At 44.8% G+C, this 57671-nt stretch carries 48 protein-coding genes and 1 riboswitch (1 of these 49 running past the window's edge); of the genes, 40 read left to right on the top strand and 8 right to left on the bottom strand.

The window, feature by feature from the left end; genetic code table 11:
* Window positions 1–260: the 3' portion of a hypothetical protein gene (locus V1L65_RS04625; protein WP_331697910.1), read on the top strand. Its footprint begins 319 nt before the window's first position; the window shows 260 of its 579 coding nt (coding positions 320–579); its start codon lies beyond the left edge, outside the window; the stop codon is at window positions 258–260.
* A gap of 373 nt (window positions 261–633) precedes the next feature.
* Here the strand turns inward: V1L65_RS04625 and yjcZ are convergent, their stop codons facing one another.
* On the bottom strand, window positions 634–765 hold the full coding sequence (gene yjcZ / locus V1L65_RS04620; RefSeq protein ID WP_331697909.1) for a sporulation protein YjcZ: 132 nt from the start codon (window positions 763–765) through the stop codon (window positions 634–636).
* 307 nt (window positions 766–1072) lie between these two features.
* Between yjcZ and V1L65_RS04615 the strand changes: the two genes are divergently transcribed.
* The gene (locus V1L65_RS04615; RefSeq protein WP_331697908.1) at window positions 1073–1492 is read left to right on the top strand and encodes a hypothetical protein; all 420 of its coding nucleotides are present in this window, start codon (window positions 1073–1075) and stop codon (window positions 1490–1492) included.
* Between the two features lie 285 nt (window positions 1493–1777).
* Window positions 1778–2563, top strand: coding sequence for an aspartate dehydrogenase domain-containing protein (locus V1L65_RS04610; protein WP_331697907.1), 786 nt, complete (start codon window positions 1778–1780; stop codon window positions 2561–2563).
* A gap of 406 nt (window positions 2564–2969) precedes the next feature.
* Here the strand turns inward: V1L65_RS04610 and V1L65_RS04605 are convergent, their stop codons facing one another.
* The 4 genes from V1L65_RS04605 to V1L65_RS04590 form a co-directional block, all read right to left on the bottom strand.
* Window positions 2970–3167 carry a DUF6199 family natural product biosynthesis protein gene (locus V1L65_RS04605; protein WP_331697906.1) on the bottom strand — a complete coding sequence of 66 codons (198 nt, stop codon included), beginning with the start codon at window positions 3165–3167 and terminating at the stop codon, window positions 2970–2972.
* Window positions 3168–3316: 149 nt separating this feature from the next.
* A complete protein-coding gene (locus V1L65_RS04600) occupies window positions 3317–3856 on the bottom strand; it encodes a cupin domain-containing protein (protein ID WP_442955668.1) in 540 nt (179 codons plus the stop codon).
* Between the two features lie 120 nt (window positions 3857–3976).
* Complete coding sequence (locus V1L65_RS04595; RefSeq protein WP_331697904.1) at window positions 3977–4831, bottom strand: septum formation initiator family protein; 855 nt, start codon at window positions 4829–4831, stop codon at window positions 3977–3979.
* Window positions 4832–5190: 359 nt separating this feature from the next.
* Window positions 5191–5985, bottom strand: coding sequence for a helix-turn-helix domain-containing protein (locus V1L65_RS04590; RefSeq protein WP_331697903.1), 795 nt, complete (start codon window positions 5983–5985; stop codon window positions 5191–5193).
* A gap of 358 nt (window positions 5986–6343) precedes the next feature.
* Here V1L65_RS04590 and V1L65_RS04585 point away from each other — a divergent pair, with 358 nt between their 5' ends.
* The 16 genes from V1L65_RS04585 (at window position 6344) to dhaL (V1L65_RS04510) (ending at window position 30490) form a co-directional block, all read left to right on the top strand.
* The gene (locus V1L65_RS04585; protein ID WP_331697901.1) at window positions 6344–9376 is read left to right on the top strand and encodes a glycosyl hydrolase; all 3033 of its coding nucleotides are present in this window, start codon (window positions 6344–6346) and stop codon (window positions 9374–9376) included.
* A gap of 18 nt (window positions 9377–9394) precedes the next feature.
* Window positions 9395–10831, top strand: coding sequence for an L-fucose/L-arabinose isomerase family protein (locus V1L65_RS04580; protein ID WP_331697900.1), 1437 nt, complete (start codon window positions 9395–9397; stop codon window positions 10829–10831).
* A gap of 257 nt (window positions 10832–11088) precedes the next feature.
* Window positions 11089–12660: an extracellular solute-binding protein gene (locus V1L65_RS04575; RefSeq protein ID WP_331697899.1), complete on the top strand. Its 1572-nt coding sequence runs from the start codon at window positions 11089–11091 to the stop codon at window positions 12658–12660.
* Window positions 12661–12933: 273 nt separating this feature from the next.
* Entirely contained in the window at window positions 12934–13902 is a 969-nt protein-coding gene (locus tag V1L65_RS04570; protein ID WP_331697898.1) for an ABC transporter permease, read from the top strand.
* Between the two features lie 11 nt (window positions 13903–13913).
* Window positions 13914–14789 (top strand): carbohydrate ABC transporter permease, encoded by an 876-nt coding sequence (locus tag V1L65_RS04565; RefSeq protein ID WP_331697897.1) that lies wholly within the window; start codon window positions 13914–13916, stop codon window positions 14787–14789.
* Between the two features lie 63 nt (window positions 14790–14852).
* Window positions 14853–16667, top strand: a complete 1815-nt coding sequence (locus V1L65_RS04560; RefSeq protein WP_331697896.1) for a sensor histidine kinase — start codon at window positions 14853–14855, stop codon at window positions 16665–16667.
* Entirely contained in the window at window positions 16664–17752 is a 1089-nt protein-coding gene (locus V1L65_RS04555) for a response regulator transcription factor (RefSeq protein WP_331697895.1), read from the top strand. The genes V1L65_RS04560 and V1L65_RS04555 overlap by 4 nt, the downstream gene beginning before the upstream one ends.
* A 27-nt stretch (window positions 17753–17779) precedes the next feature.
* A complete protein-coding gene (locus V1L65_RS04550) occupies window positions 17780–22126 on the top strand; it encodes a glycosyl hydrolase (protein ID WP_331697894.1) in 4347 nt (1448 codons plus the stop codon).
* Between the two features lie 685 nt (window positions 22127–22811).
* Window positions 22812–23534 (top strand): TraR/DksA C4-type zinc finger protein, encoded by a 723-nt coding sequence (locus V1L65_RS04545; RefSeq protein WP_331697893.1) that lies wholly within the window; start codon window positions 22812–22814, stop codon window positions 23532–23534.
* Between the two features lie 577 nt (window positions 23535–24111).
* The gene (locus V1L65_RS04540; RefSeq protein WP_331697892.1) at window positions 24112–25098 is read left to right on the top strand and encodes a LacI family DNA-binding transcriptional regulator; all 987 of its coding nucleotides are present in this window, start codon (window positions 24112–24114) and stop codon (window positions 25096–25098) included.
* A gap of 210 nt (window positions 25099–25308) precedes the next feature.
* A complete protein-coding gene (locus V1L65_RS04535; RefSeq protein WP_331697891.1) occupies window positions 25309–26091 on the top strand; it encodes a creatininase family protein in 783 nt (260 codons plus the stop codon).
* A 2-nt stretch (window positions 26092–26093) separates the two neighbouring features.
* On the top strand, window positions 26094–27179 hold the full coding sequence (locus V1L65_RS04530) for a hypothetical protein (RefSeq protein WP_331697890.1): 1086 nt from the start codon (window positions 26094–26096) through the stop codon (window positions 27177–27179).
* Window positions 27180–27194: 15 nt separating this feature from the next.
* Window positions 27195–27551, top strand: coding sequence for a RidA family protein (locus V1L65_RS04525; protein ID WP_331697889.1), 357 nt, complete (start codon window positions 27195–27197; stop codon window positions 27549–27551).
* Window positions 27548–28396, top strand: a complete 849-nt coding sequence (locus V1L65_RS04520; RefSeq protein WP_331697888.1) for an SMP-30/gluconolactonase/LRE family protein — start codon at window positions 27548–27550, stop codon at window positions 28394–28396. The genes V1L65_RS04525 and V1L65_RS04520 overlap by 4 nt, the downstream gene beginning before the upstream one ends.
* Before the next feature lie 438 nt (window positions 28397–28834).
* Window positions 28835–29836, top strand: a complete 1002-nt coding sequence (locus tag V1L65_RS04515; RefSeq protein WP_331697887.1) for a dihydroxyacetone kinase subunit DhaK — start codon at window positions 28835–28837, stop codon at window positions 29834–29836.
* A gap of 18 nt (window positions 29837–29854) precedes the next feature.
* On the top strand, window positions 29855–30490 hold the full coding sequence (dhaL, locus tag V1L65_RS04510) for a dihydroxyacetone kinase subunit DhaL (RefSeq protein ID WP_331697886.1): 636 nt from the start codon (window positions 29855–29857) through the stop codon (window positions 30488–30490).
* A 948-nt stretch (window positions 30491–31438) separates the two neighbouring features.
* Here the strand turns inward: dhaL (V1L65_RS04510) and V1L65_RS04505 are convergent.
* Entirely contained in the window at window positions 31439–32203 is a 765-nt protein-coding gene (locus V1L65_RS04505) for a DeoR/GlpR family DNA-binding transcription regulator (RefSeq protein WP_331697885.1), read from the bottom strand.
* Between the two features lie 333 nt (window positions 32204–32536).
* Here V1L65_RS04505 and V1L65_RS04500 point away from each other — a divergent pair, with 333 nt between their 5' ends.
* Genes V1L65_RS04500 through V1L65_RS04475 form a run of 6 tightly spaced genes read left to right on the top strand, consistent with a single transcriptional unit; the run spans window position 32537 to window position 37254 of the window.
* Window positions 32537–33616 carry an MDR/zinc-dependent alcohol dehydrogenase-like family protein gene (locus V1L65_RS04500; protein ID WP_331697884.1) on the top strand — a complete coding sequence of 360 codons (1080 nt, stop codon included), beginning with the start codon at window positions 32537–32539 and terminating at the stop codon, window positions 33614–33616.
* Window positions 33617–33638: 22 nt separating this feature from the next.
* On the top strand, window positions 33639–34118 hold the full coding sequence (gene rpiB / locus V1L65_RS04495) for a ribose 5-phosphate isomerase B (protein WP_331697883.1): 480 nt from the start codon (window positions 33639–33641) through the stop codon (window positions 34116–34118).
* A gap of 23 nt (window positions 34119–34141) precedes the next feature.
* The gene (gene dhaL, locus V1L65_RS04490) at window positions 34142–34783 is read left to right on the top strand and encodes a dihydroxyacetone kinase subunit DhaL (protein ID WP_331697882.1); all 642 of its coding nucleotides are present in this window, start codon (window positions 34142–34144) and stop codon (window positions 34781–34783) included.
* Window positions 34780–35757, top strand: a complete 978-nt coding sequence (glpX, locus tag V1L65_RS04485; RefSeq protein WP_331697881.1) for a class II fructose-bisphosphatase — start codon at window positions 34780–34782, stop codon at window positions 35755–35757. Before dhaL (V1L65_RS04490) ends, glpX begins: the two co-directional genes overlap by 4 nt.
* The gene (locus tag V1L65_RS04480) at window positions 35729–36547 is read left to right on the top strand and encodes an HAD family hydrolase (RefSeq protein ID WP_331697880.1); all 819 of its coding nucleotides are present in this window, start codon (window positions 35729–35731) and stop codon (window positions 36545–36547) included. Before glpX ends, V1L65_RS04480 begins: the two co-directional genes overlap by 29 nt.
* A 2-nt stretch (window positions 36548–36549) precedes the next feature.
* Window positions 36550–37254, top strand: a complete 705-nt coding sequence (locus tag V1L65_RS04475) for a glycerophosphodiester phosphodiesterase (RefSeq protein WP_331697879.1) — start codon at window positions 36550–36552, stop codon at window positions 37252–37254.
* A gap of 114 nt (window positions 37255–37368) precedes the next feature.
* Here the strand turns inward: V1L65_RS04475 and V1L65_RS04470 are convergent, their stop codons facing one another.
* Complete coding sequence (locus V1L65_RS04470; RefSeq protein WP_331697878.1) at window positions 37369–38973, bottom strand: response regulator; 1605 nt, start codon at window positions 38971–38973, stop codon at window positions 37369–37371.
* Complete coding sequence (locus V1L65_RS04465; RefSeq protein WP_331697877.1) at window positions 38954–40588, bottom strand: sensor histidine kinase; 1635 nt, start codon at window positions 40586–40588, stop codon at window positions 38954–38956. Before V1L65_RS04465 ends, V1L65_RS04470 begins: the two co-directional genes overlap by 20 nt.
* Window positions 40589–40944: 356 nt before the next feature.
* Here V1L65_RS04465 and V1L65_RS04460 point away from each other — a divergent pair, with 356 nt between their 5' ends.
* From V1L65_RS04460 to V1L65_RS04390, 15 genes are all read left to right on the top strand, one after another.
* Window positions 40945–41835 carry a carbohydrate ABC transporter permease gene (locus tag V1L65_RS04460; RefSeq protein WP_331697876.1) on the top strand — a complete coding sequence of 297 codons (891 nt, stop codon included), beginning with the start codon at window positions 40945–40947 and terminating at the stop codon, window positions 41833–41835.
* Window positions 41835–42662, top strand: a complete 828-nt coding sequence (locus V1L65_RS04455) for a carbohydrate ABC transporter permease (RefSeq protein ID WP_331697875.1) — start codon at window positions 41835–41837, stop codon at window positions 42660–42662. The genes V1L65_RS04460 and V1L65_RS04455 overlap by 1 nt, the downstream gene beginning before the upstream one ends.
* A 27-nt stretch (window positions 42663–42689) precedes the next feature.
* Window positions 42690–43985: an ABC transporter substrate-binding protein gene (locus V1L65_RS04450; RefSeq protein WP_331697874.1), complete on the top strand. Its 1296-nt coding sequence runs from the start codon at window positions 42690–42692 to the stop codon at window positions 43983–43985.
* A 295-nt stretch (window positions 43986–44280) separates the two neighbouring features.
* Window positions 44281–45399: an amidohydrolase/deacetylase family metallohydrolase gene (locus V1L65_RS04445; RefSeq protein ID WP_331697873.1), complete on the top strand. Its 1119-nt coding sequence runs from the start codon at window positions 44281–44283 to the stop codon at window positions 45397–45399.
* Window positions 45377–46492, top strand: coding sequence for a DgaE family pyridoxal phosphate-dependent ammonia lyase (locus V1L65_RS04440; RefSeq protein ID WP_331697871.1), 1116 nt, complete (start codon window positions 45377–45379; stop codon window positions 46490–46492). The genes V1L65_RS04445 and V1L65_RS04440 overlap by 23 nt, the downstream gene beginning before the upstream one ends.
* The gene (gene dagF / locus V1L65_RS04435; RefSeq protein WP_331697870.1) at window positions 46480–47235 is read left to right on the top strand and encodes a 2-dehydro-3-deoxy-phosphogluconate aldolase; all 756 of its coding nucleotides are present in this window, start codon (window positions 46480–46482) and stop codon (window positions 47233–47235) included. Before V1L65_RS04440 ends, dagF begins: the two co-directional genes overlap by 13 nt.
* On the top strand, window positions 47228–48256 hold the full coding sequence (locus tag V1L65_RS04430) for a sugar kinase (protein WP_331697868.1): 1029 nt from the start codon (window positions 47228–47230) through the stop codon (window positions 48254–48256). The genes dagF and V1L65_RS04430 overlap by 8 nt, the downstream gene beginning before the upstream one ends.
* A gap of 6 nt (window positions 48257–48262) precedes the next feature.
* A complete protein-coding gene (locus V1L65_RS04425; RefSeq protein WP_331697867.1) occupies window positions 48263–48973 on the top strand; it encodes a GntR family transcriptional regulator in 711 nt (236 codons plus the stop codon).
* A gap of 57 nt (window positions 48974–49030) precedes the next feature.
* Window positions 49031–49116: riboswitch (cyclic di-GMP riboswitch) on the top strand.
* Between the two features lie 111 nt (window positions 49117–49227).
* Window positions 49228–50904 carry an S-layer homology domain-containing protein gene (locus V1L65_RS04420; protein ID WP_331697866.1) on the top strand — a complete coding sequence of 559 codons (1677 nt, stop codon included), beginning with the start codon at window positions 49228–49230 and terminating at the stop codon, window positions 50902–50904.
* Between the two features lie 325 nt (window positions 50905–51229).
* On the top strand, window positions 51230–51841 hold the full coding sequence (locus tag V1L65_RS04415) for an NEAT domain-containing protein (RefSeq protein ID WP_331697865.1): 612 nt from the start codon (window positions 51230–51232) through the stop codon (window positions 51839–51841).
* Between the two features lie 49 nt (window positions 51842–51890).
* A complete protein-coding gene (locus tag V1L65_RS04410) occupies window positions 51891–53372 on the top strand; it encodes an NEAT domain-containing protein (protein WP_331697864.1) in 1482 nt (493 codons plus the stop codon).
* A gap of 109 nt (window positions 53373–53481) precedes the next feature.
* Window positions 53482–54486, top strand: coding sequence for an NEAT domain-containing protein (locus V1L65_RS04405; RefSeq protein WP_331697863.1), 1005 nt, complete (start codon window positions 53482–53484; stop codon window positions 54484–54486).
* 46 nt (window positions 54487–54532) lie between these two features.
* Window positions 54533–55429 (top strand): heme ABC transporter substrate-binding protein IsdE, encoded by an 897-nt coding sequence (isdE, locus tag V1L65_RS04400; protein ID WP_331697862.1) that lies wholly within the window; start codon window positions 54533–54535, stop codon window positions 55427–55429.
* Between the two features lie 31 nt (window positions 55430–55460).
* On the top strand, window positions 55461–56441 hold the full coding sequence (locus tag V1L65_RS04395) for a FecCD family ABC transporter permease (protein WP_331698080.1): 981 nt from the start codon (window positions 55461–55463) through the stop codon (window positions 56439–56441).
* On the top strand, window positions 56431–57204 hold the full coding sequence (locus V1L65_RS04390) for an ABC transporter ATP-binding protein (protein WP_331697861.1): 774 nt from the start codon (window positions 56431–56433) through the stop codon (window positions 57202–57204). Before V1L65_RS04395 ends, V1L65_RS04390 begins: the two co-directional genes overlap by 11 nt.
* The last annotated feature ends 467 nt before the right edge of the window (window positions 57205–57671 follow it).

The following is a 57671-nucleotide window of genomic DNA, read 5'->3' as shown; positions in this document are numbered from 1 at the left end:
AACCAACATATACGGTTAGCAATGGCATTGCACCTGGAGTAACTAGATTCAATTACGAAGATTATATAAAAATGGAGCCTCAAAGAAAATATGTCCTGTTTTTAAAATGGGATGATAAAAGAAAAGCATATTGGGTAAACTCCCTGGAACAAGGCAAATTCAATGTCGATAATACTGACAAGAGGGAATTATTAATGTCGAGTGGTAACACGCAATACGAAAAATTAAAAAAGGACGTAATGGATCATTTGTATCCATAATGTTTTAGAGAAAGTAGCTGTCCAATAAGTTCCTACAGACGAGCTATAAGAGTCTGTCGATTAATTGTAGGCAACTAATGATAAGCAATGAGAAAGGGGAACGGAGAGCAAGAATGGGAATGGAGAAAGCGGCAGCGTCCGCCTTTGTAGGCCAATTTTATCCTTTAAAGGGGGTATTTCATCAAAAAAATTGGACTACAACAGCGGTCGGAATCCCAATCTTGATCGCAGTGGCACCCCTTTCTATTGCTTGGTGCCCTATCCACAATTAATCGACATCTCTCACGCCAAGGTACAGAGAAAAGGCCCAAAGAATGGGCCTGGGGGCGAAAAGTATAAGAAGGTAACTTACTTGTTGGGGGCATTCAGAAAATTAGAAGCCAAATCCACCGAATCCGCCGCCAAATAAACCACAAGTACAAGTAATGATAACTAAAAGAATGAAGAGTACAAGAATAAAGCCAAAGTTGTTATGACCAAAACCAACACCACCTACAGCACCCACTAAGCCCTCACCTCCTGTGTGTTAGTACACGATAATATATGCACTTTTATCACTATGTGACTGGGTGTTTGTAGTGGGTCATTTAAACCGTGATAGTAGTTTAGATGACATAACAAAAGCTTACAAAAAGATGTTGCAAAAATTGAACACCCATTCTGAAACAAATATGGTAAAATTATATTTCTTCAACAATGCCCCGCACGCCTTTTTCCCAAGCCCTTGAGCGGCAATATAATTAACTCAACGTGCAAAAATTATTACGTGGATTGTTGAAGTAAATTATCGAAACGGAATAGGAGACATTTCAATGTATTTTAAAAGATCACTCTTCTACATACTTACGTTGTTCCTTCCATTTTCGATCGCAGCATGTGATAAGCAGTCACCTACACAAATGAATGGACCTGAATTCAAATTACAAACTTCTAACATTGAGATTTCCGAAATCAAAATGAGATCAGTAAGTATGAATGAAGATGAAAGGGAATACTTGGGTGTGGAATATGGGATCGTAGTAATATTGAATAACATTCCATTAGAAAATGAAGATGAAATTGGATTTTGGCTGGTTTTTAAAGGAAAGACACAAGAAATTCATGGGCATAATGTAGGGGGATGGATAAAAGGCTTTTCAGTTTTGGAGGAAGAGTCTTCATCAAAAAAATATACATTCCGATGGCTTACTACTCCAATCATATGGAATTATCCGGCCAAGAATATCTTTTAAGTGAAGCTGCGAAAAAGGATCTGGAAATAGAAGTATTTTATAATGAAGAGTTTATGTTCTCTTTGGATGCTCCAAAATTTAGCTAGCTTCTTGATTATTACTATATAACTTGCTAGTATAGTAACTGCGGCTTGATGAACATGCAGCAGGAGTATTTCCTAGAAAGTAAAAGGGATTCTAATAGATTTTGAAAGTAACTTGAGCGAGTTACAAGCATCCTTGGTTATTCCAGGGTTGCTTTTTTGCTATGCATATAAAAAAGAAAAGACAGGAGTAGTAGAGACTATGAAAAAAATGAAGTTAGCATTTTTAGGCTGCGGATATTTAAATGAAATTGTTGCAGCTGCTTTACATAACGGTTATCTTCCAGAATATGAGCTTGTTGGGGCAATGGGGAGGAATCCGTTGCGGACAGAGGCTTTTGCCGATCGTCATAGCTGCAAGCCTTGCCATAGTATAGAGGAGCTTTTGGCACTAAAACCGGATATTATAGCAGAGGCTGCCTCTCCGCAAGCGGTGAGAGAGTACAGCGAAACCATTTTAAAAGGCGGATCCAACTTGGTAGTATTGTCTATCGGTGCTTTTGCGGACGCTGAGCTATATAACCGTGTAAAAGCAACCGCAGCCGAGCATAATACAAAGGTTTATATTGCTAGCGGTGCAGTTGGCGGCTTTGATGTTCTACGTACAGCAGCTTTAATGAGCCCGATCAAAGCAACCATGACATCTAAAAAATCATTACGTTCCTTGTATTACACTCCGCTTTTCAAAGAGGAGCTAATGAATATTACAGAGCCAGAGCAAGTCTTTAGCGGAAATACGAAAGAGGCTATTGAAATGTTACCGTTTCACTTTAATGTGGCGGTTGCTACAGCGCTTGCCAGTGCCGGCCCTGAACAGACAACTTTGAATATCGATGCAGTTCCCGGATTTAGAGGGGATGAATATAAGATCGAGATTGAAGGCGAAGAAGTAAAAACAGATCTTAATATTTATTCCAGAACATGTAACATTGCTGGCTGGAGTGTAGTCGCAGTGCTGCGAAACATCGTATCACCAATTGTATTTTAATAGCTCGGTGAGAAAGTCCTTTTCATTTTGATTCTAACGGTTGTACCAGTGGCTATTTGCATCAAAAAGAGGCGTTTGGAATTCTAACGGTTGCACCAGCAGCTAATTTAGCAAAAAACGCAAAAATTTATTGAAATACACAAAATAAGCGCTGGCACAACCGTTAAAAATCCAGAGTATGCAAAAACATCGAAATAAGCTCTATTACGACCGTTAGAGAATGAAAAACGGTGTTATCGTCTATAACGTAGGAGCGTGAATATGACCCTAATCCGATTAAAACAACCATCTGAAAAAGTTTATAATTAGACGTGGAAATAGCGTTACTACTTCTAGAAACAGATCAAGAACAAAAGATGAGCGTTCGGTGTGTTTCTTCATTTTACTCATATCATCATTCTCCTAATTAAAAAAGTAAGGGGACAAATACAAAGAGAAATACAATCAGGGCGATTATGCTGCTGATTCGGCTCATGAGCAAATAGGCATCACTCGGTTCTGAAGCGCCTTTGACCATCCAGCCATAGCGAAGGTACCAGCCGAAAGCTGGAAAAAGTATATTCAGAATTGCCAATATGACAAAAAGAATCGCAAAGATAATCATGAGCATCATCTCCTTTACGAATAATACGCAGCGGTTAATCGGAATGTTTCAAATATTCATTTTTGTTTATTTATGTATATTTCAAAGTGATGGATGGGATGAATAGGACAAAACGGGACCTTGTCGGGCCCCGTTTTTATGAAATCAATTTATTCAGCTGCCATTGCATCTGCTTTTGTATTGTGTACCGTACCGAATGGATGTTCAGGCGGTGCATATATGGTATATAGCTTCAGCGGTTTATTGCCTGTATTGGTTAAATTATGCCATGTTCCAGCTGGGACCATAATCGCATAATCCTCATAAACATTTGTTGAAAAGGTTAAATTGTCGCTCGTATTCCCCATCTGAACGATGCCTTCCCCCTCTTCAATACGCAAAAATTGATCGACATTCGGATGAACCTCCAGGCCGATGTCTTCTCCAACATTAATGCTCATTACAGTTACTTGCAAATGATCACCCGTCCATATAGCGGTCCGAAATGTATCATTTTGCTCTGCAGCTTCCTCAATATTTATAACAAAGGGATTTTTTCCATAGTCCTTTAATTCAATACGATTATCCCTGATTGCTAATTGACGATGAAACTGCCAGTATTCATAGTTTATTTGCTGAGGTGCCGCCCAAACGATAGGGGCTCTTCCACAGTTATAAATATGTGGACATGGATAAGCATATGGATACATGAATGGGGTGTGATACAACCTGCTCATTCCCTTCAAAGAGTAATACGATATCCTATGCCCAGGGAATGCACAATGTTAAAAAACAAGGGGAACTTTTAGGCTTCCGTGTTTTTATATTTATTAGCCGGTCGGTATTTCTCCACCGAGCGCTTCATAGGCATCCAGCGTGTTTTGCAAAGCTTTTTTCTCTTTATCGGTAACGACGTGATCATAATAGTATTGGCCTTGGTGCCTGACCGTCGTTTTTTTGGAGGATATAATCTTCTTTACCATTTCCCAATCCTTTGTCCCCATGTTTGTGTCGTAATACTCCCACACTTTAGTATCATTGTCTCTTTTAATATCGGACCCGGGATAGAGTTCAAATTTTTCGTCATCCACCTTAATAATGTATTTATCTACATAAACCCATTGGTCACCAAAATATTGGATTTTAAGACGAGGAGAAATGACGGTGTTATCATCATATTTACCAAAATAAATATGAAAGCTTTTTGCATTCACATATTGAGTCGTTGTTTTGTCCCGATACCAAGTAATCCCGTTTACTTCATCACGGTTACTGCGCATTTTTTGAGTTGCGGCGGCAATTCGCTTCTTTTTTTCAGCCGCTTCTTTTTCAACTTTCTTTTTTTGCTCAGCTTCAGCTTTTTCTTTTTCAGTCGTTAGCGTGTTGATCATCTCTTGCACAAGCTGTATTTCTTGAGCCTCAGGATGCTTATCCGCCAGTGTTTCCATTGTTGAGCTGATGCTTTCGAGGTCTTTATTTTCAAAATAATGTTTGGCTCGTGCCAAAAGCTTTTCAGGACCATTTTTTAGTTCTTCTATTTCCTTTTTCAGCTGTTCGTTTTCTTCTTGAAGTTTTACAATTTGCGCGTGTGAATCCTCCAAGGCTGCCGAAAGATTAGGACCTGTAGCACTACATCCAGTCAAAATAAGTATAAAAATAATAAAAAGAGAAATAAAACTTCTCACATACTCACCTTTTTAATTCCCCATCGGCTGAGGTACTTGTTGGGTAATGTTAGCAAGTTGATTATACTCCAGCGCTAAAAGTTTTACTATATGTGGTAGTTCATGCGGAAACAAAAATGGGACTCTAAGAGGTCCCGCGAGTTGCTATAAAGGAAGATTGGACAAATGCACGTGGGCAGGGTATCCACTGGAGGAGCGATAGCGTCCGCCTTTGTCTGCGCGAAATATCCGCTTATTCATTAACTTATAACAAAATTTCGTGAAGACAACAGCGGCCGTAAGGGATACCCTGCCAGCGAGAAATTAATTGTCCTCATTCATAGCTTTCTCAACGGGAACATCAAAAAGGTCCACGTTTTTCATCTTGACTGGAATGATGATTTTTGCTTATGCTCCTTCATAAAAGCAGACGGGGGTACGCCTATCGCTTTTTTAAACACTTTATTGAAATAGGATTGCTCGCAAAAGCCGAGATAATTGGATATTTCTCCGATGGTCATATGAGACTTTGTAAGCAAATCACGAGCGGCGGATAGACGGATTTGCTGTATGTATTCGGTAATGGTTTGTCCCGTTACGGTATGAAATACCGTACTAATATAGCTGGGCGTGCGATCGACAAGCTTGGCGAGCTTCTTCAGCTCGATTTTTTCACGGTAATGGTCTGCGATATATTCTTGAATTTGCATAACCAAATTGTTGGCAGCAGGGTTTTCCTGGTGGGTTAGCTCAATATTAAGCAGTGTAAGCAGCTCTAATAAATTATAGTGGCATGCGACCTGATAAAAGTTATGTTTGCGTAGCCATTGCTGGGTAAGCAGGGAAAAGCGCTGGCTATAATAGGCTTGATTAAATATTGCGGCTTGGCGGCCCAACGACTCTTCTAGTACCGGAAGAGTGTAAGATTCCTTCTCGTAATGGAAATGTGCGACATACATTTCGTGTTTCTGCTTAGCCATATGTCTGGCTGAACGGAGAGCTCCCATCGGAACGTACAAGGCATCCCCTTTGCATAATGTGAATTTTTCTCCGTTTACAAAATAGTCCATCATGCCATCTGTTATAAAAATAAGTAGATGATTTTCTATCGTTCTCTCGGTAACCTTCCAATCAAAATCACAATACTCATAGTATACAGCGATTGGCTCCAACACAGGCTTTCCCCCCTTATAACGACGTCTTTTTAGGCTAAGGTCGCTTAGCGTTTCTTCTATAATTCTAAGAATTTATAAGTTTTCACTATAAACTTGCTCTTAGAATTCTCGAAGAAACCGTACGTCCTCGATTAAGGACGACAGGGACGTTCTATCTTGATAATATAGCATATTCAAGCCAATAGAAACGCAGGGTTTCAAAAAATACGAAACACGCGATCGATCGCCATAAGGACGGCGACAGCCGTTTCACCTTGAATCGTAAAATTACTCAAAAAACAGAAACGTAGTTCATTGTTTTGAGGCAGCGCCATCCTCTATGATTAAGGCATTCTACTCGGATGAAGGAGGGGCAGCAGTGTCATTTACTCCCGTTAAGACACCAGAAAAGCAATACCGCGGTGTAAATCTATGGTTTTTAAATGACCGCTTAGAGGATGAAGAGCTGATTAGGCAGCTGGACAATATGGATAAGGCTGGATGCGGCTCGATTATCGCAAGAACCTTTGATGGCTTGAACACGGAATATTTGAGTGAGGAATTCCATGCCAGAATGCGTACCATTGTCGACCATGCCGGCAAGCTTGGAATGAAGGTTTATCTGCAGGCCGGCTATATGCCGGGCGGTATTCCGGAATTAAAGCCTGAGCATCGGGCTTGTGTAATAGCAGCCTTGCATGACAATGAGGAAATGGAGCCGGACGATCAAGTTCTGTATAAGGATAATCAGTTCAAATATGTCAGAAGATTCAGAAATAATTATATCAATTTACTGGATTATGAAGCAGTCAGCTCTTATTTGCAGCAAGCCTACGATGAGGCATGGCAGCAGCTGCATGAAGATTTCGGCAAAACTGTTTTTTCTGTGTGGGTAGATGAGCCCGAGTTTTCCCCGGATCAAATGCCTTGGTCGGAGCCATTGCTTATTCGATTTAAGGAAATGTGGGGGTATCGTTTGGAGGAACATATACCTGCATTGTTTCAACGTTCAGATACTTCGTATAAGGTGAGATATCATTACCGGCGAACGCTGCTGCAAATGTTTATAGAGGCTTATTTCGAGCAGGTTTCTCATTGGTGTGACGAAAGAGGGCTTCAATTCAGCGGCCATCTAATGGGAGAGGATAGGCTTGATTCGCAAATTGGTCTTACCGTGTCGGCTATGCCGCTGTACTCTTATATGCATCTGCCGGGCATTGATCATTTGACAGGCAATCTGAGATGGACAGCGCTGGATCGATCCGGCGAGATGAGCATTCCCTTTATTATGACACCGAAGCAATGCTCGAGCGTCGCTCATCAGGAAGGGAAGCAAACGGTTCTGTCAGAAATGTATGGAGTCAGCTCGCAAGGGCTTACGTTCCAGGATCAGAAGCGAATCGCTGAATACATGGCCGTTCTAGGCATTAATCATCGCTGCTTGCATGGCTCCTTCTACTCCATGCGCGGCAGACGCAAGCGCATCTATGTCCCGCATCTGTCAGAACAGCAGCCATGGTGGGGCGAATATGCTTATGCGGCCGATTATTTCGCCCGACTCAGCTATGCGCTGCATCAGGGACAATTCGCTGCTGATGTGCTCGTTCTGCATCCAATCGAATCTGCTTATGGCCTCTATGAGCCGCATGACTTCGGCGAGCGGAAAACAGAAGATGTGTTTGCTATGAATGCTCATTTGACGGAGCTAAGCGGCAATTTGCTTTCGGCTCAAATCGGCTACGACTATGGCGATGAGCATGTGATGGAGCAAAAAGCGTATGTCGATGCAGACGGTCAGCTTCACATTGGACAGATGTCGTATCGAATCATTATTTTGCCTATGCTTTTCACATTGCGCGAATCAACGCTCCGCTTGCTTGAGCAGTTTGTTGACGGGGGCGGGATATTGGCATCGACTTCATCGTTCCCTGAACTGGTAGATTGCGAGCCGTCAGAAGCGCTTCGCCGCTTGAAGGATAAAGCGATCTTGATAGATCACTCAATAGAAGCCTTAAAAGCAATGGCAGATAAATGGCTTGACCGCAAAATTCGGATTACTGCTGAACAAGGCTTGGAGTCCATATGGATACAGGAACGGAGTCTTGAAGATCAGCAGATGGTTTATATGATCAATACGAATGAGAAGTGTAAGGTTAACGTTGTTTTACATGCAAAAGAGTACCAGTCGGCCGAGCAATATCATCTGGATAATGGCGAGCTGAGCAGACTGCGGAATGAACAAATTGGCTGCGAAGGGGTGAAGGTAAGCTTCGCGCTGGAGCCTTGGGAATCGAGAGTGCTATTGTTTAACCCGGCATCCGAAGCGTTTGCGAGTCTAACAACTTCAACCGTAACTGAACAATTAATTACAGACACCATAGTTATTCCTGCTGGGCAGATGACGATGAAGCGGGTGAATCCGAACGCGCTGACATTAGATTTTTGCCGCTATAGAAAAGGCAGTCAGCTGTATTCCAGCGCTATTCCTGTTATTGCGGTTCAGGAGATTTTAACGGAGGAAGACTACGAGGGGCCAGTTTCTTTATGCTTTGAATTTCAAGCTGAGTCCATCCCTTCGTATATAGCAGCGGTTATTGAGCATGCGAAGGACTATACGATCAGGGTGAATGATAGAGATGTCTGCTATGAGGGGCTTCCTTATTACACAGACCCGTCTTTCCTTCCCGTTGATATTAGCTCTTATATTGTTCAAGGCAGCAACCAAATAGAAATTTCGCGGGAATTTAAGCCTTTGAAAAAAACGAATTTTTTTCACGCCAATCGCTTTCAAAACATTCCCGGTGTAGAGCTGGAGTCGATCTATCTAATCGGAGATTTTGCAGTTTACTGGGCTGTGTCAGACAAACCACAGCGTGATCGCTGTATTCGCTTGAAACCGGATATGTATATCGGAGAGGAAACTGTTAACGATGGCGCAAGCTGGCCCGAGGCAGGCTACCCTTTTTATTCAGGAGCTATGATGTACAGGACAAAAGTTTTATCAGATCGACTGGAGGCATCTGAGCGAATTGGGATTGCTCTATCTGGTCTGGAAGCTTGCATGGCGGTCATTCGAATCAATGGTCAGGAAGCCGCCAAGCTGGCGTGGAAACCGTTTAATGCAGATATTACAGCAATGGTAACTGCGGGAGAAAATGAAATCGAAATTATAGTCATCAATACGCTCAGAAATTTGCTGGGGCCGCATCATCATCCAAAGGGCGAGATGGATTACAGTTACGGCGAAGAATCGTTTTCCGGCCGCCGTTTGCCAGAGAAAGGAATGCTATACCCTGGCTGGTACAACAAGAGGACAGAGGATACTCTTGCTTGGACGGATGATTATTTCTTTATAGCTTATGGGTTAACTGGCATACAAATCATTCGATATTCCGCTGAACAGGCAAAATAAGAAAGGAGAGAATTTATTATGGGTATCATTCGTAAAAAAGCTAGAATCGGGATTGTTACGATTGGCCATAGGTTGTATTGGAGCCAATTTCCAGGGCTGGAGGAGGAATTGAAGGGGTATGGCAGACAGTTCGAGCAAATTATAGAAGGCTATGAGGTAGAGATAGTATCAGCAGGCTTCGTGGATGATATGGCCACCTCCTTTACAGCGGCAGAAAAGCTGAAAAACAGCGATCTCGATTTGCTCTTTTGCTACTTAAGCACGTATGTAACGTCAGCTGTCGCAACGGGTGTCATTACGAATGCAGAGGTTCCGACTGTGCTTGTTGCCTTGCAGCCGCGTCATGCACTCGACTATGCAAATACGACAACGTATATGCAGCTTGTGAATGATAATGTATGTGCGCTCCCGGAAGTAAGCGGAGTGCTGCTGAGAACAGGCAAGCCTGCCGCGGGCATGGTCGTGGGGACGTTGAACGAAGACCCTAGAGCGAGAAGGGAGCTTCAGGAGTGGTGCCGGGCAGCAAGTGTAAAGCGTGCGTTCAAGCGTTCTAAAATAGGATATTTAGGCCACACTTACGAAGGCATGTACGATATGCATTCTGATCCGACCGCTTTTACTGCCTCTTTCGGCTCTCATGTGCAAATGCTTGAAATGTGCGATCTGGCCAAAATGGTCCATAGTGCAACCAAACAGCAGATAAACGATAAGCTCGATGAAATTCATAGCGTATTTGAAATTGCCGAGCCTTATATTGATCCGATTACAAGATTAGTGAAGCCGGAGGATTTGGAGTGGGCGGCCAAGGTGGCGGTTGGCATGGACCGCTTGATTGTAGAGCAGAACCTTGTGGGGATGGCTTACTATTACCGCGGACTGGACGGCAATGAGTATGAAAGAATCGCTTCCAATATGACGCTCGGCAATTCACTGTTGACGGGCAAGGGAGTGCCGCTTGCCGGCGAGGCCGACTTGAAAACTTGTGCGGCGATGATGATCATGGATCGGCTTGGAGCAGGGGGCTCCTTCTCGGAGCTGCACCCTTGTGATTTTCATGACGATATTGTTTTGGTTGGCCATGATGGCCCGCATCATGTCAATATTAGCGATGGACGTCCTATTATTCGCGGCCTTGACCTCTTTCATGGCAAAAGCGGCTCCGGTATCGGCGTGGAATTCAGCATTAAGGCAGGACCTGTCACGCTGCTGTCCATTTCGCAAAATCAAGATGGAAGCTATCGTCTTATTGCTACTGAAGGGGAGTCGATCAAAGGAGCCATTCCGCGTACAGGAAATACAAATACGAGATGTAATTTTAACAGAGGCACGGCAGAATTTGTGGAGTCCTGGTGCATGGCAGGTCCGACACATCATTTCGCGCTGGGCGTTGGCCATGTGAACAGCCAACTGAAAAAGACAGCCAGCTTGATGAATCTGGAATTGTATATCGTTTAGCAGCCACATAGAGAGCTGTTCCGTAAGTAGGGGAAGGGTTATTCCCCGAACGGAGCAGCTTTTTTCTTTGCAGGGGAAAGTTTTTGCATGATATCTGCCGATTAAATATCTGTATAAAACCCTACTAGATCAGTATTTGACCAACTGTGAAATGAGCTGGACGTTATTTATGATTATAAATAGAAGGAGCAAAACGTTACCAATCGCTCCGAACATAACAAGCTAGCATTAAAAACCTATACTGGGAGGTCTTTTCTTTGAAGAAATTGGTTAAAGTACCACTACTGCTTTTGCTTTCGCTTATTTTTATCGTATCTGCTTGCGGGCAAGGAAGTAACAATAAAAACGGCAATCAGCCGTCAGCTGATTCGGGCTCCACACAGGCGCCTGCTTCTGATCAGCCGGCTGCCACCTCTAAGGAGCCGGCAAGCTTTACGATTTTTTTCTCTGACCATAACATTCCGATGCCTACTGGAAAATTAAAAGAGCTTGATGTAATCAAATATATGGCTGAAAAAACAAAAGTGGATGTTAATCCGGTAGCCATTACACATTCCGGGTACGCTGAGCAGCTGAAGCTGAAAATTGCAAGCGGGGACATTCCAGATGTGTTTCAAACATGGGGGATTGCAGGCGATGAGACAGTAGCCAGCGGCAAAGCGCTCGTACTGAATGATCTGCTGAAGGAATATGGCCCGAATTTATTAGAAAGAATACCGCAATCCAGCTGGGATGCGGTAACCGTCCAAGGAAAAATTATGGGCATACCGCAGCCGACTGCAGCTGCTGCCGCCAAAATGATTTTTGTTCGCAAGGACTGGATGGATGCTTTGAATTTAGACATTCCAAAAACATCAGATGAGTTCCTCGATATGCTGCGTGCATTCCGTGACAACGATCCTAACGGGAACAAGCAGAAGGATGAAATTCCGTTCTCGATGCGTGAAAATTTGAGCTGGGGCGATAACCTATTCGGCATGTTTGGTGTAAACCCTGATTCGACGATCATGTACGAGAATGAAATGATTCCTGGCATCATTCATCCAAATATGAAGCAGGCGTTGGCATTCTTTAAAAAAATGTATGAAGAAAAGCTGCTGGACATTGAGTTTTTAACAAATTCAAGCCAAATCTGGACACAGAAGATTAATTCCGATCTGGTTGGAGCATGGGTGCATAATTCGCAGAACGGCTATCATTGGAGAAATCAGCTGCTCGAGTTTTTGCCGGATAAAAAGACGGAAGTCATCGCGATTCCAACACCTCAAGGAGTAGGCTATGAAGGCCCGGTTGGCGTGAAGGAGACGGCTGTCAATAAAACATTTATTATTTTTGATACGGCGAAAAACCCGGAAGCGATCATCAGCATGTACGATTGGCTAATCTCTGACGAAGGGCAAATTTGGTCGGCGCTAGGCTTGGAGGGTCAAACCTATACGAAAAATGGCGAGATTTATACTTATGATATGGAAGCCGACAAGTCCAAAAATTGGGATTGGCGCGGAGCAGCATTTGGGATTCATGGCTTTAGCGAGAAGGTAGAGAAAGCAAGGCAAGGTGAGGAAGGCTTCCAAGCAATGAAGCAAGGAATCGACGTGGCCCTGAAGGAAGGACTGCCTAATCCTACCGCTGCAATGCCTGTTCCGAAAGCTTACAATGACAATCCGGAGCTTAAAAACACAGGCTCGCTATGGCTGGAGGCCGCAACACTAATTATTCTTGGCGATAAGCCGCTCGACTACTTTGACGAGTTCGTAGCACAGTGGCGCAGCCAGGGCGGCAATGACGCAATTAAGGAAATGACCGATTGGTACAATGAAAATAAATAATAGAACGGTTAGACAAGTGTGAAAAGTAAAGGGATCAGCACAGCTCCAGTGCTATCCCTGGACTTTATCACCTGATGAGAAATAGGAGAGTATCGATTAATTGTGGGCAACTATTGATAAGCAATAAGAAAGGAGAACGGAGAGCAAGATTGGGAATGGAGAAGCAACAGCGGTCGGAATCCCAAACTTGATCGCAGTAGCATCCCTTTCAATTGCTTGTTGCCCTATCTACAATTAATCGACAATCTCAATAGGGTGGAGAGGGGAGAGAGCATGGCTGAGCAGTACACTTTAGAACAGAATTCGCTGGCAGCTTCCAGTATGAACAAATCACGATTATCTTCATTTTTCAAATATGTGCTTCGTAACAAACCGCTTTATATGATGTTAATACCAAGCTTTATCTTCTTTGTTGTATTTCGATATGTCCCCATTTTTGGCAGCATCATCGCTTTTCAAGATTTTAATATATTCAAAGGAATATGGCAGAGCGATTGGGTTGGGCTTAAATGGTTTGATCAGCTGTTTTCCTATCCGCAGTTCAAAAGATTGCTGGTCAATACGTTGATTATTAGTTTTTACCAGCTGATTTTTTCCTTTCCGGCGCCGATTTTACTTGCATGCTTGCTGAATGAAGTGCGGTTATCTATATTCAAGCGCACTGTGCAGACAATTGTGTATTTGCCTCACTTTTTGTCCTGGACGATTGTATTCGGCTTTATCTACATGCTGTTATCGCCGCAGATGGGGATGGTTAATGGTGTTATTGCTGATTTGGGCGGCGAAAAAATTCATTTTCTGCAAAATAACAGCTACATTCGCTCCATTATCGTTGGTGCAGGCATGTGGAAGGAAATGGGCTGGAACTCCATTATTTTTCTGGCGGCTATCGCAGGTATTAGTCCTTCCTTATATGAAGCGGCGCGCATGGATGGAGCGAATCGCTGGAAGCAGTTCGTTCACGTCACGTTCCCGGGCATCCTTCCGGCGTTTGTCATTTTGCTTTTATTGAAGGTGGGACATGTGCTTGATTTAGGCTTTGAGCAAATATATATATTTTTGACCCCTGCCAATTATAGCGTAGCTGACGTATTAGACACGTATACGTACCGGGCAGGCATTATGAACGGCCAGTACAGTCTGACGACCGCGATCGGATTTTTCAAATCGATTGTCGGGTTTATATTGTTGATTGCAGCTAATCAGATCAGCAAATGGTTGACAGATGAAGGATTGTACTAGGAGGTAAGAGGATGAATAAATTAATTGGAGCGAAAGCTTTCGATATTGTGAATATTATCTTTCTGTGTTTGATCAGCGCAATTGTAGTTATTCCGCTGCTGCATGTTATTTCCGGTTCGCTTAGCTCGACTTATGCACTTACCCATAACATGGTAAGAATTTGGCCGGTTAATATGAATCTGGATAATTATGCGCTTGTCATACGCAATACGTTGTTTTGGAATGCGCTTAAAATAACGCTGATTGTAGTAGTAGCGGGCACCATTATTAATTTGGCGCTTACAACGCTTACTGCCTATCCGTTGTCCAAGACTGATCTTAAAGGCCGGAAACCCTACATGCTGTTTATTATTTTCACAATGATTTTTAATGCTCCTGTTATCCCGATGTATTTGGTTGTTAAATCGATGGGAATGATGAATTCCATTTGGTCATTAATTATACCAGCGGCGATATCGGCCTTTAACCTGATTTTGTGCATTACCTTTTTTCGCGGGCTGCCCGAGGAGCTGTTCGATTCAGCCAAGGTAGACGGACTATCAGAGTATGGCATCGTCTGGCGGATAGCCGTTCCATTGTCGGCACCGATTATGGTAACCTTGCTGCTCTTTTATGCCGTAGGCCACTGGAATAACTATTATACACCGCTGCTGTATATAACGGATGCCAGTCTTCGGACATTGCAGCTATACCTGTATGTATTAGTGGCCCAAAATAATACGACGGATGCATTAGCCGCGTCGGGCGGCTTGGACTTAATCGATACATCGCCGCAAGGTCTGCAGATGGCCACGATCGTTACCGCAACGCTTCCGATTGCGATCGTCTACCCATTTTTGCAAAAGCATTTCATTAAGGGTGCACTGCTTGGCTCGGTGAAAGGTTAATCTTTACACAATCTCTTCCACGTACTAATCTTTAAAGAGCATGTGGAGAGGAGCATGAGGACATTGTTTAATAGAATTCGCTCAATTAGGAAGAAATTTATACTTATCCTGATCATAGTGATCTCGCTGGCAACGATTTCGATTGGATGGCTCGCCATTAATCAAATGTCCAAAAACATAAGAGTAGATGTGGAGCGATTCAGCAGCCAGATTCTGACGCAGGTGAATCTAAACATTGACCGATATTTCAATCAATATGAGCAAGGCGTTTTTCTGCTCGGCTCAAGCACGGAGTTTTCCAATTGGCTTCAGGCCGAGGTTGGCAAGACAGCTGATGTTGTGCTTCGCTTCCGCAGGGTAGAAGAAAAATATATTAATCCTTTGATTGCCAGTCATCCAGAAATAATGTCGGTTACCTTTCTTAACGAAAACGGCAATGAGATGCACTATTCCCGTTCTCCCGGCTTGAAAAAAGGCTATACAGCTATGAACGAGCCGGAGCTCCTGGATGTGCCTTTCTCCAGAAAGCTGTCCGCTTATATTAGAAATAGCAAAGATTATGTAAATGCCAACGGCGGGATTGAAGAGCTGCAGGTCATTACCTTGGTGAAAAAGCTGCGCTACGGCAATTCGAACGGATTTATTAAAATCGACATCTCCTTGCAGCCTACTTTGGCTATTTTAAATGAAATCCAGCTTGGAAAAACTGGCGTCGGATTTATCGCCAATGAAGATGGCGTCATAATGGCTCATCCGAATGAAGAGCTGATGATGACAAGCATGGATGACGAATGGAGGGAGCCTATTTTCAATCGCCCTTCAGGAGCATGGTTTCATCAATCAGCAGGCGAGATGGTCATATTTGAAACGATTCCCTATACTAATTGGAAAAGCGTCGCTGTCGTTCCTTATAAGGAGCTTGCTCAAAGTGTCTACCGGACTCGCGATTTGATCATTATGATTGTTGCTGCCAGCTTGATTGTTGCAACCTCGGTCGGAATCGCGCTCTCCTCCTCTATTACTAGCCGCATATTACGGTTAAGAAGGGTAATGTCGCAAACCCAAACAGGCAATTTGCAATCGCGGGTTGTACTGGAGGGGGATGACGAGCTCACGGATCTTGGCAGATCCTATAACAAAATGCTTGATCATCTGGAATCTTCTATCGTACAGCTGGCAGAAAGCAGGGGGCATCAGCAGGAGGCTGTTCTGTCTATTTTACAATCGCAAATTAATTCTCATTTTTTGTATAACGCATTGGAATCTATTAACTCGATGGCGACTCTAGCAAGCCATAAGGAGATTAGCAGCACGACCTTGTCGTTATCGAATATGCTGAGGTACACATCCAACTATCAGAACAACTGCGTTACGATTAACGATGAAATGAATCATTTGCTGGACTATCTGAACATTATGAGCACCTTGTATGAAGATGATATTACGTGGGAGCTTCATTGCCCCTCCGTGCTGGGAGAAGCGCCATGCTTAAAGGCTATCGTACAGCCTATTGTAGAAAATGCGATCAAGCATGGCGTTGAAACGACAGGGCAGGCTATCCATATTTGTGTGAGAGTGGAACATGACGCTTCCGATGGCATTATTCGCATTCTTATTTCAGATAATGGCACTGGCTTTAGTGCAGATCGGCTGGCAGATATCCGACAGCGCTTATCCGTAGCGGCTGAAGTCGATAATTACAAACGGCAGAAGTCATTAGGGCTGTCTAACGTACATTACAGACTTAGGATGTATTACAAGCCGGCCTGGGCTGGGTTGCAGGTTGGCAATTTGGAGCAGGGCGGCGCGCTGATCAAGTTAACATTTCCTTTTATACAAGATGAAAAGTCAGAAGCACAGGAGATGATCTCATTATGAATCGTGTACTTATTGTGGATAATTCACCTCTCATTCGCAGCAGCTTGAGCAAACAAGTGGAAGGTAGAAATGATCAATTTCTAGTGGCGGGGACAGCTTCCAATGGCCAGCTTGCTTTGGATTGGCTGGATCAGCATTATGCAGACATTTGCATTACAGATGTCAGGATGCCTGTGATGGACGGGATTGAATTGCTCAGACAAATACGCCAACGATATCCATGGATGGTATGCATTATGGTGTCAAGCTATGATGAGTTCAGCTATGCAAAGGAAAGTATTCAGCTGGAAGCGGTAGATTACATCCTTAAGCCGATTGATCCTGACATTCTTCATGCTACGTTATTGAAATCGGATGCCAAGCTGCAGCAATCTCGCTACAATGCAGCGCATAAATTACTGCTTCAGCATTTGCCTAGTCATAGGGATCTGTTAACGAAATGGATGGATGCGATTAAAACAGTACAGCATGAGACAATGCCTTTATTAATCGTAGATGCTCTTGATACGCTTATGCAGTGGACACAAGGCAGGCATTATTTGCTGAATGCCCTGTCGATGGCGTGGCTTAATTTGCTTGCTGAGGAAATGAAGCTGGAAAACTTAGAAATTGCTTTGTTTGAAGGTGTTGATCGCGGGTTGGGAGAGCCTCTATTGGCTATTGATCAGGTCAGGCATTATTTCCGTTTGTGCGCGGTTCGCCGGCTTGAGGAAGGGGCGCAGTCTTTTTTGGAAATGGCCGGAAATGCGCTGGATCAGCCGAATCGAAAAGTGATCGAGCAAATGAAAGAGTTTTTGCAGCAGCATTATAAGGAAAAAATCAATTATCAGCAGCTGGCCGCATCCGTTATGCTGAGCCGCAACTATATGTCCGATTTGTTTAAACAGGAAACAGGAATGACCGTAGGCAGCTACACGGTCTATTTGCGTATGGAGGAGGCGAGACGCTTGCTTCAGAGCACCCTGCTCAAAACGTATGAGGTGGCTCATGAGGTTGGCTATGAGGATTATATTCATTTTGCCAAAGTGTATAAAAAGCATTTCGGATATAGTCCAATGGAGTATCGCAAAAAATTGGGCGTTTAATTATATAATCGATTGGAGATGTGGGTAATGAATAGATGGCGTAAAAGTTTTGTATTTTTGATAGCGCTTACTTTTATTTGGTCCAGCTGCATTCCAGTTACTGTTCAAGCAAAAAAGGATGAGCTGCAGGCTCATTGGGCTAAATCTGCCATGGATCGATGGGTATCAACGGGAATCATTAAAGGTTATAGCGATGGTGCCGTTAAGCCGAATAATCCTCTCTCTCTTGCCGAAGCTTTAACGATTATTAACCGTGTATTAGGCGGTCCTTTGCATACTGATGATGAGCTATTAGAAAATACTCCAATTGTAGATGTTCGCTCTGACGCTTGGTACTTTAGCGAGCTGCTGAAGGCACAGACCTTAGGCTATGTACAAGGCTTTCCTACTGGGAGTCTAAAACCTGAACGCAAGGCGACAAGAGAAGAGGCCGCTATGCTGCTGGCTCAAGCATTTGAATTGCAGTATGCGCAGTCCAGTTCAAGTGCAGCCTATCCAGATGCTTCTCAAATAAGCCTTTATGCTAAGTCAGCCTTGGAGGCTTTGTTGGCGGAAGGCGTATTGAATGGCTACGCGGATGGCTCACTCCGGCCTCATGCGGGCATTACGCGGGCTGAATTTATTACGATGCTTGATCGTATCGTTGGGGCATTGCTTTATCAGCCTGGACAATATTCGGATTTGCAAGTGACAGGCAATGCTGTTATTAATAAAGCGGGCGTTGCGCTTGCTAAATCCAGTATCGAGGGCAATCTTTATCTTTCTTCAGGTATAGGGGAAGGCGAGGCAGTATTAAACGATGTAAAGGTTGATGGAAACGTGTTTATTGCCGGTGGGGGAGATCATTCTATCGTGTTTCGCCATTCGACGCTTAATAAAGCGGTCGTTAATAAACGCTCTCTTCCCGTTCGCATAGTATCCAGTGACGAGACACGCATTGGTCAGCTTCTAATTGAAGACAGCGATGTTCTTTTGGAAGGGGAGTATGAAGAGGTCTATACCGGTGCCAATAGTAAAATAACTATCCTGCCAGGGGCAAGCATTAAGAAGCTAATCCTTGCTGGTGAGGCACAGGTTATCATTCAGAAAGCTGCTGTTATTGCGGAGCTGCTCGTGGAAGAAGCTGCTGAGGGAGCTGTAATTGCGAGCGAAGGTACCATTAAGACGTCCTCCATTCTTGCTGGCATTGAGTTCAATGGCTCAGCTATAAAAGCTGGGCAGTCGTTGCTAGGAACTGCGTCGGGAATAATTAATAGTTTTACTCCTAGTCCCAACCCTAGCCCAAGTCCTAGCCCTATCCCTACTCCTGAGCCGGAGCCTGATTATGTTATTGCTGAGTTTACATTCGACGAGGAACTGGAAGGCTGGGAGAGCAGAAGTCATTTTCAAGCAGGCTTCCCTGCTCCAACTATTGAGCATTCAACAGCAGTAGGCGGAGGCGCTCTGCAAATCAATGCGCAAATAACGGAAATATCAAAATGGCAGGACTTGAAGCTGTGGAGGTCTATCCCGGATATCGGGCAAGCGACTACCGTTACATTCGATGTCTACATGGATATGTCGCTGCTTGATCTTCAATTGTACGGGAATGTCAACATTAAGCCTTATATTGCGGTTGATCCGGGCTGGATCCGGTTTGGCCAAAATGATAGTGTGTCCAAGGTGAGCGAGCTTGAACGAGTAGTGGTAGACGGCAAGGAATATGGCAAGCTGCAGGTATACAGCAGGCTGGTTGGCGGTCATGAGGCCGGGGATATATTAAATGTCGTTTATACCTCCGATGGCCTTATGTATAACGGACCCATTTACATTGATAATATCAAGGTGTTGAATAAGCCTCTTGGCGGTGAGGAGGGTGAGGCTCCGGGCGTGCTGCCGGACAATAGCCAGCCATTGATCGATACACAAGACTTCGATAAGAGCCCGGTCAAGCTTGTAGATCGCAATGCGACGGCTGAGACCAGATCCTTGTTCGCCTATCTTACCAATATAAGCGGCAATAATCTTTTATTTGGGCATCAAAACTCTACGACACGCGGAGCAACGATTACGAAAAACAACGGGACACAATCTGATGTAAAAGATTCAGTGGGCGCTTTTCCAGCAGTATATGGCTGGGATACAAATTCCCTTGAGGGTTACGGCGAGCCGTATACGATAGAGTCTATGAGAGAGGTTATGAGGCTTGCCTACGAAAGAAATGGCATTATTACGTTGAGCTCCCATATGCCTAACTTCGTAAGCGGTGGTAATTTTAATGATAAAACGAGAGTAGTCGAGCATATATTGCCTGGCGGCAGCCATCATCAGCAGTATTTAGCTTTTCTTGATAATATTGCAGAGCTTGCGAGTGGCCTTGTTGATTCCGAGGGAACCTTAATCCCTGTTATTTTTAGACCCTTCCATGAGCATAACGGAAGCTGGTTCTGGTGGGGGGCTCAGCACGCAAAGAACGATGAATATATGAATATATATCGCTTTACCGTTGAGTATTTAAGAGATATCAAGCAGGTTCGAAACTTTTTGTACGCTTTTTCTCCAAATGGATTTTTCAATGGCGACCCGGAACAGTATTTATACCGCTATCCTGGCGATGAGTATGTGGATGTGCTTGGCTTTGATATTTATGACAGCAGCTATAATCAGCTTTTTAGAGATCAGCTTGTCCAAGATTCACGTATGCTTTCGCAATTGGCTGAGGATAAAGGGAAAATCGCTGCGATTACGGAACTGGGAGTTAGCAATGGTCATAGTTTAAGCGGCAATCCGAATTTGAATTGGTGGACAGACTGGTTGAATGATTTAAAGGCTGACGAGGGAGCAAAGCGTATCGCTTATGCCTTGACCTGGACGAACAGCGCGGCTAATTCCTTCTGGGTGCCGTTCCGCAACCACCCTCTATACGGGAACCATGAAATGCTGGACGATTTTATTTCATTTTACAATGATGATTTCACTGCATTCGGTGATCGTTTAACAGGAGTCTACAACCTTGATGTTCAGGCTGATCCTGCAGCAGAACCTTACTTCTATGTCGTAAGCCCGACAAATAATACAATTGTAAAAGGGCCGATTACAATAAGAGCAGGCGCTTATAATGATCCTACAGCAAGTGTAGCCTATTCGATTAATAATGGCCCGGGGCAGCTAATGAACTTGAATCCGTTAACTGGCTACTACGAAGCAGAGTGGATTCCTGCCGCAGAACATAATGGACAAACGGTAACGATTAATGTAAAAGCAAGCTTTACGAATGGTGCCGTTCTAGAGCGTCAATTGCAGGCTACTATATTAATGGAGTCTATTGTAAAGGAACTGGACTTTGCTGATCCTGCTGATGCAAACTGGTTTTCGAACGGCGGAACCTATAAAGCCGGGTTTGGCGTGCCGGCGATGCAGCATAATGCGCAGCTTGAAGCGCTGCAGCTGAATGCTGACATAAGCGGAAGCAATATTAATGAAGCATGGCAGGAGCTGAAGGTGAAGGTGGAGCAAATTCAAAACCTTGTTCCTTTGTCTGGCGTGAATAAAGTTAAATTTGATATTTTGATCCCGACAAAGGAGCTTTCGCCAACACTAAATCAGACAGGGGTTACTTTAATGCCGAATATTTACTTGTTCCCTAACACCTCCACAAAATATGGCACGGATAATGCCAAGCCACTTTTGTCCGATTTGCCAAGAGTAACGCTGAGTGGGGAGCAGTTTGCCAAGCATTCGGTAAGCATCGAGATGAAAGGAACGGATAAGGATTCCGCAACTGCGATGGTATTCGCTATCGTATTTAAAAAACTGGAATACACGGGACCCATTTATCTAGATAATATTCAGTTTATTTATACACCTGAGGAGGCTCCAAGCGATCCGAGCGTGCTAGATAATTTTGAAAATTTTGACGGAGACAACAGTCTTTTGCGTGAAGTGTATACAAATGCCGGAGATGTGAGCAAAATATCATTAGTAGAAGCTCCGAAGCACAGCGGCAGCTATGCGATGAAATTTGATTATCAATTAGCTTCTAATGGGTATACAGGCGTTATCAAAACGTATGGAAATGCTGATTGGAGCGTCTACAGCAAGCTGAAATTCTGGTATAAGCCGGATGATTCAGGGCAAAAGCTTGTTGTCCAAATTAGAGCGAATGGCATTCCATTCGAGATCTATCCATCGCTTCTCGGTACAGAAGAACAATTGGTCGAAATTCCGTTTAGTGAATTCCATCCAGCGCCGCATGCGCCTAATCAGTCTGCCGTGCTGGATGCAGCCGCTTTGAAAAAGGTAGAACGGTTCGGGATTTACGTGAACGCTGCAAGCCCTGGGTTTACGGGAAGCGGGACGCTTTACTTTGATGATATACGGCTGATAGTTGACTAAAAATTTGATTACTTATTTTTAGGGGACCCTTAGGGGTCCTTTTTAAAAATTCCAAAAATTTATCCATTAACATTCGTAGTGTAGATCCAGGAAGTGAGTCTTGATTGTAGTTGGTTAAACCAGTGATATGCTGCTGGTGCTGTGTTTTACGAGTGACGAAACAGACTCGGAATGACAAGCTAGAATAGATATGAAAAAAATGTAATCTATGTATGAATGAATCCTGCATAAGTACATGATTTTTCTGATGCCAAAGCTAGTTTGGAGTAAACTCCTGCGAAAATACAGGATTTTTATCATTTTCAGCAAAAAAGTGCTTGATTGTACATATCTCCTGTATAATCGCATCATTTTTGTAATTACGGAACAAATATGGAAAATATGATGTATTTCTGCATCGTTATTTTAAGTCAGCTGCTGTATATTCTCGGTTTTGGATGACAGGGTCGTTTTTCTTGAAATATTGGAAAGTATTAGTTTCACCTTACTTGTGCCTATATTTCATTGGTAAACGCGCCTTTCCAAAGGACGGTGAAGCCGTTTATCCTTGATTGGCGTGTAGTTCGTATTCAAAGTATGCTTCTTTAACAACTTTCTCATTCCCTCACTTTCCCATAATGAAAAAAAGCGTTGCAGCAAAAGCTAACAGCGATATCGAAATTTTCCGCAAAGGTTGGTGCTGCTTATGGTTGCTCCATCAGAAAATCAGCTTGCTATGCTTCGCAGTCGATTGGAAAGAGAGCGCAAGCAAATTGAAGAACAATTGGTTAATAACGAACATTATGGGTTAGGTGAAGCCTTAAAGGAAACGACGGGAGAGCTTTCTCCGATCGACAATCATCCAGCCGATTTGGCTACCGAGCTTTTTGAGCGAGGCAAGGATATTGCATTGGGTGAGAAAAAGGAGCATCAGCTTCAGCGGATCGAAGCCGCGCTAAATGCGATAGATGATGGAACTTATGGAAGCTGTGCCACATGCGGCAAGCCAATTCCACAGGAACGGCTTGAAGCGCTGCCTTACACGATTTATTGTGTGGATCATGCTCCTCGCGACCTTATATCCGATCGGCGTCCTGTAGAGGAAGATATTATGAGACCTGCATTTGGCCGAACAAGCATGGATGAGCAAGAGGTAGCCGGTTTTGATGGCGAGGATACATGGCAGATCGTTGAACAGTGGGGAAATTCAGATTCTCCTGCTATGTCTGAAAATCGAGACGTTGAGGATTATGAACATGTTGGAATCGAAGCGCTAGAAAATGACGGCTATGTTGAAGCACTTGAAAGTTTTCTTGCGACAGATATAACCGGCCGTCATGTTTCTTTTGTCCGCAACCGAGAATATGAGCAGTATTTGGACAGAGGCGAAGGGGATAGCAGCTTGGAGGATTTTGAGAATTTCGAGTAAGTTATAATTCGAGAATAAAAATACTCAAGTTAAGCTTCACACGGGTTTATTGCGTGTGGAGCTTTTTAATTTTCGGAAAATAAACAAAATATATAAAGAAGCTGAGCGTTATGTTAAAAAAGTAATAGAAAAATAACCAGTAAGCTATAGCTGGAGGTTCGGTAGCCTGAACTTGATCGCAGTGCCGCTGTTCTATCGTTTGTTAAAAGTTACATGGTACGTTGATAGCGAAAAATGAGGACAGACGTTCCGCTATTGCGTGAAAAGTGGCTCTTTTCAAGAGGCTAAGTGACAGACGTTCCGTTATTGCTCAAAAAATGCAGGAAAAAGGGTGGGAAATGAGTGAATAACGGAACGGCTGTCCGCGAAACTTTAAATTCATCCATTCAGGGTCCAATAGCGGAACGAGTGACCAACAAAAATCTAAAACCATATTGAAGTCGACGAACAGAGTGCATGCAGGCTGGTTGCGGCTTCATTTTTATTCCATTTATAAATAAATTTATATACGAAGTTGACTTGGAAACATCATTTATATATGATGGAAGTAATATAGTTATTGAAGGGAATAAGAAGAATGAGCGTAAAAAAGAAGGATATTGCAGAGTATTTAGGTGTATCTAGAGCTACGGTATCTATGGCATTCAACAATTCGCCTACAAGCACGATATCAGAGGAAACGCGCTCCCGCATATTGCAGGCTGCGAAGGACCTGGGCTATAGAGATACGAATTTCAATTCCAATATTACGTATATCATATATAACCGTCCCGATAATGATCCCCGCTATTTGCATGATCTGAAGGAAATTGAGAAAGCGGTCAGAGAGCATCACTATCAATTGCAGTTTATGAATATTAGTTCTAATCCTTCAGAAAAGCTTAGCTTGATTCAGTTTATTAAAACGAGCGATCCCAAGGGTCTGATTCTTACAGGCGATATTGATAATGAGATCATAGATTTGATACAGAGTACGGGTGTTCCTTTTGTAATTTTTGGCGGTCATCGAAGAGAGGGCTTGCCGATTGTTATTCCAGATCATAAGAAAGCTGCCTATGAGGCGGTTAAGTATTTGCTTAAATTTGGCCACAGGCGAATTGCTTTGTTTAACGGTTCGATTGACTTCGAGGTGCATAGATTGGCTATTGAAGGATATACGCAGGCAATGAAGGAATACGACGTTGAAGTAGATAAGACGCTGATCCAAATATCCAAGGATGAGGATGGCTATGAAATGTGCGGCAGGATGAGTGCGCTGAATATCGAGTATACAGCTGCGTACTGTGCGAATACAGTGATCCAGTTCGGCGTCTTGCAAAGATTGAAGGATGAAAACTGCCAAGTTCCCGGGCAGAAAAGCTTGATAGGCTATGGTTATACGGATTTGAATCATCTTAGCGTACCGTCGTTAACTTCTATTTATGTTGATGTATCTGAGAAGAAGAGACTGGTTAAGTACATGATGGAGCTTATTAATAATCCAGAACAGGCCAAAGAATTGATGTACTTGACAGAGATGAACTTTTTTGAAGGCGAGACGGTAAGCGTACGCTTGAATAATTAGTTATACAAACGATAAAACAGATGCAGACAGCGGAAGAGCGAATAGCTTTTTCGCTGTTTTTTTATGCACAGTGAAGCCGTTTATCTTGCAGACAAAAAATAATATGATGCTGAAAAAAGGTTGACACTTCAATATAAACAATTTAATATTACTTGTAAAATATAAATTATTTTATAATATACAATATTATTGTTATGGAGGAGTCGCCATATGAATGCAATCTTATTCCATAGCTGTACAAGAGAGGAGCTGTCAACGCTTGCTCAAGAGGGATGTCCTGTCGTCATTCCTCTTGCTGCAACGGAGCAGCATGGGCCTCATTTGCCCGTATTTACAGATAGTCTGATTAGTGAATATATAAGCAAGGAAGCGGTACAACAGGCTTCTTCCGCCTCCGGCAATCCCTTTTTACTGGCACCAATTGTTTCAATAGGCTGCTCGCAGCATCATATCGCCTTTGGGGGGACGATCTCCTTCCGTTCAACAACGTACTTAGCTATGCTGCATGATATACTGGAAAGTTTAGTGAGCTGCGGCTTTACTAACATAATCATGCTTAACTGTCATGGCGGCAATGAGCCGGTCATGCTGCAGGCTGTCAATGATATGGCAGTCAAGCATAAAGGCTGGTTTGCTGCTGCTTCGTATTGGAATCTGATTCCTTCATCCCAAAAACAACAATTAACAGATGTGTTCGGCCCTACTCCCGGTCACGCAGGTGCGTTCGAAACATCAGCAATAATGGCAATCCAACCGGATTGGATTAATGACGCCGCCATCTCAGACCAGCATCATTCTGTTCCATGGCATCAGCATACACTGCCCAACACCTTTCTAGGGAAGCAAGGAACGCTTACCGGATTTGATGGTTATACTGATTCAGCCATTCAAGCAAGCCGTGAGAAAGGGCAGTGGGCGCTTGATCAGATCGTTATTCCGGCTGTATCAGAATGGTTGCAGCAAATGGCTGCTGCTATGAAAGTGGAGGTGTAACTATGAGAAGAACAACACTTGAACAAGCAGCAGCAAAGCCTAAAGTGTGTGTTGTCGTCACGGAGTATCGTCATAATTCCCATGCCGAGATGATTTTAGGACGTCTGCTCGGCAATTTGGGCTATACGCCGGCAGTGCAGGTAGTGTCACTATATACGGATCAAATCGCTCAGGAGGATATGAGCCGCCCTGAAGCCGCAAAGCACGGCATTCCGATTTATGACACGATTATGGAGGCAGTGCTTGCTCCTGGCGACGAACTGGCCGGAGTAGTGATTATTGGTGAGCATGGCAGCTATCCTGATAATGAGCTGGGGCAAAAAATGTACCCGCGGCGCAGGTTTATTGAAGAGGTGCTCATTGCTCTGGATGAGTCGGGCAGGAGAGTGCCAATTTTCTCGGATAAGCATTTGGCTTACGAGCAGGAGGACGCCAACTGGATCTATGAAGCAATAAATGAAAGGGAGATTCCTTTCATGGGCGGTTCGTCTATTCCTTATGTCCCGCAGATTCCGCCGGTTAGCGGCGCTGAACTGTTTAATATGAAAGAAATATTAGTTGCCAGCTTTGGACCCATTGAGGCTTACGGCTATCATGCGCTGGAGGTGCTGCAAAGCCAGATTGAGCGAAGCGGGGCAGACAGTGCCAAGCCCATTTCCATTCGGGCTGTTCAAGGGCAGGACGCATGGGAAGTTTTGAGCAAGGGGCATGGGCTGGATACCCTTCTGCAAGCGGCTTTAAACACGTACGATAAGCCAGGCTTGGACCATCTGAAGGATCATTTTGAAGCACCGGTATTATTCGAAATTAAATATAATAATGGTATAAAAGGATTTGTAATCCAGCTTGGCGAATGGATACAGCAGTGGTCCTATGCAGTCAGATGTGAAAATGGGCAAATATTAGCTGCGCGGATGGACTCTGGGCTTGAACGGCCATTTTTTCATTTTGACCAATTGACAAATATGATCGAGCAAATGATACTGACGGGGAAAACAGAAGTGCCATTAGAACGCACTTATCAGACGACAACTATGATTAATGCAGCTATGAGAGCTCTTTATAGCAAATCGACAATAAAACTATGAGCGGGGTGAACGGTGATGGAAGAGAAAACAGCGGTATTGCCTTTTTCTTCAGCGACAAAAACAGATGGTTTACTTTTCGTTTCCGGGCAAGGAGGCTTGGACCCTGCAACAGGGAAAGTGGTTGGAGCTTCTCTGGAGGAGCAAACGGCTCAAACGATGGATAATATTAAAACAATACTTGCGGAGCATGGGCTGAGCTTTAGTCATGTGAAGAAGGTTAATATTTATTTGTCCCAAAGAGGGCTCTATAGCGCTTTTAATGAGCTTTACGCTCACTACTTCCAAGCACCGTATCCAGCTAGGACTACTGTTTATTGCGATTTAAACTATGATTTGCTAGTAGAAATCGATGTTATTGCCAGTTTGAAATGAAGGGTGTGGGAGGCATGCTTTACAGCAGCAGTCGAATAACGGAAAATGAAGTTTTTACAAGCGGCATTGAAGGGCCGGCTTGTGACAAAGATGGCAATTTGTATGCAGTAAATTATGGTGAGCAAGGGACAATCGGCATTGTACGGCCGGATGGCAGCTCAGAGATATGGTTAAAGCTTCCGGGCGGAAGTATAGGCAACGGCATAAGGTTCAACAAAAAGGGCGATATGTTTATTGCAGATTACGTTAACCATAACATTTTTAAAGTAGAGAGCGGAACAGGAGAATTGTCGGTACATGCGCACGAGCCGCTAATGAATCAGCCTAATGATATTGCGATTATGGGCAATGGAATCATTTTTGCCAGCGATCCCAACTGGGCTGATAATACGGGGAACATTTGGCGTATTGATACGGACGGAACTGTAGTACAGCTTGCTTCAAATGTAGGAACAACGAATGGCATTGAGGTATCTGCTGATGAGCGTATTCTATATGTGAATGAAACGATGCAAAGATCGATATGGGCATATGATCTTAATGAGAATGGCGATATTTCAGGCAAGCGTTTGCTTATTGAGTTTAATGATTACTATTTGGATGGCATGCGCTGTGATATTGAAGGAAATATATACGTTACTCGATATGGCAAGGGAACGATAGCTAAAATCAGCCCTGAAGGAGTTTTACTGCGAGAAATCGCGCTGGAAGGAAGTAATTGCACAAATATTTGCTTTGGAGGCGCGGATGGGAAGACCGCCTATGTGACGGTAGCTGATGGCGGCAATGTACAAAGCTTTACAGTTGAAAGCGCTGGGCGCTGCTGGGCCATGTGGAACGATTAGAGGAAAGAAGCTGAGCGATTGAATAGCGCTCGGCTTTTTTGTTTGCGCGTTGAACGTACTGAAATTTTGAATTTGATAGAGGGGCGTATTGTCAGATATTAACCAAAACGAATGGGAATTATTGTTCATTCGGGAATTAAACAATGAAAAACAACTGAAAATGATAACAAACGATAAAAAATGTTGACAAACGAATGTGTAAGTGTGAAAATAACGATAATGAATCAGCTGTCTCCAGCTATATTCTATAGATGGAAAGCGTATTCAGTAAAATGCAGCTATCGGTTTGCCAGCAAGAAGCGGCAATTAAAATGATATAAGCTTCTGTGTAATATATAATAGAAGCTAAATAAGCTATTGTTGATTGGCGTGAAGGCTTTGTAGCTGCCCCTTGAAAAAATGACTATTTATAAGCCATTATAAAGGAGAATTTAAACGATGAAAAAACTTATGAACGTACCTAATGCCATTGTAGATGAAATGATCGAAGGGTATGCAGCTGCTTATCCGAAGTACGTAAAGGTGTTGCCTGAAAACAAGCGTGCAGTAGTCAGCGTTAATGCCGGCAAGCCAGGCAAGGTAGGCGTCATTGTGGGCGGCGGCTCTGGCCATGAGCCAGCGTTTATGGGCATAATCGGACCAGGCTTTGCTGATGGGGCGCCAGTAGGCAACGTATTCGCTTCACCGCCGCCAGCTCCGATCCTTGAAGTAACGCGTGCGGTGGATGGAGGAGCAGGCGTCGTTTATATGTACGGAAATTATGCTGGCGACTGCATGAATTTTGATATGGCTGCCGAGCTCGCAGAAATGGAAGATATCCGCGTTCAAACCGTACTTATTACGGATGATGTAGCTTCTGCTCCTGCTGATCAAATACATAGACGCCGCGGAATTGCGGGCGGCTTCCTTGTATTCAAAGCAGCTGGCGCGGCAGCAGATAAAGGCTATGATCTGGACGAAGTAGTTCGAGTATCGCAAAAGGCAAACAGCAATATTAGAACGATGGGCGTAGCGCTTTCGCCATGTGCGGTTCCGCAAACACGCCAGCCCAGCTTCGTGCTCGGCGAGGATGAAATGGAAATTGGCCTTGGCATTCATGGCGAGCCGGGAGTGGAGCGCGGCCCATTGAAAACAGCTGATGAAGTATCCGATTCATTGGTAAACCGCATCCTCGAAGATATGCCTGTTGCAAAAGGCGAGCGCGTCGCAGTCTTGGTCAACGGTCTTGGTTCAACCTCATACATGGAGCTGTTTGTTGTGTATCGCCGTGTAGCCCAGCGCCTTGCTGAGCAGGGAATCGAGGTGCATCGTTCATTTGTTGGCGAGTTTGTCACTTCTTTGGAGATGGGCGGCTGCTCGATTTCTATTATGAAGCTGGACGATGAGCTTGCAGAAATGGTCGATCATGCAGTAGATACGCCAATGTATGTTCAATCATAGAGAGGGATGGAACGATAGATGAGAGTATCAATAGAGCAATGGAAGCAGCTTTTTGGGCAAATCGCAGAGCAAATTGAAGTGAAAAAAGATGAGCTGTCCGAGCTGGACCGCGCAGTAGGCGACGGTGATCATGGCGTCACGATGTCACTCGGCTGGCAAGCTATTGTTGAGCATTTGTCCCAGCATTCAGGTCAGGACTGCGGCGCTCTTTGCAAAGACATGGGCATGACGTTTCTTAATGCAGTGGGATCTTCAGTAGGTCCGCTGTACGCGACGGCTTTTATGCGTGGCGGAGCGGCGCTGCAAGGCAAGCAGGAGCTTGAAGAAGAGGATATTGTTCAATTCTGGCTTACAGCTATTCGCGGTATTCAGGATCGCGGCAAAGCGCAGGTTGGCGACAAGACGATGATGGATGCCTGGCTTCCTTCAATGGAAGCACTTGAGACAGCTAGAAAAGAAGGCAAGCATTTAATTGAAAGCTTTGAGCTTGCGGTTAATGCGGCTGAGGCTGGCATGCAATCTACCGCACAAATGCTTTCTCAAAAAGGCAGATCCAGCCGCCTCGGCGACCGTTCCGTTGGACATATTGATCCTGGAGCAGCATCCGCTTATCTAATTATTGATACATTTACAAATGGGCTGAAGCAATTATAATTTTTACATTTGCGGAGCTAAAAAGCTGTCTCGCAGTTGTGTAAACGACTGCAAGGCAGCTTTTTTAAAAATATAGGAAAGTATATCATTCTACCATACTTTCCTATATTTCTCCGGAATGAAACGCGCTATCGCCAAAGGACGGCGATAGAGACGGCGTACGATGCGGCTGTTGAGCTCGAATCGCTCCTAATGATGCGGACAATAATGACCGTTAGCGCTCCATTTTGGCCAACTTCCACTTTCTAGCGGACAGAAATATCCGTTAGAGGGAAAAAAGCTAAGGAATTCGACTGAATTTTCTTCTAATGGTCATAAGTGTCCGCATATGCAACAAAAAGACTGCTTTTGGTTCTAACGGTCATGGATGACCGCACCGCAAATAGCGACGCATCGTTTGTTCTTTACACGATGAAGGCAAGTTAGATCACCGATAGGTGATTTTGTTCAATTATAGGAAAGTATATGTTTTCACTTTATACATGTTCCTATATTTCATCGGTAAACGCGCTTGTCCAAAGGACGGCGGAGCCGTTTATCCTTGTTATAAGACTTTACAGGTTTTTACTATAAACTTAAAGTTTGGGCGGGCGCTCCTACTTCTCCAGTACCAATCATGCTCTATGTTGCCTTTTTTATTGCTTGCTACAGGTTGCCCACAATGTATCGACTGATGCGGTCACACGTTCCGTTATTTGCCTTAAAACCGCCATTTTCTTCATTTCGCGGCCACACATTCCGTTATACAGCTCTAAAGGGGACTTCTCCAGCGATTTATTGACCAATAACGGAACGTCTGTCACTTTGCCGCCACTAAACTGCGAATTTCAACATAATAACGGAACGACTGACCAGCTAGTGAGTGCCATATGCATAACGGAGCCAATAAAAGTTGTTCGCACAAAAAAACTCGCTGCTTCTATAAGCGCGAGTTTTTAGCGTTAATCGTTATTTGTCATCTGCAATAATAACCTCGATGCCGGTCAAAGTTTTCAGGAATTCCGGGTCGGCGCCTGGATCTGTAATCAAGGTATCGATCTGGCTCATGTCCGCAAAGGAAGTAATGGAACGGCGGTTAAGCTTGGTATGATCAAGCAAAGCAACTACTTTGCTGACATTGGATACCATCAGCTTCTTCAGCTCGGCTTCATAGATACTGAAATCGGCAAGCCCCGCTGTCGTCGTAAAGCCGTGCGCAGAGGTGAAGAAGATGTCTGCATGGATTTGGGACAGCAAGCCCTTGCCCAGCATGCCTTCAAGCGAGCTGGAGCCTGGGCGGAGCACGCCTCCGACAACAATTACGCTAATATGCGGATTGCTTACTAGCTCCTGCGCAGTCGCAAGACCGTTAGTAATTACAGTCAAATAATCATATTGCACCAAGTGTCTGGCCAGTTCCAACGAAGTAGAGCTGGCATCAAGAATGATGCACTGGCCGTTTTGCACGAATTGGGCAGCGGCTTTTCCGATCATTCGCTTTTCTTCCTGATTGGCCATAATGCGGGATTGGAACGTATACTCAGGGATGTGCTGCTTGGGAAGGACAGCGCCGCCATGCGTTCTCTCGAGCAGACCGTCTTCTTCTAATATCTTCAAGTCATTTCTGAGCGTGCCTTCAGATACCCCTAGTTCAATCGAAACGTCTTTTACTAGAAGCTGTCTATTTTCATTTAATATTTGAATGATTCGATTTCTACGTTCAGGTGCTAACATTGTCGCATCTCCCATTGAAATAGTTATTCATTAAATTATAACAAACTAAATATCCGCAATCAACGAAATGATTGAAAAACATTCGAAAATGATAAAAAAAACAAATAAACGAAGCATATATTAGGAAGTATATGAGCTTAAATTGCCATAAATTATCATTTTGGAGTGAATCAACACCCCTTATATCTACCAAAATGAAAACAAACGACTGTAAACGATAATAAAAGTTAATAATACGTTGACATACTACAGGTGGCATGTGATAATAATGAAGAAGATCATCAGTCAAATAATAGTTGTCATTCATATTAATGAATATAGGGGGATTTTAATATGTGCAGCACTCATATTCCGGAAAAAATGAAAGCGGTTGTTGCCTACGCTCCGAATGACTACCGCATGGAAGTTGTTGATGTGCCAAAGGCTGGACCGGGCGAAATTGTTATTAAGGTAGAAGCTTGCGGGATTTGCGCGGGAGATATTAAAGCCTTTCAAGGTGCGCCCAGCTTTTGGGGAGATGAAACACAGCCTGCATATATTAAAGCGCCGATGATTCCAGGCCATGAGTTTATCGGCTTCGTAGTTGAGCTTGGCGAAGGCGTTGAAGGCTTTGAACTCGGCGACCGCGTTATATCGGAGCAAATCGTTCCCTGCTGGGAGTGCCGTTTCTGTAAACGCGGCCAATACTGGATGTGCCAGAAGCATGACCTGTATGGCTTCCAAAACAATGTAAACGGCGCTATGGCCGAGTATATGAAATTTACTAAAGAAGCGATCAACTACAAGGTTCCTAAAGATTTGCCGATGGAGCAGGCTATTCTGATTGAGCCTTATGCATGCTCCTTGCACGCGGTACAACGAGCAAAAATTGAGCTTGGCGACATCGTGGTTTTATCCGGTTCTGGAACATTGGGCTTAGGGATGGTTGGAGCGATCAAGAAGTCCGGTGCGAGCAAGCTGATTGTGCTTGACCTGTTCGATGAGCGTCTGGAGATGGCTAAGCAATTCGGCGCAGATATCGTTTGGAATCCTAAAAATGTAGATGTAGTCGCCGAAATTATGAAGTTGACGGACGGCTACGGCTGCGACGTATATATTGAAGCAACCGGTCATCCGAAATCTGTAGAGCAGGGCCTTGCAATGATTCGCAAGCTTGGACGTTTTGTTGAATTCAGCGTATTCAAAGATCCTGTAAGCGTGGACTGGAGCATTATTAGCGACCGCAAGGAGCTGGACGTTCTAGGCTCGCATCTTGGACCTTATTGCTATCCGCTTGTCATTGAAGGCATCGCGAATGGAGATTTTCCTACAAAGGGTGTAGTTACGCATAAGCTTCCGCTGGATCAATATCTCGAGGGTTTTAAGCTGGTAGCTAGCGGAGTGAATTCTTTGAAGGTTGTTCTTATCCCTTAATACGATTGAAGGAGTGCACAGCATGAAAATAGCAATTGGCGCGGATGAAGCCGGATATGCGTTGAAGGAACTTATTAAAGAGCTATTGGATGAGCGTAAAATCGAGGTTGTAGATTTCGGTCTTAAGGATGCGGAAGGACAAATCGACTATCCGGATGTTGGCTTCGCAGTAGCTGAGGAAATTAGCAAAGGCAATTTTGACCGCGGTATTCTTGTTTGCGGTACAGGTATTGGCATGACGATTACAGCGGATAAGGTGCCGGGCATTCGAGCTGCGCTTTGTCATGACACGTATTCTGCTGAGCGTTCCATTAAGAGCAATAACGCTCAGGTATTGACGATGGGAGCAAGAGTTATCGGATCTGAGCTTGCGAAATCGATCGTGAAGGTTTGGCTGGAGTCTGAATTCGACGGCGGGAATTCTGCGCGCAAGGTGCAGAAAATTATTGATGGAGAGCGCCGCTTGTTCAATGGCGTAAGAGAAACGAATTCTTGCAACTAAACCAGCGAGGAGGGCAGACGGCTATGATAGTTTCAATCGTGCAGTGGAAGCAAATTTTTGCAAGTATAGCAGATCAAATTGAAATAAAAAAGGATGAGCTTTCCGAGCTTGATCGCGCAGTCGGGGACGGAGACCATGGCGTTACGATGTCTATGGGCTGGCAGGCGATTAAAGAACGGCTTGCCACTTATGAAACAGAGGATGTCGGCGCTCTATGCAAGGAGATGGGCATGACCTTCCTTGATGTAGTAGGCTCATCCGTCGGACCGCTGTATGCGACTGCTTTTATTCGTGGCGGCGGTACAGTCCGCGGCAAGTCGGAGCTTAATGAGGAAGATATCGTTCAGTTCTGGATAGCTGCAGTAGGCGGCATTGGGGAGCGCGGCAAGGCGCAGATCGGTGACAAAACGATGATGGATGCCTGGCTGCCTGCAATAGAGGCGTTGAAGCAGGCTAGAGAAGAAGGCAAAGGCCTTATTGAAAGCTTACAAGTAGCAGTTGCAGCCGGTGAAGCGGGCATGAAGTCGACGGCACAAATGCTCTCGCAAAAGGGCAGATCGAGCCGCCTTGGCGAGCGCGCTGTCGGGCATCTTGACCCGGGCGCAGTTTCCGCGCATCTTATTCTTGCTGCATTTACTGAACAAATAAGAGGAATGAGCGCATGAAGCATCTCATTTTAGATTTTTTAAAGGTGACCCAGCAAGCTGCCCTTGCTGCCAAGCCTTGGATTGGAAGAGGACAAAAAAATGAAGCGGACGGAGCAGCCACTGCTGCTATGCGCCGCATGCTCGGCAAGATGGAAATGGACGGCATAGTCGTTATTGGCGAGGGCGAAATGGATGAAGCGCCTATGCTCTATATTGGCGAAAAAGTCGGCACCGGCAGCGGTCCCAAGCTTGATATAGCTGTGGATCCGCTGGAAGGCACGATTCTTGTTGCGGGCGGCCAAGATAATTCGACCGCTGTTATTGCCGCTGCGCCGCGCGGCTGCTTGCTTCATGCGCCGGATATGTATATGGAGAAGCTCGTTGTCGGCCCTAAAGCAAGAGGGGTTATTAATTTGAGCGAGCCTGTCGTTGACAATGTAAGACGGGTTGCTGCTGCAGCAGGCAAAGCGATTGATGATATTACGGTTATGATTCAATCACGCGACCGGCATGAGAAGGTTGTGCAGGAAATACGCCAGCTTGGCGCAAGAGTCAGGCTTTTTGACGAAGGCGACGTAACCTGCGCCATATCGGCTGCAATCGATGAAACAGGCATTGATTTATTTTATGGGATTGGCGGAGCGCCGGAAGGTGTCATTTCGGCAGTTGCTGTCAAATGCCTCGGTGGCGATATGCAGGCCAAGCTTTTGCCGGGAAGCGCTGCTGAATACGAGCGCTGCGTTGCGATGGGCATTACGGATCCTAATAAGCTGCTAATGCATCATGATCTAATATCCTCGGACAATTGTATTTTTGCAGCGACGGGAATAACGACAGGCTTGCTGCTGCAGGGGGTAACGACTGATGCGGGCAAGCAGGAAATAACACATTCCTTATTGACGTACGGCAATAGTAACGGCCCTCAATTTATTAGAACGATACATGAATGCGGGAGGTGCCCTGATGAGCAAAATTCGTTTGATTGTAAGTGATTTGGATGGTACATTGTTATCGGAAGATAACAATGTCACACCATCGGTAAAGGAAGCGATTGACCGCTTCACGGCAGATGGAGGCATGTTTACAATTGCGACCGGCCGGGTGGGACAATCCACGCATAAAATTGCAGAAGAGCTGAATATTGATCTTCCGTACATAACGTGCAACGGGTCTGTTATTGCCGACAAGCATAAAGTATGGGCGGAATCTGTTTTATCTGTAAAAGAGCTTGTCCCATTTTTATTAGAAGCTGATTCAGCCGGCATTTCAGTACTGTTGTTTGAAGAAAAGCGATTAGAGGCGTTTAAGTATTCTGAAGATTTGGATGAGTTCGAAATGAAGGAAGGCCTTAAATTCACAATTGTTGACCGTTCGACGGACGAGTGGACAAACAGATTCGTTCAGAAGGTGCTGCTTATTGGCGATATGGACAAAATCAAAAAGATTTGGAGCTTGTACAAGTCCAATTTCGGCACGCTGTGCTCCACGATTCAATCGGAAGACAATTTCTTTGAGCTTATTCCGCATGGCCAGAGCAAAGGAACTGCTTTGAAAAAGCTGATGGGCATGCTGAACGTCGATGCCTCAGAAACACTTTGCATAGGCAACCAAATGAATGATCTGTCTATGATTGAAATAGCGGGCGTCGGGGCAGCTGTAGCTAACAGCAGCAGCGGTCTGCTGGAAAGAGCCTCTTATGTATGCAGTAATAGCTTTGGAGAAGGCGTAGTTGAAGTTATTCATAAATTTTGCATAAATACCACTCAAATGGAGGTCAAATAAAGATGACAATTAGAGGCGTAGCACATAGAGGATATCCGGCAAAATTTCCTGAGAACACATTATCTTCTTTTAGAGCGGCATGCGAATTAGCCTTTACTCACCTGGAGCTTGATGTTCAGCTTACGAAAGATGGCGTTCCGGTTGTTTTTCATGATACATCAGTGGAACGTATGACAGATGGAACAGGCCGAATCAAAGACCTGACTTTAAAGGAAATCAAGGAACTGTCAGTCAAGGGGATCGAGCGCATCCCAACCTTGGAAGAAGCGCTTGATTTGTTGAAGGATAGACTTATCGTTGATATCGAGCTTAAGCAAGCGGGTGATTTGTACCCGGGCCTTGAGAAAACAGTTCTTGATACACTTAAGAAAAAGGATATGATCGAGCAATCCTTCTTAGCCTCTTTTGATCATTACTCGCTCGCTAAAGCAAGAGAGCTGAATGACAAGATTGGTTTGGGAATTATTAATCATGGCTCCTCACCGGCTCTGTTTCCTCTTGCAAAAGAATTGAATTGCGAATATATGTCTATCAGGTACGAGTTTATAACAGATGAGATTATCGCAAAATGCGAAGCGGAAAATATAATTATGATCCCTTACACAATTGATGATGAAAAAGATATGCAGCTTGTCGTAAAAAATCCTTCTCTTCTCATTTGTACAAATGAATTGGAGCGCTGGATCAAGGTTTACAAGCAACAATAAAATAAATAAGGATAGGGAGGGACGCAAATAAGTTCTCAGCGCTGTGAGAACTAGTTTGCGTCTTTTTGTGCAGTGAATTTTAATATATCGATCTTGACGACCAATCCCGGACGATCATTCCCGCGTCCTGCGATATTCATTGGGCGACATACCCTCCTGCTTCTTAAACACCTTGCTAAAATATTTCTCATCATTATAGCCAACCATCTCGGAAATCTGCACTATTTTGAGCTGCGGGTTGAGCAGCAGCACCTTGGCTTTTTCAATGCGAATACGGCTGATAAAGTCGGATATATTTTCATTCCGCTCTTGCTTAAAGCGCCTTGAAATATATTCTCTGCTTAAGGAAAAGCGATCTGCAATATCCTGGAGCGAAATTTCTTCATTAGAATGGGTTTGAATGTAATCGGCGATATCATCAATCGCAGTCGGCTTGTCGGGCTGATGCGTCAGCAAGTAGGAAAAGGAAATTAGCAGCTCTGTAAATTCCTGCTGCCACATCGATAGAAGCAGCCTGCCGTTTTCGTCGATCGGAATGATGAACGGGCTTGTGCTGTAATGTTCATTTTGCGTTTTGTCCAACTGCCTGCCGCTCAAGCAGCGGGCGCGAAACACAGTAAACTCATGCTGCCACAGATCGAGCTGCTCCTTGGATATGAAGCTCAGCTTTTTGATTTCGGCAAACCATCTGCTGACTGCGGCCTTGATCTGATCAGGATTAAAGCTTAGCAGCGCCATTCGAATATCCTCTTGATGTTTGTGAAAGTTCAGCCCATGGATGACTGGAGTGTTTTGTGCAGCATAAATATGAACCCAGCTGTCCTGCTGCAATAAATTCCGCTGTCCCAGCACCGTCAGCGCTTCTTCGTAGGTGCGCGATAAATCATATGGGAAGCTGTGAATCGCGCCGACGCCAAAATCAAAACGCACGCCATACGTTTTATAAATGCCGCCATTAATAGCTTCAACAAGGACAGGGAGTTTATCAAGCTCAGCCCAGCCAATAATAATGAGCTCGTGAGCCTTGTTCCAGTTGCGGAAGGCATAGCCGGAATGACTTTGCTTTAAAAACTCATTCGAGATATTGGCGATTGAAAAGCCGAGCAGATCAAGATTGGAGGCGAATCTGTCCTTAAATTCCTTTTGCATCGTATCCAATGTAAGAATAGCTATACGGGCTTGCTTGGTGTCTGCCGCAAGGCCGAATTCTGCCGCCAGCTCCTTGCTGAAAGAACGGTAATTGTGAGGCTCCTCTAATATGGAAGAAAAAATTTTATCCCAATAAATCGGCTTTATTTGGTTGAGCTGAATGCTTTGAATATGATCCTTGCTTCGCATTTGCCTCTCAGATCGTACCGCGGCGATCGCTTTTTGCAGCGCTTCATTGAGCTGCTCCTCGTCAATCGGCTTTAAAATATAATCCATCCCGCCATATTTGATCGTATGCCGCATATAACCGAAGTCATCATGACCGCTAATCACAATCGTTTTACTGTCAGGACTGTTCTGCTGAATCCATTCCAGCAGCTCTGAACCGCTCATAATCGGCATAAGCATATCGGTAAAAATAATATCCGGGTGATGCCGTCTAATAAGCTCCACAGCAGTGGCCCCTTCCGGAGCGGTATATATGTCTGTTATCCCATAGTGCTCCCAATCAATCAACATTTGAATAGCATCTCGAACATGCTTCTCGTCGTCAACGATCAATACTTTCATGCTGGCTGATGTCTCCTTTGGCAACAGGTATTAAGAGTGTAACCTTCAAGCCCTGCGGTTGTCTTGCTGTTAAAGTAATAGAAGTATGCTGGTTAAAATATAGCTGTAAACGCGAAAGCACATTGAACAGTCCGATGCGGTTTTCTCCGCTGCCAGCGCCTTCCGAGTACAGATGATCGAGCTGGAACTGCAGGGCTTCCAGCTGCTTGTCATCAAGTCCCGAGCCGTTATCCTCCACGCTGATGGACAGCAGGTCAGGCTTGATCAGCTGGGCGGTTATGTTTACCTCACCGACATTATTTTGCTTAATAAAGCCGTGCTTGAAGCAATTTTCGACCAGCGGCTGCAAAATCATTTTGGGCACCTCGATCTCTTTCGCCTCATCCTCCGCCTCAATAAAAAAAGTCAATTTTTCATCAAAGCGTTGTGCCTGCAGCCCCAAATAGGCGTTGACATAATCGATTTCCCGGGACAGCGGGACAAGCACCTCATTCGTATTCATTTGATAGCGCATCATTTTGCCCAAAGCGGCTATTAACGAATAGATTTTTTTCTGGTTGTTTTGCAGCGCAAGCGTGCCGATCGACTGCAGCGCATTGTTCATAAAGTGCGGGTGCACCTGTGCCTGAAGCGCTTTGAGCTGATTGGTTTTGTTGGCAAGCTCCAGACGGTATTCCTTGTTAATTAACTGGTTAAGACGCTGCATCAATTGATGAAAGCGTCTGGACAATATGCCGATCTCGTCGGTTCTCGTCGTATCTAAATCAGCGTCCATTTGTCCCGACTCAATTTTGTTGATGTATCGGATCAATTGTTTAACAGGTGATGTGAAGTGAAACGAAACATAGATTGTCCCGATTGCAGCAACGATTAAAAAAGACAGCACGATCAAGCTGTTAATCATCGTAAGCTGTTTGGCGTTTTTCGTTAAATATTCATATGGGACGCGTTTGATTAATGTTAAATCGGCAAGCGGCGTTTTTATTTTTTGATAAAGATGTATGCCTGCAAAGCCTTCTGACTTATATTCCAAATGGCCAGATTGCCTGTCCTCATTGAGAATCGGGCTGAGCCAAGGATATTCGCTTGTCGGCGCGTCCTCTGAGGAGTAAATAATTGAGCCGTCCGTGTTGAGCAAATACAGCTCTTCTTCGCCGGGTGTGTAGAGCATATCGCTTATTTCATGAATCATATTCAGTTTAATATCAATGGACAGGGTGCCGAGAATGTTATCGGTCGGCTGATTTAATATTTTGCGATGAATCGTTATGACATCCTCCGCCATTTCAAACGGAAATTTAGCTACGCCATAGTTATGGCTCATATGAGTTGATTCTATCTGAATATCATGGCCGTCTTCAAAAACAGGCTTGAACGATTGACCGGATGTATAACGCGGCAAATTGTAAGCGAAGCGGTAAGAGAGCTTAGGGTTGTCCATATACATAAATACTTGCTTGATCTCAGCCAAAGAATTAACCATGTATTGAAAATTTACGTAAAGATCCTGTTGATCGGCAAACTGTATTTCATTTTTTTCAATGATTCGATAAAGGCTTCGCTCGTTTCTGGAGTCCTGGTAAATGAGCAAGGAAGCCTGGTTTATCCGGTTCATATAGTTGAGTAAGTTAGCACCTCCTTGATAGAGCAGTGTTGTATTGTTATCAAGATATGTTTTTTTAACGTTTTCCTTTGTGTATTGATAAGTAACAAAGATGGATATCGAAATGGGAAGAACCATGGCAGCTAGAAGGAATAACACAAGCTTATTTCGCAAACTGTTTTTAAAATATGTCATTCGGCATGCCCGCCCCTCAAAGTTTGATAGCTGTAAATCGTCTATAGTGTATCAGCTTAGGTCAATATATTCCACCTCGTGCATCATCTTTATCTGTGTTCACCTCATGCGATCTGACCTATACTAAGAAAAAATTCTCCTAATCAGGAAGGGCAAGAAGGGGCGTGATTACTATGGAGAGTAAAAGAAAAAGATCATTTGCAGCGCGTATGCATCAGCTAGTGTTTATGGGTCCGGCGACGCTATTCTTTACTGTTATAGTTGTGATTCCTTTTCTGCTTAGCATCTACTACGGCTTTACGAGCTGGAACGGAGTCACCTCCTCTGTAAGCTGGGTAGGCATCGATAACTATAAAGAAATTTTAATGAACGATGACGGATTTCGAACTTCATTTTGGTTTACCGCAAAATATATGGTCGCTGCTGTGATCCTAACGAATTTGGTTGGCTTTGGGCTGGCGCTGCTGCTTACGCAGCCGCTAAAAACACGCAATATTTTACGGACGATCTTCTTTTTGCCTAACGTTATTGGCGGTTTGCTGCTCGGCTTTATTTGGTCGTTTATATTTGTAAAAGGCTTTGCTGCCGTCGGCGACATGACGAATATCGGCTTCTTCCAGCTTCCCTGGCTTGGGACTGAGGCGACAGCCTTTTGGGGCATAGTGATTGTAAGCGTGTGGCAGCTTTCAGGGTATTTGATGATTATCTATATTGCGGCGATTATTAATGTGCCAAGCGATATGGTTGAAGCCGCCAGAATTGATGGCGCATCAAGGCTGCAAATGCTGCGCAGCATCATTATTCCGCTTATTATGCCCGCTGTTACAGTATGCTTGTTCCTTACAATTTCATGGTCGTTCAAGGTGTTTGACGTCAACCTGTCGTTAACGAAGGGCGGACCTTACGGCTCGACCGAGTCGGTTGCGCTAAACATTTATCAAGAAGCGTTCCGCAACAACCGCTATGGAATAGGTACGGCAAAAGCGCTTATTTTCTTCCTGATCGTGGCGGGTATTACTATGCTGCAAGTATATTTGACTAAGAAGAAAGAGGTGGAGGCATAATGAAAACTTATTCTGCCCGCCACTTCAGCTTGGAAATATTGGGCTTCGTGCTGGCGCTGCTATTTTTAATCCCGTTCTATTTTGTCGGCGTCAATTCAGTCAAAAGCTTTGGCGATCTGCTCAGCAATGCAGCCGGCTGGCCGGAAGCGTTTGTGTGGAGCAACTATACGAAGGTATGGAGCATTATGCGTTTTCCTAGCGCATTTACTAACTCTTTTCTAATTACTGTGCTTAGCAATATTGGGCTGATCGTCATCAGCGCGATGGCTGCTTACCGCATGGTCAGAGTTCCTTCGCGCTTTAACAATTTGATGCTGTTTCTATTTGTGGCCGCGATGGTTATCCCGTTTCAATCCATCATGATTCCTTTAGTTCGCGTAGCGAGCGAGCTTCATATTATGAACAGCATTTGGGGACTGGTTATAGCTTATTTTGGCTTTGGCGTCTCCTTGAACATTTTCTTATTCCATGGCTTCATAAAATCGATTCCCAAGGAAATTGAAGAATCTGCTGTCGTCGATGGCTGCAATACGTATGGCGTATTTTGGAAAATCATTTTTCCGCTCCTAAAGCCGATGACGGTTACGATATTAATGCTCAACACGCTTTGGATCTGGAATGACTTTCTGCTGCCGCTGCTGTTTTTATACAACCCTGAGCTTAGAACGATTCCGCTTGCAACCTATTCGTTTTTTGGCCAATATACAAAGCAGTGGGATTTGGCGCTGGCTGGGCTTGTAATGGGCATAACGCCTATTATCATATTTATGCTCGCTCTGCAGAAGCATATTATTGAAGGCATAACCGCAGGTTCTGTTAAGGGGTAAAAAAATATATTTCTGGAGGTCATTTTTATGAAAAAACTAAGTTTTTCTATCTTAATACTTGTGTTAGCAATGTCTATCGTTCTAGCTGGTTGCGGTTCTTCTAACAAGCCATCTGACAGCGAGAAAGGCAAAGATTCCGGCAAGCAGGTTACGATCAAAATGTTCCAGTTCAAGGTAGAAATTGCGGAGCAGCTGCAAAGAATGATCAAGGAATATGAATCGCTTCATCCAGGCGTGAAGATTGAAGTGGAGACGGTTGGCGGCGGGGCTGACTATGGCGCTGCGCTTAAGGCGAAATTCAACTCCAACGATAAGCCGGATATTTTCAACAACGGCGGATTTACTGATCTTGATCTTTGGATTGAGCATTTGGAGGACTTGTCGGATCAGCCTTGGGTGGAAAACTTAGTTGATGTTGCAAAAGAGCCAATGACGAAGGACGGCAAGCTGTATGGCCAAGCGTTGAACCTGGAAGGCTACGGATTTATTTATAATAAAGATTTATTTGCAAAAGCGGGCATTTCGGAAACGCCAAAAACATTAACAGAGCTGGAGGAAGCTGCCAAGAAGCTGGAAGCCGCGGGCATTACTCCTTTTGTGAACGGCTACGGCGAGTGGTGGGTGCTGGGCAATCACTTTGTGAACCTGCCGTTTGCGCACCAGGCTGACCCGGATCAATTTATTGCTGATTTGAACAGCGGCGCTGCAAAGATTACAGGCAATGAAGTATTTAAGCAGTGGACGCAGTTATTTGATCTGACGCTTAAGTATGGCGGCAAAAACCCGCTGCAAACCGATTACAATACGCAGGTTACTGATTTTGCAACAGGCAAAGCGGCGATGACACAGCAAGGCAACTGGACGCAAGTAGCTATTTCCGAGACTAGCCCGGATATCAATATTGGCTTCCTGCCGATGCCAATCAGCGATGATGCGGCAGCTATGGATAAATTGCCGGTAGGTGTTCCTAACAACTGGGTTATTCATAAAAACTCCGCGGTTAAGGAAGAGGCAAAAGCATTCCTCAACTGGATGGTCAGCTCTGAGGTAGGCCAGCGTTATATTACGGAAGAGTTTAAGTTTATTCCGGCGTTCAAAAACATCGATGCTGACGAGAGTGTGCTTGGACAGCTTGCAGCTGATATTATCGCATACAGCAAGCAGGATAAGGCGTTAAGCTGGAACTGGTTCAAATTCCCTGGCGGCGAAGCTTCCAGCAACGAGTTCGGCAATGCCATGCAGGCTTACATTAGCGGTAAATCGAATCAAGATCAGCTGCTGGAGGCGTTCCAAAAAACGTGGGAAACGTTGTCTAAGAAATAAAATGCTGGATGATTAATAAAGCGGTACGATGCTCCCTTCTGGGAAGCGTTGTACCGCTTTTTGAATGTATAGGAAAGTATAAGTTTTCACGTTTTCACCTTATACCTGTTCCTATACTTCATCGGTAAACGCGCCTCCTTCGTTCAAGCGAAGGACGGCGGAGCCGTTTATCCTTTTGTGTTCCGGAGCAAAGTGATAGTTTAATTTTCGATAAAACGTTATAACGTTATTTACTTTGAAATTATACTGTGCTATTCTATGCTTGAAATTAATGGGCGAGAAAGAGTGGAGCGCGATGAAGGGTAGCTTGCTGTTAAGCAATGCCAAGCTTGTAACAGGACAAACCGTTCAAATTTTAATTGACGGCCATGGCATAATAAGCGAATTTGAATTAGCCGGCAGCAGGAATATTTCTTTTAATGAGGAAACAGCAATTATAGATTGTACGGATATGTATGTTTCCAGCGGCTGGATTGATATGCATGTGCATGCTTTTTCCGATTTTTCTCCCTATGGCGATGAGATCGACGATATTGGCGTAAAGCAAGGTGTTACGACGATTGTTGATGCCGGCAGCTGCGGCGCTGACCGGATTGGGGAGCTGGAGGCAAAAGGAAAAGCTGCGCAGACGAATCTATTGGCGTTTTTGAATATTTCCAAAATTGGGCTTAGCCGCATAGATGAACTGTCCAGCATGGATTGGCTCGACGAGCAGCTTGTACGCAATAGCTTGCAGCAATATGCCAGCTTTATTGTCGGACTAAAAGCGCGTATGAGCAAAAGCGTTGTAGGCGCCAACGGTCTTAAGCCGCTTTATGCAGCGCGGGCGATGTCGCAGGCATTCGACATGCCTTTAATGGTACATATAGGCTCAGGACCGCCAGCTGTTGCGGATATTATTTCGTTGCTCGAACGCAAAGATATTGTGACACATTATTTGAATGGCAAAAGCAATAATTTATTTGATCTTAACGGTAAACCGCTTCGTGCCTTAATGGAAGCTATTAAACGCGGTGTTTGCCTGGATGTCGGGCACGGCAGCGCCAGCTTTTGTTTCCGGACTGCTGAAGCTGCCAAGCTGCACGGCATCCCTTTAGGAACGATCAGTACAGATATTTATCGCAAAAACAGACTGGACGGACCGGTGTATAGCTTGGCGAATGTGCTATCCAAGTTTTTATATTTAGGCTATTCGCTTCAAGAGATTATTGCTGCTGTTACAGCTCGTGCAGCAGATTGGCTGGGCAAGCCTGAACTGGGGCGAATACAGATCGGCGATCGGGCTAACTTGACGCTGTTTAGTGTAGAAAATGAGCAAATCACTTTACGAGACAGTGAAGGGGAGGAACGACTAGCAGAGCAGTCTATAATTACAAGAGGAGCGGTTGTAAATGACAACTTCATTGAATGCTAAGTATGGGCTCAAGCGAGTCATCAATGCCAGCGGGCGTATGAGTATTTTAGGTGTGTCGGCGCCAACGGACAGCGTAATGGATGCTATGAAGCACGGCGGTCAAAATTATGTGGAGATGGCTGATTTGGTCGACAAGGCAGGCGGTCATATCGCGGGTCTGGTCAAGTCTGAAGCAGCGGTTGTCGTTAATTCCGCATCCAGCGGCATTGCCCTATCTGTAGCAGCGATGATTACAGAAGGCAATTCACGCAGAAGCTTAAGGCTGCATCAGGATCCGATTGAAAAGAATGAAATTATTATGCTGAAGGGCCATAATGTCAACTACGGCGTGCCTGTTGAGACGATGATTTATTTGGGCGGCGGCAAGCTGGTCGAGGTTGGTTATGCCAATGAAGGCAAGGCCATTCATATAGAAGATGCAATTACAGAGCGGACGGCAGCTATTATATATGTCAAATCTCATCATTGTGTACAAAAAAACATGCTCTCGGAGGTTGAAGCCTGGCAGGTTGCGCAAAAAAGAAATATACCGTTTATTATCGATGCGGCGGCGGAAGAAGACTTGCAGCGTTATATACACTGCTCGGATCTTGTTATATATAGCGGTTCGAAAGCAATTGAAGGGCCTACGACTGGACTTGTATGCGGCAAGCGCAAGTATGTCGATTGGGTAAAGGTGCAGCTGCATGGTATTGGGCGCAGCATGAAGGTTGGCAAGGAAGCGATATTCGGCCTGCTGCAGGCAATGGATGAGTATATGGTGAAAGAAGACAGAAGCAGGCAGGAGAAGGAGAGGCTGCAGCAGCTTATGCCGCTGAATGAATGTAACGGTGTGCAGGTCAGCATAGTCCAGGATGAAGCGGGACGACCGATTTTTCGCGGCCGTATATCGATCGATCCGAAGCTCGCCGGAATAACGGCTGAGCAGACAGCAGCTGCGCTACAGCAAGGCGATATTGCCATTTATACACGCGATTATGGGGTGAAGCAAGGCTTCTTCGATATTGATCCACGCAGCTTGCGCGGTGATGATATAGCTATTATTGCAGCTAAAATAACAGAATTGGTCGGTGAGAACGAATGGGGAACATAAATCAGCGTTTCTATAAAGGGCGTGCGGCCCTAAATGTGCTGGCAAGCAGTGTGGAAAATGCGCAGGCAGTATTTGAAGCTGCGGAAGGGTATGTTTTAGTTGGAGTGCTGTCCAAGGATTATCCGACAGTTGAGGCGGCAGTAGCAGCTATGATCAATTACGGCCAAAAAATTGATGGCGCGGTTTCCATTGGGCTCGGCGCGGGCGACAATCGCCAGGCTGCGATCGTTGCTGAAATTGCGAAGCATTATGCAGGCAGCCATATTAATCAGGTATTTCCGGCAGTAGGCGCTACGCGTGCGAATCTTGACTCCAAGGAAAGCTGGATTAACAGCCTTGTATCGCCATCGGGCCGAGTCGGTTTTGTTGATATTTCAACAGGGCCATACAGCGCCGCAGAAGTGGAAAAGGCAATTGTGCCGGTACGTTCAGCGATTGGGCTTGTACGAGATATGGGCGGCAATGCGCTTAAGTATTTCCCGATGGGCGGACTCGAGCGCGAGCAGGAATATCGCGCAGTCGCACAGGCTTGCGGCGAAGCGCAATTTGCGCTTGAGCCGACTGGCGGCATCGATATGGATAATTTCGCCGACATACTGCAAATTGCACTGGAAGCTAAGGTGCCGCAGGTGATCCCTCACGTGTACAGCTCTATTATTGATAAAGCTACCGGCAAAACTAATATTGAGAAGGTGCGTGAACTGACTAGGATCATGAAGCAGCTGGTGGATCAGTATGAGTAAAAAGATAGCATCCTTTGGCGAAGTAATGATGCGGTTGGAGGTTCCTGGCTACGGGCTGCTGTCTCAAGGAAGTACGCTTAACTATTCCTTTTCGGGAACTGGCGTTAACGTCGCCTCGGCTTTGAGCCGGTACGGCCATACGGGCTATATGATTACTACGCTGCCCGATAACCCGCTTGGCGATGCTGCGCTAAGCTATTTGCAGAAGCTCGGCATTAATATGTCATTGGCTCAGAGGGGCGGGTGCTATATAGGCTCTTATTTTTTAGAAAATGGCTTTGGTGCAAGGCCGAGCCGCGTCACGTATACGAACAGGCTGGAAAGCAGCTTTAATACAGCGGATGGCGCTAGTTATTCTTTTACAGCCCTGGCTGACAGCATTGACGCTGTTTCATTTTGCGGCATTACACTGGCGATGAATGACAATGTGCGAAGGCAAATGAAGCAATTGGCGGCGGCAGTCAAGCAGAAGGGCGGCAACGTTATATTTGATTGCAACTATCGCCCGTCGTTATGGGGGAAAGACGGCTATGAAGCCGCTCGGCCCCATTATGAGGAAATGCTGCAGCTGGCGGATATTGTGCTTATGAATGAAAAGGACGCTTTGCATGTGCTTGGAATGCAGAGCCAAGCAGAAGCGCGCAAGGAGCAGCTGCTAGAGCTTATTCCGCAAGTGGCAAAAGCCTATCATATCGCTGTTATAGCTGGTACTCAGCGTACGATCCATCCAGACAATACTCATTCGCTGTTAGGCTATATTTATAGGGAACAAGCTTTTTCCTTTGCAGATGCGAACCGCTTTGCTGTTTATGATAGAATTGGTGCAGGCGATGCTTTTACTAGCGGCATCGTGCATGGCGTGCTGGAGCAGCTGGCTTCCGGCGAAATTATCGCATTTGCAGTCGCAGCCGGCATGCTGGCTCATACCGTCGCGGGCGATACGCCTATGGCAAACGTACATGATATTAACCAGGCTGCAGCTTATGCTATGAACCAAACAGTAAGAGATATTGAGAGGTAATGGACGATGAAGCTGAATCAGGAAAAGGGCGCTTTATATTTGCAAATAAAAAATATTATGAAGGACCGTATTTTGCACGGTGTCTATCCGCTTCATTCGAATTTCCCTTCGGAGCCTGAGCTGGCTGAGGAATTCAAGGTGAGCCGGATCACTGTTCGCAATGCAGTCAAAGAGCTTGTGCAGGAAGGCTTTCTCGAAACGAAAAGCGGCAAGCGCACAAAAATTATTCGCAATGATGCGATTGCCGGGCGCATTAAAGGGAAGCGATTCACGGAATTGCTCGAAGAGAAAGGGCATAAGCTCGAGAAGGAATGGCTGTCGGCTTCTATCGAGCATAATGCGCAACAGTCCGAGGTGTATGAGCTATTCGGTGAGCAGAGCGTGCGAATCGAGCGGATTTATTATTTGGACGAGGCGCCGTATACACATTTTACGCATTATTTATCCGCAGATCTAAGCAGCATCGGCCTGGAGCAATTAAATAGCCAGTCCTTGTATGAGCTAATTAAAGAGCAGAATATAATGCTAATGAAATTCCAGGATCAATTCGCCGTAGAGGCAGCTCCGGCTGAGGTAGCGGCATATTTACAGGTAAGCGAGCAGACGATGCTGCTTAAGCGTCTGCGTTTTTCCTATGATGAGAACGGGGAATTAATAGAATACAGTGTGGCGTATTACAACACTGTCATCATGCCCTATCATATTGATTATATTTAAATTTTTTAATAATCATATTAGAACAGGATATCTTCCTGTATAATTATGGACAGCGAATAATTTAATAGGCAAAATTACCGAAAGGTAATGACGCAAAGCTACAGGGGCTAAAGTCATTTCGACCATGCCAGCCAGTTGCCGATAGAGTGATGAAGCATGAGCTTATCTATTTGCAACTGGATAAGCTCTTTTTTTTGTGCCTGTTAAGCGTTTCGCAGCAATCGCATGAAAACAATAGAGGAGATGATGTCAACATGAAAAAAATGCGTCTACTGACAAAGCTGATGATTTGCATGGTGCTAATGCTTTCCTTTGCAGGGCATAGCTTTGCGCAGGAGCAGACAGCAGAAGAGAATGAGCAGCAAAGGGATGAAATTATATTTGAATTCAACGATTCTGCTGAGGCAAGCTGGGCTAATCAAGCCATTGGCTTTATGAAGTATAAACAAATATTGTCCGGATACGAGGATGGCAGCTTCCGTCCTAATAAGCCTGTCAGCCGTATTGAAGCTGTCGTGACAGCTGTTCGCCTGATGGGGCTGGAGGAGCAAGCGAAGGCTAAAACCGAAGGCGGAAAGCTGCTATTTGCCGATGCGCAGAAGATCGATAAACAGTACAAATGGGCAAGAGGATACATTATCGTTGCGCTTGAAAAAGGCTTGTTCGATACGTCCGAGAGCAAGCTGGACCCGGAAAAGCCGGCTAGCCGCGTATGGGTTTCTTCTTTATTAGTAAAAGCGCTTGGACTTCAGGAAGAGGCGCTTGCGCTTATGTCGGTAGAGCCGGATTTCAAAGATGTGAAGGCAATTCCCGCCGGTTCGATCGGATATGTGAATGTAGCAGTTAAGCAAGGCATTATTTCCGGTTATCCGGATGAAACGTTCAAGCCGCAACGCAGTGTGACGCGCGCAGAGCTTGCTTCTTTGCTGGAGCGTACTGGTGAAAACCTGCAGGAGCAAGACGGTTCTGTAACGGTAACAGGAAAAGTTGTAAGTGTGGAAGCTGACAGTACGAATAATAAGCTTATTAAAATGGTTGTAAAAAGCTTCAACGGCGATACGCTGACTTATACGATTGCAGCAGACTTTCCTGTAGCATTCCATGATCGTTTTATTACAGCAGCAGGAATACTTGCAGGCGACAACGTAGTGCTAATGAGCAAGAATGGTGTAATATGGAAGGCCGGCATTATTAGTAAAGAGTATGCAGACGAGGCGGCAGCAGGCATTAATGAGCTTGAAGTAAAGCTAATCAATGACCGCAAAACAGGCATCGAGCTGGAGTACAAGAGCAATATGGGTAAAGTAAAAGCAGAAATTGAAATGTGGAGCAATGGCAAAAAAGAAAAGCTGAAAGGTGCCGCAGCTGTCGAGGAGCTGAAAACCTTCCTTAAGGAAGCGAATTTAACGCCTCAATTATCTAAGGAGGAAATTCAAGCTCGGATATTGCAAGCTCTTGGTGTAAAAGACAGCAGCTACGAGCGTTTAGAAATTGAAGTGAAGTTTTCGAATGGCAGCAAAATAGAGATTGACTCAAAACATAAGCAGGAATCAAATAAAGAAGAAGCGAAATATGGCATTAAAGAGTTTGAGCTTGAATTGAAGCAGAAGGATGGAACAAAGCTTAAAGCGGAGTACAGCTTCAACGATGGCAAGTCCATGTCCAATATAGAGTTCGGCTCTAAGAAGCTTTCTGCTGAAGCAGCTGAACAGTCATTTGCTAAGCTGTTTGAGCAGGCTGTATGGACGGACGGCATGAGCAAGGCTGATGCTTTGCAGGCGGTGCTGAAGCATTTTGAGGTGCAAGAAGCTGATTTGACTGATGTTGAGCTGGAAATCAAGTTTTCTAGCGGCAAAAAGCTAGAGGTTGATTACGAAAAAGACAGTAAAGATAGAAATCATAGTAAGGATAAAGAAGATAAGCAAAAATAATGATTTCATCTTAACAAGGGCTTCCCAATGGCGGGCAAGATTCATATCTTGCACCGCCTTTTTTCGTTTCAAACACTGATAAAAATGGCGTTTTTCTTTATATGCAGCAGTTGTTCACGAAGTTTCTAAAATTTTGTGACAGGTTTGTGACGCTTTCAAGTATCTATACAATTAATAGTAACAATAAGTTATTATATTTGAAGCAACTAAGAATGATTCTCAATATAATTTGAGATTCATTAAAATATAAGAATTTATAAGTTTAAGAGCTTATAGTGTTCTTCCGCTATTCATTACATTTTAGGCGAGAGAGGTGAAAAAGTAGTTGTCAGTTCGTGCAAGGAAGCCAGCTAATGTGATATTGGCAGCCGTCATCTGCCTTATAGCAGCTGCGGTGCTTTTTACAAAGGTTGAGGCGGCTTCTGATCTTAAAGACGGGTCATATTTGATCGATTATACCGTATTGCAAGCGGATAGTGATTCTGTATCGATCGCGAATGATTATTTCCAGAAGAAAGCGGCCTTGTTTGTTAAAGGCGGCAAAAAGTATATTGAGCTGAATGTGACGCATAGCGAGTGGGTTAAAACGCTGCAGGCTGCTGATGGAGAAGCTTTCACGGATGTAGTAATCATTAGTGAGGATAGGGAAAATGATTCGCGGCTTGTAACCTTTAAAGCCGGCGATAATTTAGCAGAGCCGGTGTTGATGCAAATGCATATTCAAATCGACTCTTTGAATTATAACCATAAGTATACGGTAAAGTTTCAATTTGACAGCTCGACGATTGAAGCAGCTGATTTGACACAATCGATTTCAAGCCTTTCAAAACCGCCAGGCTCAACAAATTACACTGCGATGGCATTAGCTGCAGTAGTGGGGGTCGTCGTTATAGCCGCAGTCATGATTGTTTTACGCAAGCGGCGGACGGGCAATTAGCTTTAAAAAATCAAAAGCAAATATCGCATACAAAAAAGGAGAAACGTTCATGAAAAAGCAAATCACAATATTTTTAACTGCATTTCTAGCATTATTTATAGCTTTGCCTGTGCTTCAAGCTGGGGCAGCTGACAGCAAGGCGGCAGATGGAGAGACGGCTATTACATTGGCTGTTCTTAAGGATAAGAGCGATGAGGCTTCTGCTACAGGTCAATACATAGACAGTGCGGCAAAATGGATCGTTGAAGACGGCAAATCCTACGTTGTAGCTACACTGAAAAGCAGCAAATGGTGGGAGTCATTTAAAGTGCAAGAGACCCAACCAGGCTCCTTCGAGGATAATAACTTTGTAGACGTTGAGGTGCTGAGCTCAGACGAGGCTGCCGATACACGTACAGTTAAATTTGCAGTTCCGGATATCAATCAAGTGCTGAATGCCAAAATTCATATCATCGTAACGGGCGTTCCAGGCGTTGGCTCTTACGATAACAGCTATGATATTCGTTTGAAATTTACTGGTGAAGACAAGGGCGAAGAGACAGGCAAGGAAGACGGCGAGAACGGCAATGGAGAAACTCCAGCTAAGCCGGCATTGAAGGATGGCGAATATACAATCAATTTTGAAGCTTTGCATGAAAAAGAGGATAAGGCTTCCTCCATGGGCAGATATATTGCAGCACCAGCTTCACTTACCGTTAAAGATGGAAAAAATATTGTGGCTTTCACGTTGACAAACAACGAACAAATTAAACAGTTCCAGGTAGAAAAAGCAGGTGAGCTTGTTGACAGCACTGTAGTAAGTGTGGATGAAGCTGCCAATACAAGAGTTGTATCCTTTGAGGTAGAAAACTTTTCAGCGATCGTAAATGCCAAGGTTCAAGTATATGTAGCAGCACAGGATTATACAGGCAATCATATGATTAGACTTTCTTTTGATGCAAAAAGTGTAAAAGAAGTAAAAGCGCCAGTAGAGGTTGCTTTTGAAGATATTGATTCCTCCTGGGCAAAAGAGTATATCGTGTCGCTTGCTTCGCAAGGTAAAATTAAAGGGTTGTCCGACACTAAATTCAGCCCGGGTACAGCGATTACTAGAGCGCAATTTACAGTTATGCTTGCTAGAGTGCTAGAGCTTCCGACGACTTCTTACGAGGGCGCATTTGCCGATGTGACAGAGAAGCTGGATTGGGCAGTATTAGAAATCGAAGCTGCACATCGCGCTGGTATCGTTCAAGGAAGCAACTCCAGCTTTAAGCCAAGCGATGCTATTTCTCGCGAGCAAATGGTAACGATGATTGTGAGAGCAATTGAAAAAGTAAATGCTGATTTGCTGAAGGATGTTCAAGGCAGCCTGGATTTTGCTGACAGCGCAGCCATTCAAGATTATGCGAAAAACAACGTTGAGCTTGCTGTAGGGTTAGGCATTATTGATGGCAAGGTTGTTAACGGAAAAACTGTATTCGCACCAAAGGATATTGCGACTCGCGCTCAAGCTTCGAAAATGATTTATCAGCTGCTAGAGACGATTAAATAGAAGGCCAACTGCACCGGCAGCATGAATTTTCGTGTTGCCGGTGTTGGCATGCTTATGCATGGACTTTCATGTGCACTAGAATGGCTTACTTTTTAATGGAGATGTGATAATGAAAAGGATTAATAAACGACTGGCTTTATTGTTTTTGTATATCGTTATAGCAGCAGCGGCGGCTTTTCCGCAGGGTGCATTTGCTGCCCGACAGTTTGAGGACGGTGAGTATTCCGTTCCGTTTGAAGTATTAAAAAGCTCCGGCAATGAAACCTCAGCTACAAATGAATATATGGTTACACCAGCCAAAATCAAGGTGGAAAAAGGTGAGCTTCATGCTATCGTAACGTTGAAAAACAGCACCTGGTGGAAGGAATTCAAAGTGGCGTCCGGAAGTTCTTACGCAGACGTGACGAAGCTCAGCGAAGATACCGAGAAGGAAACGAGGGTCGTGACGTTTAAAATAACGGATATTGAGCAGCCCCTGCCTGCCAAGCTTCATATTGTCGTTACAGGAATACCGGGCTTCGAATATGACAATAAGTACGATATCCGCTTTAAGTTTGACTACAGCAAGCTTACTGAGAAAAAAGCAGCTGCCGAACAGACTAAGCCACCTGTGACAGATTCAAAACATAATGAATCCAAACCAACTACGGATTCAAAGGCAACGACAGCTCCGCCTGTGCCTGGGTCCAAGCAGCCGCAGGCAGAAGCGACGAAAGCGCCGGCAGAGACGGCAAAGCCGTCAGCAAAGCCGCAAGAAACGGCATCTCCGTCGCCAAGCGCCGAGGTGAAGAACGAAGCTGGGGCAGGACAAACGGACGGTCAAGAGCCGCAAAAGACGCCGGAAAGCACGAGTGCACAAGGCGCAACCGGTAATGAAAGCTCGGAGGATACCGTAGTACAGGAAGTTGCGGATACGGAGCAACGCGGTTCGCAAACCGGAACCGATAATGAGGCAGCCGCGGCAGGCGGAACGAGCGCTGCAGAATCGAGCACCCAGCAGTCTGAAGAAAGCAAGTCGGCTGTCGGTATATATATTTCAGTCGCAGTTATTTTGATCGTGCTGGCCGCTGCGCTAGTGCTTATGAAATATCGAAACAGCAAGCAGCGGCAATAGATTATTAAGCCGCTGCAAGCAAGCGCTGCAAGAGGAGTTATGAATTATGAAAAAAATTATCGGCATGATAAGCCTGTTAATACTGCTGTCAGGCTGTGCGGGAGAGAGCAAGCCGGCAGAAAGCAATTCTCCGGAAAGCAAGCCAGTACAGCAAGCAGTCCAGCCGGAGGGCGATCGGATTGTCGCTACAACGGTTGCGATTACTGAAATTATGGATGCGCTTGAAATCGATTTAGTAGGAATTCCATCGAGTTATAAGGATCTGCCGGAGCGCTATAAGGGCGTTAAAGAAATAGGCAATCCGATGAGTCCGGATATGGAATTGCTGTTGTCGCTGAAGCCTACAGAAATAATGTCTGTTACTACTTTGGAATACGATTTGAAGTCATTGTTTGAGCAGCGTAGTATTACGACGAGTTATCTCGATTTTACGAGCCTCGATTCGATGCTGTCTGAAATTAAAGCGATAGGCGAGAAATATAACCGTACCGTGCAGGCTAATGCAATCGTGCAAAGCTTCGACAATAAGCTTGCTGAAATAGACAAAAAGGTTGAAGGCAAGCCATCGCCAACGGTCTTGATTCTGCTCGGCATTCCAGGAAGCTACTTGGTAGCAACTGAGCATTCCTATATTGGCGATTTGGTGAAGCGCAGCGGCGGCACAAACGTTATTTCAGGAGAAAAAGTGGAGTTTCTTGCTTCCAATACAGAGTATTTGCAGCAGGCGAATCCCGATATTATTTTGCGGGCTGCTCATGGTATGCCAGATGAGGTTATTCAAATGTTTGATGAGGAGTTCCGCACGAATAACATCTGGAAGCATTTCAACGCTGTGAAAAATGGCAGAGTATATGATCTGGAAGAAACGCTATTCGGCACAACAGGCAATTTGGCAGCGGCTGAAGCGCTTGATCAGCTGCAGCAGATGCTGTATCCGGAATGATTATGAATCAGATGAAGGGCGTCACAGAGCAATGAATAAAACAACGATCAGTTTTGTTAGTGTAGCCTTGCTGCTAGTTATCGTAACGATATACTCTGGCATGACAGGCAGCATCAAGGTTAGTGTTATAGAGTTTATTGGGGGCTTGTTCGGCGGCGATAACGATCAGATGGCCATTATTAAGGATTTGCGCTTCCCGCGTATTATAATTGCCCTATTTGCAGGCGCATGCTTGTCTGTTTCCGGTGTATTGCTGCAAGCCGTCATGCGCAATCCGCTTGCCGAGCCCGGCATTATCGGTGTCTCGGCAGGCGCCGGGTTTGTGTCTCTGCTTGCAGTATCTATATTTCCGGCCGTATTCTTTTTTGCGCCGCTGTTTGCGTTTTTAGGCGGGATGCTGGCTTTTATTTTAGTGTATACACTCTCTTGGAAATCCGGGCTTAATCCGCTGCGTATGATTTTAACGGGTATAGCTATCAATGCTTTATTTACAGGGCTGGGCCAGACGCTTGGGTTCGGTGGAAATGCGATGGTTATCTCGATGAGCCAAAATTTAACGGCATCGCTCGCTATGAAGAAATGGACCGATGTGGACAGCATCGTATTATTTGGTTCCATGGGGCTTATTCTTTCGTTATTCGTCGCGGGGTGGTGCAACTATTTGCTGCTGGAAGAGAAAACAGCGAAAAGCCTAGGCATACGCGTTAATCTGCTGCGCTGGATCATCTCTTTAATCGCTGTTCTGCTTGCTTCAATCGCGACTGCTGTAGCTGGCATATTCACCTTTGTCGGCTTGCTTGTACCGCATATCAGCAGGCTGCTGGTCGGCTCGAACTACAAAGCGCTCATCCCGTTTTCTGCTATGGCTGGCGCGCTGCTTATTCTGCTGGCCGATACGCTGGGACGCACGCTTATGCCGCCTCATGAAATCCCGGCTTCAGTCATTATAGCTATTATTGGCGGGCCCTTCTTAATATTTTTGCTGAGAAGAAGTGATCGTTATGGAAATTAACAATATAAGCTTTTCGTATTCGGGCAAAATTAAAACGCTGCATGACGTTACGGGTTCTATAGAGCTGGGCAAAGTTACGACCATTATTGGGCCTAACGGCAGCGGCAAATCGACGCTGCTCGACGTGATGTCCAATCACGCTGTGCCAGATGCAGGGCGAGTCTTGCTGGATGGCAAAACGCTGACAGATTTTCGTCCGAAGGAGCTTGCCAGGAGGCTGGCGATCGTGCACCAGCATAACTCGGCGCCAGCTGATTTGACGGTGGAGAAGCTGGTCAGCTACGGCAGAATTCCGCATCGCCAAATGTTTGCGCAGCAGTCAGAGCAGGATGCTGAGGCCGTGGAGCAGGCGCTGGCGCGTACCAATTTGCTGGGCAAGCGGAAGGCGAGCATTGCAGCTTTATCCGGGGGCGAGAAGCAGCGGGTATGGATTGCGGTTGCCCTGGCTCAGAGCACGCCTTATCTTTTTTTGGATGAGCCTACTACTTATCTCGATATATACTATCAATACGAAGTGCTGGAGCTGGTTAAATCGCTCAATGAACAGCACGGGATGACGATTGTGATGGTGCTGCATGACATGAATCAGTCTATCCGTTATAGCGATTGTATAATCGCGATGAAAAATGGCCGCATTCTCGCTATGGGCGCGCCGCAGGACGTCATTACAGCAGAAACAGTAAAGTCACTCTATGGCGTAGAGGTTATCATCAAAAATGATGCGGATGCAGGCATGTACATGGTGCCGATTGGGTTGTCGTAGTACGGGTTTCTAGAGGGAGTCGATTGCAATTTCTGAGTTGTTAGCCGCAGCATCTGCAGGAAGACCGTCCATATGCCTAACTGTATTTTCTGTAGTTAGTTTTGCTCTTTTTTGGCTATTTGGCACCTTTAGATGCAAGGGAAATGGGGGGAATGAAGGAACTAGATACATGAAATGTACTTAGACGCAACGCCTCGCCACCATGCACGTAATGCAGGCAAACCAATGAGTTTGCCGTTGTTATCTATTGAGGTTTCTCAACAGACAAACGCCCGGACAAAAGTCCGGGCGTTTTTTACACCTTTAAGCCATTCTCAATTTCTAACGAATCGAGGAAGCGTTATTCGGCCGAAAAAGCCACTTTTTAAAATCTAACGAAGATAAACGATCTTATTGATGCTTAAAGACGCCTAAAACAGTAGTTTGTTCACAGATAGCGCACGTACGATTCGTTACAAAGTTTACAA

The organism is Paenibacillus sp. IITD108 (assembly GCF_036541265.1).
Classification (GTDB): domain Bacteria; phylum Bacillota; class Bacilli; order Paenibacillales; family Paenibacillaceae; genus Pristimantibacillus.
The sequence above is the reverse complement of the archived record's forward strand: the minus strand, read 5'-3'. Positions and strand labels throughout refer to the sequence as shown.

Coding starts and splice junctions, on each gene's coding strand:
- V1L65_RS04615 (WP_331697908.1), top strand. CDS start 1,073: ATGTATTTTAAAAGATCACTCTTCTACATACTTACGTTGTTCCTTCCA.
- V1L65_RS04610 (WP_331697907.1), top strand. CDS start 1,778: ATGAAAAAAATGAAGTTAGCATTTTTAGGCTGCGGATATTTAAATGAA.
- V1L65_RS04605 (WP_331697906.1), bottom strand. CDS start 3,167: ATGATTATCTTTGCGATTCTTTTTGTCATATTGGCAATTCTGAATATA.
- V1L65_RS04600 (WP_442955668.1), bottom strand. CDS start 3,856: ATGTATCCATATGCTTATCCATGTCCACATATTTATAACTGTGGAAGA.
- V1L65_RS04580 (WP_331697900.1), top strand. CDS start 9,395: ATGGGTATCATTCGTAAAAAAGCTAGAATCGGGATTGTTACGATTGGC.
- V1L65_RS04570 (WP_331697898.1), top strand. CDS start 12,934: ATGGCTGAGCAGTACACTTTAGAACAGAATTCGCTGGCAGCTTCCAGT.
- V1L65_RS04565 (WP_331697897.1), top strand. CDS start 13,914: ATGAATAAATTAATTGGAGCGAAAGCTTTCGATATTGTGAATATTATC.
- V1L65_RS04555 (WP_331697895.1), top strand. CDS start 16,664: ATGAATCGTGTACTTATTGTGGATAATTCACCTCTCATTCGCAGCAGC.
- V1L65_RS04550 (WP_331697894.1), top strand. CDS start 17,780: ATGAATAGATGGCGTAAAAGTTTTGTATTTTTGATAGCGCTTACTTTT.
- V1L65_RS04545 (WP_331697893.1), top strand. CDS start 22,812: ATGGTTGCTCCATCAGAAAATCAGCTTGCTATGCTTCGCAGTCGATTG.
- V1L65_RS04540 (WP_331697892.1), top strand. CDS start 24,112: ATGAGCGTAAAAAAGAAGGATATTGCAGAGTATTTAGGTGTATCTAGA.
- V1L65_RS04535 (WP_331697891.1), top strand. CDS start 25,309: ATGAATGCAATCTTATTCCATAGCTGTACAAGAGAGGAGCTGTCAACG.
- V1L65_RS04530 (WP_331697890.1), top strand. CDS start 26,094: ATGAGAAGAACAACACTTGAACAAGCAGCAGCAAAGCCTAAAGTGTGT.
- V1L65_RS04525 (WP_331697889.1), top strand. CDS start 27,195: ATGGAAGAGAAAACAGCGGTATTGCCTTTTTCTTCAGCGACAAAAACA.
- V1L65_RS04520 (WP_331697888.1), top strand. CDS start 27,548: ATGAAGGGTGTGGGAGGCATGCTTTACAGCAGCAGTCGAATAACGGAA.
- V1L65_RS04515 (WP_331697887.1), top strand. CDS start 28,835: ATGAAAAAACTTATGAACGTACCTAATGCCATTGTAGATGAAATGATC.
- dhaL (WP_331697886.1), top strand. CDS start 29,855: ATGAGAGTATCAATAGAGCAATGGAAGCAGCTTTTTGGGCAAATCGCA.
- V1L65_RS04505 (WP_331697885.1), bottom strand. CDS start 32,203: ATGTTAGCACCTGAACGTAGAAATCGAATCATTCAAATATTAAATGAA.
- V1L65_RS04500 (WP_331697884.1), top strand. CDS start 32,537: ATGTGCAGCACTCATATTCCGGAAAAAATGAAAGCGGTTGTTGCCTAC.
- rpiB (WP_331697883.1), top strand. CDS start 33,639: ATGAAAATAGCAATTGGCGCGGATGAAGCCGGATATGCGTTGAAGGAA.
- dhaL (WP_331697882.1), top strand. CDS start 34,142: ATGATAGTTTCAATCGTGCAGTGGAAGCAAATTTTTGCAAGTATAGCA.
- glpX (WP_331697881.1), top strand. CDS start 34,780: ATGAAGCATCTCATTTTAGATTTTTTAAAGGTGACCCAGCAAGCTGCC.
- V1L65_RS04480 (WP_331697880.1), top strand. CDS start 35,729: ATGAGCAAAATTCGTTTGATTGTAAGTGATTTGGATGGTACATTGTTA.
- V1L65_RS04475 (WP_331697879.1), top strand. CDS start 36,550: ATGACAATTAGAGGCGTAGCACATAGAGGATATCCGGCAAAATTTCCT.
- V1L65_RS04470 (WP_331697878.1), bottom strand. CDS start 38,973: ATGAAAGTATTGATCGTTGACGACGAGAAGCATGTTCGAGATGCTATT.
- V1L65_RS04465 (WP_331697877.1), bottom strand. CDS start 40,588: ATGAACCGGATAAACCAGGCTTCCTTGCTCATTTACCAGGACTCCAGA.
- V1L65_RS04460 (WP_331697876.1), top strand. CDS start 40,945: ATGGAGAGTAAAAGAAAAAGATCATTTGCAGCGCGTATGCATCAGCTA.
- V1L65_RS04455 (WP_331697875.1), top strand. CDS start 41,835: ATGAAAACTTATTCTGCCCGCCACTTCAGCTTGGAAATATTGGGCTTC.
- V1L65_RS04450 (WP_331697874.1), top strand. CDS start 42,690: ATGAAAAAACTAAGTTTTTCTATCTTAATACTTGTGTTAGCAATGTCT.
- V1L65_RS04445 (WP_331697873.1), top strand. CDS start 44,281: ATGAAGGGTAGCTTGCTGTTAAGCAATGCCAAGCTTGTAACAGGACAA.
- V1L65_RS04440 (WP_331697871.1), top strand. CDS start 45,377: ATGACAACTTCATTGAATGCTAAGTATGGGCTCAAGCGAGTCATCAAT.
- dagF (WP_331697870.1), top strand. CDS start 46,480: ATGGGGAACATAAATCAGCGTTTCTATAAAGGGCGTGCGGCCCTAAAT.
- V1L65_RS04430 (WP_331697868.1), top strand. CDS start 47,228: ATGAGTAAAAAGATAGCATCCTTTGGCGAAGTAATGATGCGGTTGGAG.
- V1L65_RS04425 (WP_331697867.1), top strand. CDS start 48,263: ATGAAGCTGAATCAGGAAAAGGGCGCTTTATATTTGCAAATAAAAAAT.
- V1L65_RS04420 (WP_331697866.1), top strand. CDS start 49,228: ATGAAAAAAATGCGTCTACTGACAAAGCTGATGATTTGCATGGTGCTA.
- V1L65_RS04410 (WP_331697864.1), top strand. CDS start 51,891: ATGAAAAAGCAAATCACAATATTTTTAACTGCATTTCTAGCATTATTT.
- V1L65_RS04405 (WP_331697863.1), top strand. CDS start 53,482: ATGAAAAGGATTAATAAACGACTGGCTTTATTGTTTTTGTATATCGTT.
- isdE (WP_331697862.1), top strand. CDS start 54,533: ATGAAAAAAATTATCGGCATGATAAGCCTGTTAATACTGCTGTCAGGC.
- V1L65_RS04395 (WP_331698080.1), top strand. CDS start 55,461: ATGAATAAAACAACGATCAGTTTTGTTAGTGTAGCCTTGCTGCTAGTT.
- V1L65_RS04390 (WP_331697861.1), top strand. CDS start 56,431: ATGGAAATTAACAATATAAGCTTTTCGTATTCGGGCAAAATTAAAACG.